The 57,087-nt window shown below is 68.3% G+C and carries 54 protein-coding genes (1 of these 54 only partly in view); 38 read left to right on the top strand and 16 right to left on the bottom strand.

Annotated features, from left to right (window positions below):
- The 5 genes in view from G6048_RS11755 to G6048_RS11735 are tightly spaced (at most 39 nt apart) and all read left to right on the top strand, a layout consistent with a single transcriptional unit that may run on beyond the window.
- Positions 1-489, top strand: partial view of a type II secretion system F family protein gene (locus G6048_RS11755; protein ID WP_165339432.1) — the 3' portion only. The gene continues 432 nt to the left of window position 1, outside the view; 489 of the gene's 921 nt are visible here — the last part of the coding sequence; its start codon lies beyond the left edge, outside the window; its stop codon occupies positions 487-489.
- A 34-nt stretch (positions 490-523) separates the two neighbouring features.
- Positions 524-775, top strand: coding sequence for a hypothetical protein (locus tag G6048_RS11750; RefSeq protein WP_165339431.1), 252 nt, complete (start codon positions 524-526; stop codon positions 773-775).
- A gap of 27 nt (positions 776-802) precedes the next feature.
- On the top strand, positions 803-1,249 hold the full coding sequence (locus G6048_RS11745) for a TadE family protein (protein ID WP_165339430.1): 447 nt from the start codon (positions 803-805) through the stop codon (positions 1,247-1,249).
- Between the two features lie 39 nt (positions 1,250-1,288).
- Complete coding sequence (locus G6048_RS11740; protein ID WP_328825748.1) at positions 1,289-1,702, top strand: TadE/TadG family type IV pilus assembly protein; 414 nt, start codon at positions 1,289-1,291, stop codon at positions 1,700-1,702.
- Between the two features lie 2 nt (positions 1,703-1,704).
- Positions 1,705-2,181 carry a pilus assembly protein TadG-related protein gene (locus tag G6048_RS11735; RefSeq protein WP_165339444.1) on the top strand — a complete coding sequence of 159 codons (477 nt, stop codon included), beginning with the start codon at positions 1,705-1,707 and terminating at the stop codon, positions 2,179-2,181.
- Positions 2,182-2,187: 6 nt separating this feature from the next.
- Here G6048_RS11735 and G6048_RS48635 read toward each other — a convergent pair whose 3' ends face one another.
- Complete coding sequence (locus tag G6048_RS48635) at positions 2,188-4,053, bottom strand: serine/threonine-protein kinase (protein WP_235989619.1); 1,866 nt, start codon at positions 4,051-4,053, stop codon at positions 2,188-2,190.
- 95 nt (positions 4,054-4,148) lie between these two features.
- Positions 4,149-4,487, bottom strand: a complete 339-nt coding sequence (locus G6048_RS11725; protein WP_165339429.1) for a hypothetical protein — start codon at positions 4,485-4,487, stop codon at positions 4,149-4,151.
- Positions 4,488-4,980: 493 nt separating this feature from the next.
- Here G6048_RS11725 and G6048_RS11720 point away from each other — a divergent pair, with 493 nt between their 5' ends.
- On the top strand, positions 4,981-5,184 hold the full coding sequence (locus G6048_RS11720; protein WP_165339428.1) for a hypothetical protein: 204 nt from the start codon (positions 4,981-4,983) through the stop codon (positions 5,182-5,184).
- Between the two features lie 94 nt (positions 5,185-5,278).
- On the opposite strand, the gene G6048_RS11715 is transcribed toward G6048_RS11720, so the two are convergent.
- Together G6048_RS11715 and G6048_RS11710 are read right to left on the bottom strand one after the other, a co-directional pair.
- Positions 5,279-5,482: a DUF397 domain-containing protein gene (locus tag G6048_RS11715; protein ID WP_165339427.1), complete on the bottom strand. Its 204-nt coding sequence runs from the start codon at positions 5,480-5,482 to the stop codon at positions 5,279-5,281.
- Positions 5,483-5,490: 8 nt separating this feature from the next.
- Positions 5,491-6,342, bottom strand: coding sequence for a helix-turn-helix domain-containing protein (locus G6048_RS11710; RefSeq protein WP_165339426.1), 852 nt, complete (start codon positions 6,340-6,342; stop codon positions 5,491-5,493).
- A 239-nt stretch (positions 6,343-6,581) separates the two neighbouring features.
- Between G6048_RS11710 and G6048_RS11705 the strand changes: the two genes are divergently transcribed.
- Positions 6,582-6,995 (top strand): ATP-binding protein, encoded by a 414-nt coding sequence (locus G6048_RS11705; protein ID WP_165339425.1) that lies wholly within the window; start codon positions 6,582-6,584, stop codon positions 6,993-6,995.
- Positions 6,996-6,997: 2 nt separating this feature from the next.
- Here G6048_RS11705 and G6048_RS11700 read toward each other — a convergent pair whose 3' ends face one another.
- Positions 6,998-8,047 (bottom strand): hypothetical protein, encoded by a 1,050-nt coding sequence (locus tag G6048_RS11700; RefSeq protein WP_165339443.1) that lies wholly within the window; start codon positions 8,045-8,047, stop codon positions 6,998-7,000.
- Positions 8,044-8,697, bottom strand: a complete 654-nt coding sequence (locus G6048_RS11695) for a hypothetical protein (protein WP_165339424.1) — start codon at positions 8,695-8,697, stop codon at positions 8,044-8,046. Before G6048_RS11695 ends, G6048_RS11700 begins: the two co-directional genes overlap by 4 nt.
- 328 nt (positions 8,698-9,025) lie before the next feature.
- On the opposite strand from G6048_RS11695, the gene G6048_RS11690 reads away from it, so the two are divergent.
- From G6048_RS11690 to G6048_RS11675, 4 genes are all read left to right on the top strand, one after another.
- The gene (locus G6048_RS11690) at positions 9,026-12,022 is read left to right on the top strand and encodes a BTAD domain-containing putative transcriptional regulator (protein ID WP_165339423.1); all 2,997 of its coding nucleotides are present in this window, start codon (positions 9,026-9,028) and stop codon (positions 12,020-12,022) included.
- Between the two features lie 189 nt (positions 12,023-12,211).
- The gene (locus G6048_RS11685) at positions 12,212-12,877 is read left to right on the top strand and encodes a prepilin peptidase (protein ID WP_165339442.1); all 666 of its coding nucleotides are present in this window, start codon (positions 12,212-12,214) and stop codon (positions 12,875-12,877) included.
- A gap of 119 nt (positions 12,878-12,996) precedes the next feature.
- On the top strand, positions 12,997-14,196 hold the full coding sequence (mqnC, locus tag G6048_RS11680; protein WP_165339422.1) for a cyclic dehypoxanthinyl futalosine synthase: 1,200 nt from the start codon (positions 12,997-12,999) through the stop codon (positions 14,194-14,196).
- Positions 14,197-14,223: 27 nt separating this feature from the next.
- Positions 14,224-14,673: an imidazolonepropionase-like domain-containing protein gene (locus G6048_RS11675; protein WP_165339421.1), complete on the top strand. Its 450-nt coding sequence runs from the start codon at positions 14,224-14,226 to the stop codon at positions 14,671-14,673.
- A 3-nt stretch (positions 14,674-14,676) separates the two neighbouring features.
- Here the strand turns inward: G6048_RS11675 and G6048_RS11670 are convergent, their stop codons facing one another.
- Entirely contained in the window at positions 14,677-15,759 is a 1,083-nt protein-coding gene (locus G6048_RS11670; RefSeq protein ID WP_165339420.1) for a chitinase, read from the bottom strand.
- 127 nt (positions 15,760-15,886) lie between these two features.
- Between G6048_RS11670 and G6048_RS11665 the strand changes: the two genes are divergently transcribed.
- Positions 15,887-16,582 carry a demethylmenaquinone methyltransferase gene (locus tag G6048_RS11665; RefSeq protein WP_165339419.1) on the top strand — a complete coding sequence of 232 codons (696 nt, stop codon included), beginning with the start codon at positions 15,887-15,889 and terminating at the stop codon, positions 16,580-16,582.
- Between the two features lie 21 nt (positions 16,583-16,603).
- On the opposite strand, the gene G6048_RS11660 is transcribed toward G6048_RS11665, so the two are convergent.
- A complete protein-coding gene (locus G6048_RS11660) occupies positions 16,604-16,915 on the bottom strand; it encodes a PASTA domain-containing protein (protein WP_165339418.1) in 312 nt (103 codons plus the stop codon).
- A gap of 216 nt (positions 16,916-17,131) precedes the next feature.
- Complete coding sequence (locus G6048_RS11655; protein ID WP_165339417.1) at positions 17,132-17,638, bottom strand: GNAT family N-acetyltransferase; 507 nt, start codon at positions 17,636-17,638, stop codon at positions 17,132-17,134.
- 98 nt (positions 17,639-17,736) lie between these two features.
- Between G6048_RS11655 and G6048_RS11650 the strand changes: the two genes are divergently transcribed.
- Positions 17,737-19,041, top strand: coding sequence for a geranylgeranyl reductase family protein (locus tag G6048_RS11650; protein ID WP_165339416.1), 1,305 nt, complete (start codon positions 17,737-17,739; stop codon positions 19,039-19,041).
- Positions 19,042-19,281: 240 nt separating this feature from the next.
- Here the strand turns inward: G6048_RS11650 and G6048_RS11645 are convergent, their stop codons facing one another.
- Complete coding sequence (locus tag G6048_RS11645; RefSeq protein WP_165339415.1) at positions 19,282-20,124, bottom strand: C40 family peptidase; 843 nt, start codon at positions 20,122-20,124, stop codon at positions 19,282-19,284.
- Between the two features lie 811 nt (positions 20,125-20,935).
- Between G6048_RS11645 and G6048_RS11640 the strand changes: the two genes are divergently transcribed.
- The 15 genes from G6048_RS11640 to recQ all read left to right on the top strand — a co-directional run bounded on the left by G6048_RS11640 (position 20,936) and on the right by recQ (position 39,213).
- Positions 20,936-21,295, top strand: a complete 360-nt coding sequence (locus G6048_RS11640; RefSeq protein ID WP_033319564.1) for an NADH-quinone oxidoreductase subunit A — start codon at positions 20,936-20,938, stop codon at positions 21,293-21,295.
- A 32-nt stretch (positions 21,296-21,327) separates the two neighbouring features.
- Entirely contained in the window at positions 21,328-21,882 is a 555-nt protein-coding gene (locus tag G6048_RS11635; RefSeq protein WP_010041554.1) for a NuoB/complex I 20 kDa subunit family protein, read from the top strand.
- On the top strand, positions 21,879-22,619 hold the full coding sequence (locus G6048_RS11630; protein WP_165339414.1) for an NADH-quinone oxidoreductase subunit C: 741 nt from the start codon (positions 21,879-21,881) through the stop codon (positions 22,617-22,619). The genes G6048_RS11635 and G6048_RS11630 overlap by 4 nt, the downstream gene beginning before the upstream one ends.
- Positions 22,616-23,938, top strand: coding sequence for an NADH-quinone oxidoreductase subunit D (locus G6048_RS11625; protein WP_165339413.1), 1,323 nt, complete (start codon positions 22,616-22,618; stop codon positions 23,936-23,938). The genes G6048_RS11630 and G6048_RS11625 overlap by 4 nt, the downstream gene beginning before the upstream one ends.
- A 50-nt stretch (positions 23,939-23,988) precedes the next feature.
- Entirely contained in the window at positions 23,989-24,801 is an 813-nt protein-coding gene (gene nuoE / locus G6048_RS11620) for an NADH-quinone oxidoreductase subunit NuoE (RefSeq protein ID WP_206341486.1), read from the top strand.
- Entirely contained in the window at positions 24,798-26,156 is a 1,359-nt protein-coding gene (nuoF, locus tag G6048_RS11615) for an NADH-quinone oxidoreductase subunit NuoF (protein ID WP_328825746.1), read from the top strand. The genes nuoE and nuoF overlap by 4 nt, the downstream gene beginning before the upstream one ends.
- Complete coding sequence (locus tag G6048_RS11610; protein ID WP_165339410.1) at positions 26,153-28,657, top strand: NADH-quinone oxidoreductase subunit G; 2,505 nt, start codon at positions 26,153-26,155, stop codon at positions 28,655-28,657. Before nuoF ends, G6048_RS11610 begins: the two co-directional genes overlap by 4 nt.
- Positions 28,654-30,051 (top strand): NADH-quinone oxidoreductase subunit NuoH, encoded by a 1,398-nt coding sequence (nuoH, locus tag G6048_RS11605; protein WP_165339409.1) that lies wholly within the window; start codon positions 28,654-28,656, stop codon positions 30,049-30,051. The genes G6048_RS11610 and nuoH overlap by 4 nt, the downstream gene beginning before the upstream one ends.
- Entirely contained in the window at positions 30,044-30,685 is a 642-nt protein-coding gene (nuoI, locus tag G6048_RS11600; RefSeq protein WP_165339408.1) for an NADH-quinone oxidoreductase subunit NuoI, read from the top strand. Before nuoH ends, nuoI begins: the two co-directional genes overlap by 8 nt.
- Positions 30,682-31,491 carry an NADH-quinone oxidoreductase subunit J gene (locus G6048_RS11595; RefSeq protein WP_165339407.1) on the top strand — a complete coding sequence of 270 codons (810 nt, stop codon included), beginning with the start codon at positions 30,682-30,684 and terminating at the stop codon, positions 31,489-31,491. The genes nuoI and G6048_RS11595 overlap by 4 nt, the downstream gene beginning before the upstream one ends.
- Entirely contained in the window at positions 31,488-31,787 is a 300-nt protein-coding gene (gene nuoK, locus G6048_RS11590) for an NADH-quinone oxidoreductase subunit NuoK (RefSeq protein ID WP_009310327.1), read from the top strand. Before G6048_RS11595 ends, nuoK begins: the two co-directional genes overlap by 4 nt.
- Positions 31,788-31,801: 14 nt before the next feature.
- On the top strand, positions 31,802-33,748 hold the full coding sequence (gene nuoL, locus G6048_RS11585; RefSeq protein WP_165339406.1) for an NADH-quinone oxidoreductase subunit L: 1,947 nt from the start codon (positions 31,802-31,804) through the stop codon (positions 33,746-33,748).
- A 5-nt stretch (positions 33,749-33,753) separates the two neighbouring features.
- Complete coding sequence (locus G6048_RS11580; RefSeq protein WP_165339405.1) at positions 33,754-35,325, top strand: NADH-quinone oxidoreductase subunit M; 1,572 nt, start codon at positions 33,754-33,756, stop codon at positions 35,323-35,325.
- Positions 35,322-36,971, top strand: coding sequence for an NADH-quinone oxidoreductase subunit NuoN (nuoN, locus tag G6048_RS11575; protein ID WP_165339404.1), 1,650 nt, complete (start codon positions 35,322-35,324; stop codon positions 36,969-36,971). Before G6048_RS11580 ends, nuoN begins: the two co-directional genes overlap by 4 nt.
- A gap of 214 nt (positions 36,972-37,185) precedes the next feature.
- On the top strand, positions 37,186-39,213 hold the full coding sequence (gene recQ / locus G6048_RS11570) for a DNA helicase RecQ (RefSeq protein ID WP_235989618.1): 2,028 nt from the start codon (positions 37,186-37,188) through the stop codon (positions 39,211-39,213).
- A gap of 95 nt (positions 39,214-39,308) precedes the next feature.
- Here the strand turns inward: recQ and fahA are convergent, their stop codons facing one another.
- Complete coding sequence (gene fahA, locus G6048_RS11565) at positions 39,309-40,523, bottom strand: fumarylacetoacetase (RefSeq protein ID WP_165339403.1); 1,215 nt, start codon at positions 40,521-40,523, stop codon at positions 39,309-39,311.
- Positions 40,524-40,668: 145 nt separating this feature from the next.
- On the opposite strand from fahA, the gene G6048_RS11560 reads away from it, so the two are divergent.
- The 7 genes from G6048_RS11560 to G6048_RS11530 all read left to right on the top strand — a co-directional run bounded on the left by G6048_RS11560 (position 40,669) and on the right by G6048_RS11530 (position 47,558).
- Positions 40,669-41,526: an HAD family hydrolase gene (locus G6048_RS11560; RefSeq protein ID WP_165339402.1), complete on the top strand. Its 858-nt coding sequence runs from the start codon at positions 40,669-40,671 to the stop codon at positions 41,524-41,526.
- A 314-nt stretch (positions 41,527-41,840) separates the two neighbouring features.
- Positions 41,841-42,851, top strand: a complete 1,011-nt coding sequence (locus G6048_RS11555; protein WP_165339401.1) for a polyprenyl synthetase family protein — start codon at positions 41,841-41,843, stop codon at positions 42,849-42,851.
- Between the two features lie 187 nt (positions 42,852-43,038).
- On the top strand, positions 43,039-43,443 hold the full coding sequence (locus G6048_RS11550; RefSeq protein WP_235989617.1) for a hypothetical protein: 405 nt from the start codon (positions 43,039-43,041) through the stop codon (positions 43,441-43,443).
- Positions 43,444-43,689: 246 nt separating this feature from the next.
- The gene (locus tag G6048_RS11545; RefSeq protein ID WP_328825745.1) at positions 43,690-43,989 is read left to right on the top strand and encodes a DUF3455 domain-containing protein; all 300 of its coding nucleotides are present in this window, start codon (positions 43,690-43,692) and stop codon (positions 43,987-43,989) included.
- Positions 43,990-44,325: 336 nt separating this feature from the next.
- Complete coding sequence (locus tag G6048_RS11540; protein ID WP_165339400.1) at positions 44,326-45,534, top strand: LolA family protein; 1,209 nt, start codon at positions 44,326-44,328, stop codon at positions 45,532-45,534.
- A 76-nt stretch (positions 45,535-45,610) separates the two neighbouring features.
- The gene (locus G6048_RS11535; RefSeq protein ID WP_165339399.1) at positions 45,611-46,624 is read left to right on the top strand and encodes an ABC transporter ATP-binding protein; all 1,014 of its coding nucleotides are present in this window, start codon (positions 45,611-45,613) and stop codon (positions 46,622-46,624) included.
- Entirely contained in the window at positions 46,611-47,558 is a 948-nt protein-coding gene (locus G6048_RS11530) for an ABC transporter permease (RefSeq protein WP_235989616.1), read from the top strand. The genes G6048_RS11535 and G6048_RS11530 overlap by 14 nt, the downstream gene beginning before the upstream one ends.
- A 69-nt stretch (positions 47,559-47,627) precedes the next feature.
- On the opposite strand, the gene G6048_RS11525 is transcribed toward G6048_RS11530, so the two are convergent.
- Positions 47,628-48,092: a VOC family protein gene (locus G6048_RS11525; RefSeq protein ID WP_165339398.1), complete on the bottom strand. Its 465-nt coding sequence runs from the start codon at positions 48,090-48,092 to the stop codon at positions 47,628-47,630.
- Positions 48,093-48,307: 215 nt separating this feature from the next.
- Between G6048_RS11525 and G6048_RS11520 the strand changes: the two genes are divergently transcribed.
- The gene (locus tag G6048_RS11520; protein WP_165339397.1) at positions 48,308-49,879 is read left to right on the top strand and encodes an MFS transporter; all 1,572 of its coding nucleotides are present in this window, start codon (positions 48,308-48,310) and stop codon (positions 49,877-49,879) included.
- 49 nt (positions 49,880-49,928) lie between these two features.
- Positions 49,929-51,152, top strand: a complete 1,224-nt coding sequence (locus G6048_RS11515) for a 4-hydroxybenzoate 3-monooxygenase (protein ID WP_165339396.1) — start codon at positions 49,929-49,931, stop codon at positions 51,150-51,152.
- Positions 51,153-51,222: 70 nt separating this feature from the next.
- Here G6048_RS11515 and rarD read toward each other — a convergent pair whose 3' ends face one another.
- Together rarD and G6048_RS11505 are read right to left on the bottom strand one after the other, a co-directional pair.
- Positions 51,223-52,128: an EamA family transporter RarD gene (gene rarD, locus G6048_RS11510; RefSeq protein ID WP_235989621.1), complete on the bottom strand. Its 906-nt coding sequence runs from the start codon at positions 52,126-52,128 to the stop codon at positions 51,223-51,225.
- Positions 52,129-52,321: 193 nt separating this feature from the next.
- On the bottom strand, positions 52,322-53,176 hold the full coding sequence (locus G6048_RS11505; protein WP_165339395.1) for an SDR family oxidoreductase: 855 nt from the start codon (positions 53,174-53,176) through the stop codon (positions 52,322-52,324).
- Between the two features lie 91 nt (positions 53,177-53,267).
- Between G6048_RS11505 and G6048_RS11500 the strand changes: the two genes are divergently transcribed.
- Positions 53,268-53,672 carry a winged helix-turn-helix transcriptional regulator gene (locus G6048_RS11500; protein WP_165339394.1) on the top strand — a complete coding sequence of 135 codons (405 nt, stop codon included), beginning with the start codon at positions 53,268-53,270 and terminating at the stop codon, positions 53,670-53,672.
- Positions 53,673-53,761: 89 nt separating this feature from the next.
- Here the strand turns inward: G6048_RS11500 and G6048_RS11495 are convergent, their stop codons facing one another.
- Both G6048_RS11495 and G6048_RS11490 read right to left on the bottom strand, forming a co-directional pair.
- On the bottom strand, positions 53,762-54,841 hold the full coding sequence (locus G6048_RS11495) for a 2-oxoacid:ferredoxin oxidoreductase subunit beta (protein WP_165339393.1): 1,080 nt from the start codon (positions 54,839-54,841) through the stop codon (positions 53,762-53,764).
- A complete protein-coding gene (locus tag G6048_RS11490) occupies positions 54,834-56,765 on the bottom strand; it encodes a 2-oxoacid:acceptor oxidoreductase subunit alpha (protein WP_165339392.1) in 1,932 nt (643 codons plus the stop codon). Before G6048_RS11490 ends, G6048_RS11495 begins: the two co-directional genes overlap by 8 nt.
- Positions 56,766-57,087: the final 322 nt, after the last annotated feature.

The raw sequence follows: 57,087 nt of genomic DNA, 5'->3' as shown, positions 1-57,087 counted from the left end.
TTCTTCCTGCCGGATCTGGAGGTGCGGCGGGACGCGGCCGACAAACGGCGTGACCTGCGGCGCGTGATCGGCGCGTACCTGGACCTGGTGTCGATGAGCCTGGCCGGCGGCCGGGGTCTCCCGGAGGCCCTGATGGCCGCCGCCGAGATTTCGGACGGCTGGGCGACCCAGCGGATCCGCAACGCGCTGTCCGACGCCCGGATCACCGGCATCAGCCAGTGGCAGGCGCTCGGCTCGCTCGGCGAGGAGCTGGGCGTCGAGGAACTCAAGGACCTGTCGGCCTCGTTGGCGCTCGTCGCGGACGACGGCGCGAAGGTCCGCGAGTCCCTCGCCTCACGTGCCGAGACGATGCGGCACCGCGAACTCGCCGATATCGAGGGCAGTGCGGGGGAGAAGTCGCAGTCGATGCTTGTGGCCCAACTTCTGCTGTGCGGGGGGTTCCTGGTGTTCCTGATTTTCCCCGCCGCGATGCGTGTGTTCCAGGTCTGAAGCCGACCACTACCTTCTGAGAGGACAACTCACCATGAACGGACGGAACTTCAACACCGGGATCCCGGGGGTGGACTTCCTGATCACCTTCCTCCAGGGGAGGGTGCAGCGCGCCCGCTCCGGCGAGCTCGACCGGGGGGCCTCCGCGGTGGAGTGGGTGATCATTTCGGCGGTCGTCGTGGCGATCGTCGGCGCGGTCGCCGCGATCATCAACGGGGCGCTGGACACTGGCGCCAACAAGGTGAAGGACTGCATCGAAGGTGCGGACGCGGGCAGCACCTGCTGATTTCTTCCATTTCACATCCATACGGGGTTGCTGGTGAGCGTACGACGCTGGGTACGCCGCCGGGTGGAGGCCGCCTCCGCCCGCGGCGACTCCGGCATGACCGCGATCGAGTTCGTGCTGCTCACGCCCGTACTCTTCTTCATGATCTTCGCGACGGTGCAGTTCGCGCTGTACTTCTTCGCCGATCATGTGGCCCAGGCGGCGGCACAGGCGGGCGCGCGGAAGGCGCGCGCGACGGCCGACGAACAGCCGGGCGCCTGGCGGGGCGAGGCGCAGGACGTGGTCGACAGCTATATCGAGCAGCTGGGACCGCAGTTGGTCCTCGCTCCCGACGTGACGATGCTCCAGCCGGAGGAGAACACGGTGGGTGTGGAGATCACGGCCAAGGTGCCGACGGTCTTTCCCGGCCTTGATTTCACGGTGCACGCGGAGTCGTCGGGGCCGGTGGAGCGGTTCGTGGAGGACGTGGACTAGGTGCGCTCTTTCGGCACGCTCGCATTTGTACGGGCTCGGGTGCGGGTCCTGGCTTCCCGGGACCGGGACCGTGGGCTGTCCACGATCGAGGTGGTGATCCTCGCTCCCGTGATGATCATGTTCATCCTCCTTCTGGTGGCCTTCGGGCAAGTGGTGGACGGGCGGGGGGCCTTGGACGGGGCCGCACGGGACGCGGCGCGCGCGGGTTCGATCCAGAAGGACCACGCCACGGCCATGGCGGAGGCGCGAAAAGCCGCGGAGGCCAACCTCGATGACGTCTGCGCGGGCCCGGTGACGGTGAACCAGACCAGTGAGGGCTTCGTACCCGACACGATCTTCACGGTCGAGGTGAGCTGCGAGATACGTGGCCTCGCGATGATCGGCGTGGACATCCCCACGACGCTGACGGCCAGCTTCAGCTCGCCGCTCGACCCGCTCCGGAGGACGGCGTGACGCTGCGCTCTGCTGTACGCGGATGGGATGCGCGTGTATGGATTGCGGCCCGCCGGGCCCGGATGGACGACCGGGGCTCGGGCGCCGGCGCGGTCATCATCTTCGCGCTCGTGTTCCTGTCCCTGTCGGCCTTCGTCATCGACGGCGGCCTGTCGATCTCCAAGCGGGAACGTGCCGCCGACATCGCGGAACAGGCCGCCCGCTACGCCGCCCAGGACATCGACCTCGAAGCCCTCTACGACAACCAAGCCGGCCCCGCCCCGATCCTCTTCGAGAACTGCAACGCCCGCGTGAAGGCCTTCGCCAACGAGATGGGCATGTCCGGCGCGGACATCGGCGCCACGCACTGCGTGGCCGCGAACGCGGACGAGGTGGAGGTCGAGGTCCAGCTCACGTACTCCCCGGTCTTCACGGGCATGTTGTACGGCGGAGACGTGATCGTCCATGGCCAGGCGGTGGCGGAGAACCAGGTCGGCTGACCGTCGTTACTCGGGCTTCCACTGGGTGGCCGTGAGCACGTAGGTGCTGAGGTTGTCGTTCTCTGGTTCCTTGTTGATCCGTGTGATCCAGAGGTGAGTGACGGCGCCTTCGCTGGATGCGATGCAGATGCCGGTGTTCGCCTTGAGCAGTGAGTCGTCCCTGATCTTGCTCACTGGAATGGGGTTGGGAAGGTCGGCCTTTTGCGCGGCGTCCCGGCATGCGCTGGGGGAGGGGCGGCGCTCGGCGATGGTGCTGTAGGAACCGCCGTCGTCGGCGAGGTTGATGCCGTTACCGTCGATGGGCTCCGCGCAGTCCGTGTAGGTGAGCCGACCACCGGTAGTCGGCCTGAAGCCCTGGTTGATTTCGACACCGAGATCGTCGATGTCGAGAATGGTGATGTCCGACGGCCTGCACTGCGCGCGGAGTCCGACGTCCTCGCCGTTTGGATCGAACTTCGGAGCCCGGAAAACCAGATTCTTGTTCTGCGCGCTGACCTGCCACCCCGCCTCCGTCTTCGGCGCCGCCTTGCCCGCCGGCGCGCCCGCTTCAGCGCTGGCCCCGCTGTCACCGCTGCCGGATCCGTCCGCCACCTCGGAACCGGACTTGGAGTTGCCGGACGCCGAGCTGCCGCCCTCGGAGTTGTCGTCCGCCATCAGCTGGTACGCGGCGATGGAACCCCCGCTGACGGCCAGTACACCTACGACAGCGAGCGCCGCGATCAGTGGTGTACGACGCCGTTTGGCGGCCGGAGCCGACGCGGTGGACGGGTGCGCGGAGGGCGGCGCATAGGCAGGTGCGGTGGGCACGGAGGCCATGAAGCCCTCGGCCGGAGAGTGCGCGGGGCGCGTCGGGGCCGCTGCCGCGAAGGCGGCATCCGGGGCGAGGCCGGGCTGCGTGGGTACCGGGTACGCCTGCGGCGCGACGGGGGCGGGGGCGCCCGGAGCCGGAGCCGGGGCGGCGGGAGCGGCGGGAGCCGAGTGCAGGCGCATCGTCTGCTCCTGCTGGGCGATCTGCTGCGCGACGGCCGGCGGCAGCCACCAGCCCTCGTGACGCACCAAACCCCCTGTACCGGCAAGGGTGTTGCAGGCTTCGATGAGCTGCGCCGGTGTCGGCCTGGCAGCGGGGTCCTTGGCGAGGCAGGCGGCCACGATGCCGCGCAGTTCCTCGGGGCAGGCGCTCAGATCGGGCTCGGTGGAGACGATCCGGTAGAGCAGTGCCTGCGAGGCGCCGTCGCCGAACGGATGGCGGCCGGTTGCCGCGAAGTATGCGATCAGGCCGAGCGCGAAGAGGTCCAGGGCAGGGGTGACCTCGCCGCCCATGGCCTGCTCGGGCGCCATGTAGGCGGGTGTGCCGAGTCGTACGTCCGTGCCGGTCAGGGCGGTGGTGTCGGCGGCGCGGGCGATACCGAAGTCGATGACGCGCGGTCCGTCGGAGGCCAGCAGCACGTTGGAGGGCTTGAGGTCGCGGTGGATGACGCCGGCCGCGTGGATGGTCTGGAGGGCCTCGGCGATGCCCGCGGTCAGCTGCAACACCGTACGCAGCGGCAGCACTCCGTGCTCGTACACGGCGGAGGCGAGGGAGGGCCCGGGTACGTAGCTGACGGCGAGCCAGGGCTCGGGGCCGTCGGTGTAACTGTCCAGCACCGGCGCGGTGTAGGGGCCCTGCACGCGGCGGGCGGAGGTGACCTCCTGGGTGAAGCGCCGCCGGAACTCCGGGTCCTGCGCGTACTCCCGCCTGACGACCTTCAGCGCCACCGGCTGCCCGCCCCGCGTGTGCGACAGGTACACGACCCCCATGCCGCCTTCGCCCAAGCGCCCCTGAAGTCGGTAACCGGCTATCTCACGGGCGTCGTCCGGCGCCAGGTCCTGCATGGGTGCGTCCCTCCCCGTTGGCATGGACTGGCCATGTTACGGAAGTGACGGTTGCCCACTCCAGGGAGGTCGCGGCCGGGGTCCTGCGGGGCGGCCTACTTGTCGCCGCCGCCCTTTCCGCCCCCGCCCTTCTCCTTCGTCTTCACGCCATCGCGGGCCTTCTTCGCCAGGTCGTCGTCGACCTTCTTGAACTCGCGGACAATGGCGTCGGACATGCTGGCCAGGGCATCGAGCTGTTGGTTGATGTCCTCGCGGCCGTCCTCCCAGTTCGACTCGAACTCTTCGAGCTTGTCGTACACCCCACCGTCGCCCACGTCGTCCCGGTAGGACTCGAAGAGCTTCTTGGTGTGGTTCATACGCTGCTTGATGTCACGCAGCCGGCTCCCGTAGTCCTCCATCTCAGTGAGCGGAAGCGCGAGGTCGGGCTTGGCCATGTCTTCGATCCCCCTGTGATGTGCGTGGCGGCTACGGACTCTTCAGAACGTACGTGTGAAAGTACCGCATCGGTCTGACAGGCGGGGCTTGTGGCGTTGACGCAGGTGATCCGTCGGGCAGCGGCGGAAGATCTGGGAAACCTGCACAGCATTCACCGGGAGGTCATGCGGAACCTGAATATCTGTCACACCTGTTTTGCGGCATGAGGCTTTGGCGGGTGGATGTCCGGCTTGGAAACCTGGTGGCAACTGTTGTGCGTGCAGCGGCGTGAACGGGTGTGTGAAGGAGTTGGTGTATTCGGTGAGTTGGTCGTCACGGGTGTGGAGTTGGGCATCGGAATGAGCCCCGCAGGGGCAGGGAGCGGCTGGTCGTGCATTCGTAGGCGTGCTTTGATCCTGCGCACGGCGTGAGTTGCCGGGAATGGTTCCCGGTTTTTGGGAATCGGGCGAACTCCGCCATCGAGAAATTCACCTCCGAAGGGAAACGCGCGCCATGAACTTCACCCCCCAGGTTGAAACCGCAGAGCTCTCCGACGCCGGCCTGGACAACGTGTCCGGCGGCCTCGCGGGCGGTGTGTCCGGCGGTGGCCTTCTCCAGGCCGGACCTGTCAACGTCGACCTCTGCGCCGACGCCTTTGCCGTGGCCTCGGCCGACGGTGTCGTGGCGGGCGTGAGCGTTCACGCTGCCGCTCACTGATTGCTGACGAAGGTCCGCGAAAAGCCTGAACACTTCCCTGGGAAGTGTTCAGGCTTTTCGCGGACCGGTGCCCCGGCGGAGGGGCCCGTTGCGGTTACGTCGAAGGTGTGGCCAGGGCTCCGGAGCGTATGGAGCGGAGGAGGTTGGCCAGCGGGGTGGGGGTGGTGGTGAGTTGGGTGGTGGGGGTGTCGCTTTCGCGGAGGTGGATGGTGGTGGGGGTGGCAGCGAGTTCGACGCAGGCGTTGCCTTCACCGCCGCCTGAGAAGGAGGACTTCTGCCAGGTGTCTGGAGTGGTCATGCCTCGCCTCACAGTTCCTTGGCCAAGCGGTGGATGAAGTCACGCGACCGCTCGGGCTCGAATGACACGCTCTCTACCTTACGGAAGAGCGTTCGAAGGCGGTCGAGTTGGGCTTCGGCGTCGATGAACGCCGTGCCATACGGTGCGTCACGCACGACTGTGTCCAAACGGGGCACTGTGCCGCCCATGTACACCATGGCGCTTCCGGCGCCGGCGAACCCATCCAGGTCGTAGGGGATGACGCGTACTGTCACGTGGTCCGCTTCGGATAGTTCCAGGATTCTGGTGAGCTGGACCCGCATCGCAGTGCGGTCGCCGACTCTGATCCGTAGTGCCGATTCGTGGATCACCGTTTCGTAGGGGGTCGGCTGGGGCCCTTCGAGGACTGCGCGACGCCGCATCCTGTGGCTTACCCACGAATCCAGTTCGCTTTCTGAGAGTTCGGGGGTCGTGAACGAGAAGAGGGCACGTGCGTAGTCCTCTGTCTGGAGCAGCCCGGGTACGTGGAGGAAGTCCACATCGCGCCGGGACGTGGAATGGTGCTCCAACTCCGACAGGTCCAGGAAAGGGGAGGGCAGGATCCCGCGGAACTCCTCCCACCAGCCACGTGTCCTGTCGATGGCCATCTTTACCAGCCCGTCGATCAGGGCTTCGTCGAGGCAGGCGTACAGGGTCGCCAGGCGGCGCAGGCGTACTTCACTCACGCCGGTGAGGGCGGACTCGATGTGGGTCATCTGTGTGGAGTTCACTCCGAGAAGTGCCGCCGTCTCCCGTGCCGTCATGCCTGCCGCCTCGCGCATTCTGCGCAGCTCGGCACCCAGACGCAGCTGCCGAGCGGTCGGGCGGCTCCGCAATGCCATCCAGGGCTCCTCTGTTCAACTCGCCTGCCTGAGTGACTCGTTCGGGCGTCAGGTTACGGCAACGACTTGCGATACCTAAATTTAGAGGTCTACCGTCGGTGATGCGTCGCACACGCAACGGAACCTCGGGGCTCCGAAAGTGCACCGCTCCGTCATGCCGTGACGGCTGCGGCCGAGCCATCGCCCGTCTTCCGTTGCACCCTCTCGACAACTCGCCTTCCATCAAATGGAGTTCACACATGCCCAAACCCATGGACGAGCCCTGGGAGTACACGCTCCACATCCCGCATGACGTCCGAGCCGTAACCGTCTGCCGGCGCACCTTGCGCCTGATCCTCACCATCCACGGGCTCATCCGGCTCACCGAAGTCGCCGAGCTGCTGGTAACCGAGCTCGTCTCCAACTCCGTACGGCACACGAAAGGGCCCGCGTCCCTGCGCCTGCACTGGCGGGACGGAGTCCTACGCATCGAGGCCTGGGACGCCGACCCCGAACCGCCGCCGCCCCCACGGGAGTTGGCTCACGCCGTGGACGCGGAGGCGGGCCGCGGGCTCGAACTCGTCCGGGCCTGCGCCGATGACTGGGGCTGGCATCCGCTCAGGCGCGGCGGCGACAGGGGCAAGTACGTGTGGTGCGACTTGCGGGCCGCGTAGCGTCAGCGGTTGACCGACTGGATTTCCTGGACGTTCATGTCCTGGGTGGTCTCGAAGGTGCCGTTCGGGAGGTCGCCGCCATCGCCACCCGCGCCTTCCCAGGTGATCTCCCAGGTCACCGAGGCGGACAGCTCGTACGGTTCGCCATTGGTGGCTCGTAGGTACCTGATGCCGCACGGAGGGGTCTTCCCGGCGTCGCCCGTCTTGTACGGGGTGCCGATCGAGCCGTCGTCGTTGATCTCGCAGTCGCCGGAGGAGGGGAAGGTCTCCGCGTCGTCCGTGCCCGGCTCCAGGTGGAGGGCGATCGGTTTGGCGGTCGTCTCCGCCCACAGGCCTGTGTTCGGGAGCTCGGCGCGGACCTTGACCTCCTTGAACGTGCCCTTGTCCAGCCACACCCAAGTGGGCGCGTTGACCGTCGACTTGGCCTCCGGCTTCAGCTCGACCTGGGTCTCGGGGACCTCGACCTTGTCGTAGGCGTACTCGGCGAGGGTCCGTGCTGTGGGGGCGTCAGGGTCGTCGGGGATCTCGCCCGCGTCCTGCCAGAAGATGAGTCGGCTGCACTTGGACGTGTCGTCGATGGCGGTGACGTTCGGAGCGACTCCGTGCCAGAAGTAGCCTTCTTTGTCGAGGTTGTAGTTCTTGTAGCCCTGCACGGTCGCCGGGGTGCCGAAATGCCTGCCGGCATCCTTCTCGTCCCTGAAGTGGTCGGTCCACAGTCCAGTTCCGGTCCACGACTGGCGGATGGCGACGTGGCCGTTGCCGTCGGTCTCGGCGAAGTTCTTCATCTGCTCGGGGGTGAAGAGGGGCTCATACCAGCAGGGCGGCGGCTCCCAGTTCACATCCGTCGACGAGAGGGTGCCCTGCTTTCCGCCGGTAGAGCCGCTCACTTGGGTGACCTGGATCCGCGAGTGCGTGGCGGAGGCGGTCAGTTCCTTGCCTTCGGCTTCGCCTTTCGTGTCGGATTCTCCGAACGCGTTGGCAGGAGTGGAACCCAGGAGCGCCGCGGCAATTGACGTGGCGATGACAGGGATTCCCTTGTGCCACGGCTTCACTGCGAGCACCCGCCCCTCTGCGCGGTGACGGAATCGTTCTGCCACACGCCCTGAGCGCTCTTCACTAGCGTGGCCGTGTAAGCGACCTCAGGGTCTGTGCCCGCGGGATTCCCCACCTCTTTGCCGGTCTTGCGGTTCTTCGTGAACGCCTTGCTCTCGTCTGTGCAGTAGCTGAGGGATGCTGCTTTTCCACTGTCGGCCATGCTGACCTTCGGGTCGAAGGCGGGCAGCTCGCCGATGACGGTGACGTTTTTGTCCGTGTAGGACTTGATCCACTTCGTGGACTGCGCGAGGCCGTTCTCGGTGTCGTAGAAGGCAAGTGCGTCACCGCCGTCCGGCTCGTTGGCGATGATCGCCGCGTACCCCGCTCGCACCTCCTCCTTCGCGTCGTTGAGGATGGCCTGCTCCACGGGCTCGCTACTCGTCCAGTCCTCGAAGGTGAGCTGGAAGGTGCTCGGGAGCGTGATCTCCGGACGCTTGGCCTCGGACGGCGTTGACGCTGACGCCGAAGCCGACGGACTCTTCGAGCCCGTATCCGCCCCCTTGATGTCATCCGGCGAAGACGAATCGTCACCCCCACCGCAAGCGGTGATCAATAGCGCCGCCGTGGCGGCGAACGTGGCGGCTATGGGCGCGATGCGGCGGGCCACGGGTGAACTCCCCCTGTGTCAGGCGTCTCTGGCGTGTGCAACAGAGAACGAAGCTATCAGGGGCAAGTAGCGCGCATCGAAGCAGCGATAGGGGATTGTGTGGGGATCGTGAGATGTGTGACGTGACAGTTGCGAAGTGGCTCACATCCCGGGTGTGGTGCGGCCCACCGGCCGCCGGACAACTCGGGTCTAGGGGGCGGGGCGTGAGGAATCGGGTGGCTGGAGAAGGGGCGTCCACTGCCCGGCCTTCGACACCCTCCTTAAGATCTCAGTAGGCTCAGCACACCCCCGCAAGCCTCCCTCCACACACGACACCAGGACACCCGCCATGGCGCGACGCACCACTTCCAGCTCGACGGGCAGTTCGCCGGGTCCGAGGAATCGGACGCCGCAGCCTTTGCCTCGGCGGCGGCGTACGTTCGGGGACTTCATCAAGGCCTTCTTTGCCTTTATTGCCCTGATTGTTCTGCTGGTGGGGGTGCCGGGGGCGCTGGCCACGCAGATGGGGTGGCCACTGCCCAGCGGGACGCCGAGTCTGGACTGGCTGCAGCAGGAGATCACGGCCGGGACGTTTCTGAACGTGCTGACCGTTCTCGTCTGGTTCGCCTGGGCCCAGTTCACGGCGTGCGTACTCGTGGAGATGAAGGCCGCCCTGTCCGGCGTCGGGATGCCGAACCGCGTTCCCGGTGCCGGTCCGAGCCAGTTGCTCGCGCGGCAGCTCGTCGCCGCGTTGCTGCTGGTCGGCGCGACCGCGGCCAGCTTCGCGCCCGGACTCTCGCAGCTCGGGCAACAGATGCAGGAGAACCAGCGGCCTACCGTCGCCGCCGCGCAGCAGACGCCCGCCGGCCTGCTGGGGCAGCAGGAACAGGCCGCCTCCAGTGCCGCCGCCGCGCTGGCCGAGCAGGCCGCGAACGCCGCGCACGCCGCCGAAAGCGGAAGCACCGCCGACAGCGGCGACACGAAGTACTACCGGATCCAGCCGCCGGAGGGTCGCCATCACGACTCCCTCTGGGAGGTCGCCGAGCGGCATCTTGGTGACGGGCGGCGGTACAAGGAGATCTACCAGCTCAACAAGGACCGTGCGCAGCCCGACGGTTCGAGGCTCTCCGAGGCCAGTCTGATCCGGCCCGGCTGGATCCTGGAGATGCCCGGCGACGCCCGCGGCGGCGACCTCGTCGAGATGCCCGACGAGGCCCCGGAGGTGTCGAAGGAGGTCCAGCAGCAGATCTCCGACTACTCCCAGACGGGGAGCGCGGAGCAGCGGGGGAGTGGACAGCAGGACGGCAGCGGTAGCGGCAGTGGCAGTGGCAGCGGGGCTGTTGATCATGACACTGCTCAGATTTCCGTTCCCGAGCAGCGGCCCGCTCCGGACCGCGGACAGCAGGGCCAAGGCCAGCAGGGGCAGGAACACGCCACCTCCGCCGCCGACGACAGTGGCTTCGGGCTGCCGCAGGCCCTCCTCGGTGCGCCCCTCCTCGCCGCCGGGCTCCTTGGCGCGCTCGGGCGCCGGCGCCGTCAGGCCCTGTGGCAGTCGGCCCTCGCTGCCGTCGGCGGGCGGCGCGGCATGATGGAGCCGCCGACGCCCACCGGTACGGCCGCCGATGCGCAGGACGCGCTGCTCGTGGGGGCCGACCCCGAGGGCGTACGACTTCTTGACCGGTCGTTGCGCGGGCTGGCCGCTGCGCTCGCGGAGGAGTCGCGGCCGTTGCCGACCGTGTACGCGGCCTGGATGAGCAACGGGGATTTGCATCTGCAACTGGCGCAGCCCGCCGGGAGGCCGCCGGTGCCGTGGCAGCTCGGGCAGGACCAGACGTTCTGGATGCTGGCACGGGCGGACGCCGAGCGGTACGAGGACACCGACACGGCAGCCCCGTACCCCGGACTCGTCAGCCTCGGCACGATGGACGACTCGCGGCTGCTGCTCAACCTGGAGTCCGTGCCCGGCATCGTCTCGCTGAGCGGCAGCGAGGAGGACAGGGCGGGCGTGTTCGCCTCCGTGGCCGCCGAGTTGGCGACCAACGGCTGGTCCGACCGCATGACGATCACGCTCGTCGGGTTCGGGGAGGATCTGACGCCCCTCGCGCCCAACCGGCTCCGGCACCTCGACGACATCGAGGCCCTCATCGAGACCATGGAGGCGGAGACCCGGCAGCGGCGCGGGGCGCTCGGTGCCGCGGGTCACGACTCCGTCCTTACGGGGCGTACGGGCCCTGCCCAGCACACTCGTTGGGCCCCGCATCTCGTACTCCTCGCCGCCGAACCGTCCGCCGAGGACGCGGTCAAGCTTGCCGAACTCGCCTCCGACGCCAGCCGGTTGGGCATCGGCTATCTCGTCGGTACGGAGTCGGGCGATCTGCCCGGCGCCGCCTGGGAGATGGAGATCACCGGCGAGGGCAAGCTGCTCGCGCCGCTCCTCGGGCTCGAACTCGACGCGCAACTGCTGCCGGTGGCCCAACAGCGCGCCGTCGTAGAGCTGTTCGTCGAGGCGGATCCCGAGCGCGAGCCGAACGGTCCCGCCACCGATCCGCCGTTCCTCGTCGACATCAGCGAGCAGGGGCGGCCGGCCGTGTACGCGCGACTCGTCGGGCCGTACGAGATCATCGGCCTCGATACGCCGGACGGTGAGCGCAGTCCACTGCTGCACGAGGCGCTGGCGCTGCTGCTTCTGCACCGGGAAGGCGTGCACCCTCGCGTGCTGTCGTCCGCGCTGTGGCCCCGAGGGGTCACGGAGGATGTGCGGGACGCGCTCGTCGAGCGGCTGCGGGTGTGGCTGGGCAACGATCCGGACGGTACGCCGCGGCTCGGTACCGACTCGACGGGCCGGCTCAAGCTGGCGAAGTCCGTGGTGTCCGACCTTGATGTGCTGCGGTCGCTGTACCACGAGGCGACTCAGGGGCGTGGGGTCGACAGCCGGGCTGTGCGGGGGCGGTTGCTGACCGATGCGCTTGTGTTGGTGCGGGGGCCGTTGTTGGCCGAGCGGCCGGCGGGGCGGTATGGGTGGCTCACCCACGAGATCATTGATGCGCAACTGCCCTTGCTCGTCGCGGATATCGGGCTGGCGTTGTCGGCCTTCCATCTTGAGAAGGGGCGCGCGGGGAAGGCCATTGAGGCGCTGAACGCGGCGCTTGGCTCCGCGCCTGGTGATGAGCGGTTGTGGCATGAGTTGCTTCGGGCTACTCATGCCACGGGAGATGCTGCGCAGCTTCAGCGGCTTGCTGCGGACTTGGTGTCTCGGAGCGGTGCTCGTGGGCTGCCGCCGCGGACTGAGGCTCTGTTGGATGAGTTGCTGCCCTCTTGGCGGAGTGGTGTTGCGGCCGTTGGGTGACAAGTTGCCCGGAGCTTGTGGCTGTGCCCACCCTCCCCCACTCTCGGCTTCGCTCGAGCGGGGGGACCCCCATCGCCCTGCGGAACGATTGCCCACAGCGGTAGCGGAACGATTGCCCACAGCGATGGGGAGCCGCTCGTGGAATTGGCGTTGATTCTCGGTGCTGCCCTCTGGGGTGCGCTTGCCGGGATGCTTGTGCCCCGTGCTGCCTATCGGCTCTCCGTTGAGCCCGAGGAGGAGTGGCGGGCTCAGTGTCCGGATGGGCACGTCATCAGCGGGTGGATCGGGTGGGCTCGGTGTGCGGGGCGGGCGTATGGGCCCAGTACGCCGCTCGTCGTTGCCGCTACCTCGCTCGTCTGCGCTGCGCTCGCCGCTGCTACCGGTGCTCGGCCCGAGCTGGGCGTATGGCTGTTGGTTGCGCCCTTCGGGGTGTTGCTCACCCTCGTCGACTTCTCTGTGCATCGGCTGCCCGACGTCGTGAATCTGCCCGTGGCCGTCGCCGTGCCGGGGCTGCTGGGGATCGTGGCGCTGGTGCCGGAGAACAGCGGTGACTGGACCGGTGCGCTGCTCGGCGGGCTCGCGTACGCCGGGTGGTTCTTCGTCTGCTTTCTCATCAACCCGAACTGGGTGGCCTTCGGGGACGTGAAGGTCGGGCTCTGGCTGGGAGCCGTCCTCGGCTGGTACGGGTGGGCGGTACTGATCCTGGGTGCCTTCGCCGGGTTCTTTCTGGCGGGGTTCTACGCGGTCGGGCTCGTCGTTACGCGCAGAGGCGGGCGCAAGACCGCGGTGCCGTACGGCCCCTTCCTCATCGCCGGTGCCTTCGTCGGCACCCTCATCGGGGCGTACGCGGCCTGACGCGAGCTGCCGCAAGGGGCTGGCGTACGCTGGATCAGTCCGCCCACCCGTCTCCCACCACCACCCTTATTTCGAAGCGCTTCGCGCCTTTTCCGTCTCCTGTCGAAAGGGACCGCCCGGTGACCGAGAACGCCGACCTTCAGTCCGTCCTCGACCGTGCCGCCGAGGGTGGGCGGATCACCCCCGAGGAGGCGCTCGACCTCTACCGGGACGCCCCGCTGCACGCGCTGGGCGCCGCCGCCGACGCCGTACGCCGCCGCCGATACGCCGGTACCGAGCACATCGCGACGTACATCATCGAGCGCAACATCAACTACACGAACGTATGCGTCACGGCCTGCAAGTTCTGCGCCTTCTACGCGCCGCCGAAGGCCGTCGACAAGGGCTGGACGCGCGATCTCGACGACATCCTGCGCCGCTGCGCGGAGACCGTCGAGCTCGGCGGTACGCAGATCATGTTCCAGGGCGGGCATCACCCGGACTACGGCGTGGAGTACTACGAGAAGCACTTCGCCGCCATCAAGGCCGCGTACCCGCAGCTCGTCATCCACTCCCTGGGGGCGTCGGAGGTCGAGCACATGGCCCGGATCTCCAAGGTGAGTGTGGAAGAGGCCATCTCGCGGATTCACGCCGCGGGGCTCGACTCCTTCGCCGGCGCCGGTGCCGAGCTGCTGCCCGCGCGGCCCCGCAAGGCGATCGCCCCGCTGAAGGAGAGCGGTGAGCGCTGGCTGGAGATCATGGAGGCCGCCCACCGGCTGGGCGTGGAGTCCACCTCCACCATGCTCATGGGTACGGGCGAGACCAACGCCGAGCGCATCGAGCACCTGCGGATGATCCGTGACGTACAGGACCGGACGGGCGGCTTCCGGGCCTTCATCCCGTACACGTACCAGCCCGAGAACAACCACCTCAAGGGTCGTACGCAGGCGACGCTCTTCGAGTATCTGCGCATGATCGCCATCGCGCGGCTGTTCATGGACAACATCGCCCATATCCAGGGGTCGTGGCTCACCACCGGCAAGGAGGTCGGCCAGCTGTCGCTGCACTACGGCGCGGACGACCTCGGTTCGATCATGCTGGAGGAGAACGTCGTCTCGTCGGCCGGTGCCAAGCATCGCTCCAACCGCATGGAGATCATCGACCTGATCCGCAAGGCGGGACGCGTCCCGGCCCAGCGCGCGACGACGTACGAGCACCTCGTCGTGCACGACGACCCGGCGAACGATCCCGTCGACGAGCGGGTCCAGTCGCACATCTCGTCGACGGCGATCGCGGGCGGGACGGCCCACCCGGAGCTGAAGCTCCTCGCCTCCAACTAGCCCCAACCAGCTCCAACTAGCCTCCCTGTGCTGACGATTCACGCCGCCCACGGGTTGCGGACCGCCTGGGACGCGGAGCCGCCCATCAAGGGCAGCGCCGTCGCCGTCCAAGGCGATCGGGTCGCGGCGGTTGGGCCGCTGGACGAGCTGCGCGAGAGGTTTCCGGGCGCCCGGGTACGGCGATGGCCCGGCGTGCTGGGGCCTGCGCTCGTCCACGAGAGTGCGCTGCCCGAGGCGACTTCGGCTCGTGAGCAGGTGCACGCCGTACTGAAGTCGGGGGCGACCGCGATCCTGGAGCGGTACGCCGACACGGCGGAGCTGCGTGCCGCCGCCGCGCGGGGCGGCGTGGCCGTGCTGCCGCATACGCGGCCGACCGCGATCGTCGCCACCGGCCGCGCCGACCTCGCCGTCTTCGACGAGGCCGGCGCGTGTGTCGCGACCGTCTGCGCGGGGCGGCTGGTGCACCGGCGGAGATAGCGGTCAGCCGGAGAAGGCCTTCGCGAACTCGCCCGCCTCCTGCTTCACTCCACTGCAGTCGGTCTGTGCGACGTTCGGCTTCGCCTTGCCGCGTGCGCACTGCCGGTCGCGGGCCGCCGCCCACATCGACACCCACGCGATGTCCTTCTTCTCGGCGAACGACCGGACTTGGGCCGCGTCGGACACCGTGAACGTCTCGTTGTCGACGTCGTTGACGCCGATCATCGGGGTGAGGGCGAGGCCCTTCCAGGCGGCCTCGGGCGAGAGGCCGAAGATTTTCTTCAGCTGGCCGTGGGTCGCCTTGGCCGCCTTGATCGCGTAGGTGCCCATGTCATCGTCGTACGAACTGCCGTAGTTCATCGTCATGATGTTGACCGTGGAGACCTTCACGCCGCCGGCTTTCGCGGACTTCAACACGGCCCGGCTGTCCTTGTTGAGGCCGTGCGGCATTACGGGCAGCGTGAAGGACACCCGGACGTCGGGGCGTTGCTGCTGGAGCAGGGCGATGGCCTTGGAGCGCAGCGCCACCGACTTGGAGTCGGACAACGGCGGGCCCTCGATGTCGAAGTCGGCCTCCGTCGCACCGGCGGCGTCGAGCGCGGTCGCGTAGGCACCGGCCAGCTTGGAGACGCTCTTGCAGGTCGTCGCGAGCTCCTTGCCGGAGGCGCCGCCGAAGGAGACCCGCACGCTGCGCCCGGACGACTTCAGCGCCGAGACCCTGGACTTCACCGACGCCTTGCCGATGCCGTACTCGCCCCATGTCGGCGTGCAGCCGCCGCGGCCCGCGATCACGAAGGCCAGGTTGTACGCCGACGCGGAGCCCATCGATTCGTTGCCGGAGGCCGCGGTGGCGCTGACGTACGGGGCGAACGCGGGCCGCGGTAAGGGGGTCTCCGGCGGCGGCTGTGACGGCGTATCCGGTGCGTCCGGCGTATCCGGCGTATCCGGCGACGTCTCCGTGGAGGGGGCGGGCGTTCTGGGAAGTGTGGGGGCCGCCCGCGAGGGTGACGGGTCGGAGGAGCACCCCGTACAGGTCAGCGCCGTCGCGAAGACGAGCCCGGCAGCCGGTTTCAGAAGACTCTTCATTGCACATCCACCTCTCCTGTGAGGTACGTCGGGGGACGGGCAACGTCTCACCGGCGGCGGCGTCGATCCGGGCCCGGCCGGGCAGGCCGGGCGTCCCGGCTCTGCGCTCGGCTGCCACAATGGGCCCGTGACCCGCGCTTCCCTGAACAAGCAGCCGCACGAAGTCGCCTCGATGTTCGACGACGTGGCGGAACGGTACGACCTGACGAACGACGTGCTGTCACTCGGCCAGGACCGGCGCTGGCGCAAGGAGGTCGCGAGGGCGGTGGACGCGCGGCCCGCGCAGAAGGTGCTGGACCTGGCGGCGGGTACGGCCACCTCGTCCCTGCCCTTCGTACGGACGGGGGCGTACGTCGTGCCGTGCGACTTCTCGCTCGGGATGCTCCGGGTCGGCAAGCGGAACCATCCCTGGCTGCCGCTGACGGCCGGCGATGCGACCAGGCTGCCCTTCAAGAACGACACCTTCGACGCGGTGACGATCTCCTTCGGCCTGCGGAACGTCCAGGACACGGACGCGGCGCTGCGCGAGCTGTACCGGGTGACGAGGCCGGGCGGACGTGTGGTGATCTGCGAGTTCTCGCACCCCACTTGGGCGCCCTTCCGCACCGTATACACGGAGTACCTGATGCGCGCGCTGCCGCCGGTCGCGAGGACGGTCTCCTCCAACCCCGACGCGTACGTCTACCTCGCCGAGTCCATCCGCGCCTGGCCCGACCAGCCCGCACTGGCCGACCGCCTGCGCAAGGCCGGCTGGTCGAAGGTGGCGTGGCGAAACCTCACGGGCGGGGTTGTGGCATTGCACCGGGGCTTCAAGCAGGCCTGACCCCTACGGCCCCGGCTCGGCTTACCTCAGGACCTCGAACGGGTCGCCCGGTTCGTCGAGTTCGCGATACAGCCCACCCGTAGGCGGGTGAGGGAACCGCGGCTCCCGAACCCCCGCGCCTCCGCCGCCCTCCCCGTCACCGAAGTCGAACCACACGGTGACGACGGCACCGGGTGGCACCTCGGTGCCGGGCGGCGGGTACTGGCGTACGACGTAGTCGACGACGGTCAGGTGGAAGTCGGGCCGGTCCGGCGCGGCGAGCAGCACGCCACGTGCCTCGGCCGTCTCGCGCGCGTCCACGGCCATCAGGCCGACGAGCCGCGGTACACGCACATCGGGTGGTTTACGCACAGACGTCACCCCCAGCGGTACCGGAAGAGTAAGCCCTGCCGCGCGCCGCCGGAAGCCGGGCGCTGCCGTAAGGCGTCACCCGGCCCGGAGGCCGACCCGGAAGGCGTCACACCCAGCCCGGAGGGCCTCACCCGTCTCGCATGTCGGCCACGCAGCCGTCACCGGTCTCGCAGGCTGACCCGGCAGCCGTCACTGGTCTTAGAGGTCCAGCCGGTAGCAGTGGCCCGTCTGCTGCGAGGCCGGCGAGGTGAACCTTTCGACGAGGGTCATTCCGAGGCGTCTGGTCACCGCGATGGAGCGCTCGTTGCGGGAGTTGACCATCGCCACCACGCTGGTGAGGCCCGTCGCCCGCAGTCGGTCGAGGGTGCTCCACGCCGCCGTGGTCACGTACCCCTTGCCCCAGTACGCCCGTCCGAGCCGCCAGCCGATCTCGATCTCGCCCTTCGGACCCCAGGCGTGCGGCCACGGCTGGGCGCCCGTGAAGCCGATGACGTCGTCCCTCTCGTCGAGCATGGTCCAGAAGCAGAAGCCGTACTCGGCGTCGTGCCTGCGCTGGCGCGCGGTCAACTCCTCGTAGACGGACAGCTCGGCCGGCTTTCCGCCGTGGAACTCCATCACGTCCGGGTCGTCGAAGATCCGGTGCCAGGCGAAGGCGTCCTCGTCGGTGGGGACGCGCAGTCGTACCACGGGGGAAGGTCGGTTCATGGAGCGGCCCTTCAGCAGGGTGATCAGTACCGCTGAATAGACTGCCCATGTCCAGTGCCGGTCGGCACGTTGATTTCGAGTCTTGGGGAGATCCCACCGTGACCGAGCCCCAGCCCCTCTCCGAACACACCGCCGATGTGATCGTCGTCGGGGCCGGGCCAGCCGGTTCCACCACCGCGTACTACCTCGCGAAGGCCGGACTCGACGTCCTGCTCCTCGAAAAGACCGCGTTTCCGCGCGAAAAGGTCTGCGGCGACGGGCTGACGCCCCGCGCGACCAAGCAACTCGTCTCCATGGGCATCGACATCTCCGAGGAGGCGGGCTGGCTCCGGAACAAGGGGCTGCGCATCATCGGCGGCGGCGTTCGCCTCCAACTGGACTGGCCGGATCTCGCCGCCTACCCCGACTACGGACTCGTACGAAAGCGGGACGACTTCGACGAGCAGCTGGCGCGGCAGGCGCAGAAGGCGGGCGCGCGACTGTACGAGCGCTGCAATGTGGGCGCCCCGGTCATCGACGACCGCACGGGCCGCATCACGGGCGTGCGCGCGAAGCTCGGCGACGTCGACTCGAAGGAGAAGCGCGAAGTCACCTTCCACGCCCCGCTGGTCGTGGCGGCCGACGGCAACTCGACCCGGCTGTCCCTCGCCATGGGCCTGCACCGGCGCGAGGACCGGCCGATGGGCGTCGCGGTGCGTACGTACTTCACGTCCCCGCGCCACGAGGACGACTACCTGGAGTCCTGGCTGGAGCTGTGGGACCGGCGCGGACCGGGCGAGGACCGGCTGCTGCCCGGCTACGGCTGGATCTTCGGCATGGGCGACGGTACGAGCAATGTGGGCCTCGGGGTGCTGAACACCTCCAGCTCCTTCAAGGAGCTGGACTGGCGTGAGGTCCTGAAGGCCTGGTGCGCGTCGATGCCGGAGGACTGGGGCTACACCCCGGACAACATGACGATCCCGATCCGCGGCGCCGCCCTGCCCATGGCCTTCAACCGCCAGCCGCACTACACGAAGGGCCTGTTGCTCGTCGGCGACGCGGGCGGCATGGTGAACCCCTTCAACGGCGAGGGCATCGCGTACGCCATGGAGTCCGGCCAGATCGCCGCCGACGTCATCGTCCAGGCGCACGCCCGGTCGACCCCCGCCCAGCGCGAACTCGCCCTCCAGCGCTACCCGAAGGTCCTCAAGGAGACCTACGGCGGCTACTACAACCTCGGGCGCGCCTTCGTGAAGCTCATCGGCAACCCGAAGGTCATGAAGATCGCGACGCAGCGCGGACTCACGCACCCGGTGCTGATGAAGTTCACGCTGAAGATGCTCGCCAACCTGACCGACCCGACGGGCGGCGACGCGATGGACCGCATCATCAACGGGCTGAGCAAGGCGGCGCCCAAGGCGTAACGCCCGTGGCCCGGCTTCTGGGGCCGCTCCTGGAGCCTCCTGAGGTCGCCCGCTCCTGGGTCCTGGGGTCGCCGCTCCTGGGGCTCCTGGGCTCTGCCAGGGGCTCCCGGGCGCTGAGTCCGGCTACGCCACGAGCTCGTGCCTGAGCGCGCAACGAGGGCCGCTTCCCCCGATGGGGAAGCGGCCCTTCAAGTTGCGGGACCGGAGCGACCGAAGGCGGACGCCGGGTTCCGGTCGGAGTCAGAGCACGCGCACCGCGCCGCTCGCCGGGTAGCCCGACAGATCCTGGATGACGACGCCCTTACCGGGGTTCGCGGCGTCCAGGTACTGGCCGCCACCGATGTAGACACCGGTGTGGTACGCCGAGCCCTTGCCGCCCCAGTACAGGATGTCGCCGACCTGGATGTCGGACAGCGGGACGTCGGTCCCGACCGTCGACTGGTCCTGCGAGACGCGCGGGAGGTCCACGCCGACCTGCTTGAACGCGGCCTGGACCAGGCTGGAGCAGTCCCAGGAGTCGGGGCCGGAAGCGCCCATGACGTAGGCGTCGCCGACCTGGGCCTTGAGGAAGCTGATGACCGTACCGACGTTGCCGCTGGCCGGGGCCGGGACATCGGTCTCGGAGCTCGAGGAGGCGGAGGTGTTGAGGGTGGTCCGCTCGGCGGCCCGCGAGGCGGCGGCCTCCGCGGCGGCCCTGCGCTCGGCCTCGGCCTTCTTCTTGGCCTCCGCCTTCTTCTTCGCATCGGCGAGGTCGGCCTTGGCCTGCTTGGCCGCCTTGGCGGCGGCCGCGTCACGCTCGGCCAGCAGCTCGTAGTCGGCCGCGGCCTGCTGGGTGGCGGCCGCGGACTCGGCCACGGTCGCGGACAGGTCGGCCGTGAGCGTGGGCAGTTCGATCGTCTGGGTCACGGGCTCGGCCGCGTTCGCCGATCCGGCCGCAGCCCCCACTGCCAGGGTGCTGAGGACGCCACCGGCAACTCCGGCGCGCATCGCGAGCGTCGAACTGCTGCGAGGCCGGGGTTTCCGGTGGCTGGGTATGTGAGCGGTGTGGGACATGAGTCCAACCGGTATCAGGGGCTCCTCCATATCTTCAAGAAACGTGTGGTGCGCCACAGTTGTTCAATGGGCCGCCAGAATCCCGGGTGTGGCGTTCTTTATTGACGCCGTAGCGGGCAAAGTGGACACCGCCCAATGAGCCCGTGAGCAAGGCCTTTTCGCATTACGTCCGAATTGCCCGCCGCCTACCACTCGTTGGGACCGATGGCCAAGCCCCGCTTATCTGCCCCGGTTTCGAGTGTGACGCAGGTCACGGAACGGCCACTGGGGCGGATGCGTCGCGTGCGTCATCCGGATCGTGACGCGCCCCCGTGTCTCGTTCGGGTCTCAAGTTCGTGTTCTGCTCGTGAACGGATGCACGTGCTCGTGCGCGTCCACACCGGCGAGTCAACTTCCCCCGAAGTGTGAACGAGTTCCTCTACCAAGCGTTGATGTCCAGAGCCAATTTGCTTGCGGCGACTGTCCCTTGGTAAAGAGCCACACCGCCGGACCTGCGTTAATGAGCGAAATTGTCACTTCTGGTGATCACTCGGACGCCTCCTGGGTGAAGATCCGCTCGCCTCTTACTTCATGATCGAGTGCCAGGTGGTGGAGATCACAAAGGCGTTGTCGTACCCCGTGTCGCAGATCACAGACCGGCAGGCATAAGATGCGTGGCAGTTGGGCTTGTGACCTGCTTCACATGTACGCGATCTTCGTGAAGCCGCACGGGGCTTGTGAGTCTCGGGAAGCTGACGGAGCCTGTGAGCTTCGTGGGGCGGGTGAAGTCCGACGAACCTCCCAGCCTCCGGCCGGGGGGACCCCGCAAGCAGTCAATGCCGACTGAGAGGAGCGAGGAGCGGTGAACGCGTATGCGCCCATCCTCGTACTGGGAGCCCTCGGGGCAGGCTTTGCGATCTTCTCCGTGGTCATGGCCACGCTTATCGGTCCAAAGCGGTACAACCGGGCCAAGCTCGAGGCCTACGAGTGCGGTATCGAGCCGACCCCCACGCCGGCCGGCGGCGGGCGGTTCCCCATCAAGTACTACCTGACGGCGATGCTCTTCATCATTTTCGATATCGAGATCGTCTTCCTCTATCCCTGGGCCGTCACCTTCGACGCCCTTGGGGTATTCGGGCTCGTGGAGATGCTGCTCTTCGTGCTCACCGTCTTCGTCGCGTACGCGTACGTATGGCGGCGCGGCGGCCTGGAATGGGACTGAACCCCGGATAGGGCACAGAGGAGCCACTGAGCATGGGACTCGAAGAAAAGCTGCCGAGCGGCTTCCTGCTGACCACCGTCGAGCAGGCCGCCGGCTGGGTGCGCAAGTCGTCCGTCTTTCCCGCCACCTTCGGCCTCGCCTGCTGCGCCATCGAAATGATGACGACCGGCGCGGGCCGCTACGACCTGGCGCGCTTCGGCATGGAGGTCTTCCGCGGCTCACCGCGCCAGGCCGACTTGATGATCGTCGCCGGACGCGTCAGCCAGAAGATGGCGCCGGTGCTGCGGCAGGTCTATGACCAGATGCCGAACCCCAAGTGGGTGATCTCCATGGGGGTCTGTGCGTCGTCCGGCGGGATGTTCAACAACTACGCGATCGTGCAGGGCGTCGATCACATCGTCCCTGTCGACATCTATCTGCCCGGCTGTCCGCCACGGCCCGAGATGCTGATGGACGCGATTCTCAAGCTGCACCAGAAGATCCAGACCTCGAAGCTCGGCGTGAACGCCGAGGAGGCGGCCCGCGAGGCGGAGGAAGCGGCGCTCAAGGCGCTCCCCACCATCGAGATGAAGGGCCTGCTGCGGTGAGCGACGCGAACGGCAACGGGGTCAACCCCGAGAAGGACCTCGGCACTGACAACCTCCCGGGTCAGCGCGGCGAGGGCGGCGAGGAGATCCGCGTCCAGCGCGGCATGTTCGGCGCCAGCAACGGCGGCGACACCTCCGGCTACGGCGGCCTGGTCCGCTCCGTCCGGCTGCCCGGGCCCGCCACCCGGCCGTACGGCGGTTGGTTCGACGAGGTCGCCGACGAGCTGGAGGGCGCCCTGGAGGAACAGGGTCTCGTCCCCGAGAACGTGATCGAGAAGACGGTCGTCGACCGCGACGAGATCACCTTCCACATCGAACGCGAGCACCTGGTCCGTGTCGCGCAGACCCTGCGCGACGACCCGGCGCTCCGTTTCGAGCTGTGCACGGGGGTGAGCGGCGTCCACTACCCCGGAGACAAGGGGCGCGAGCTGCACGCCGTCTACCACCTGCGCTCGATCACCCACAACCGGCTGATCCGCCTCGAAGTCAGCGCCCCGGACGGTGATCCGCACATCCCGTCCCTGGTCTCCGTCTATCCGACGAACGACTGGCACGAGCGCGAGACGTACGACTTCTTCGGCATCGTCTTCGACGGTCACCCGGCCCTGACGCGGATCATGATGCCGGACGACTGGCAGGGCTTCCCGCAGCGCAAGGACTACCCCCTCGGCGGCATCCCCGTCGAGTACAAGGGCGCCCAGATCCCGGCCCCGGACCAGCGGAGGTCCTACTCATGAGCACGCAGTCAGCATCCGCCCGCGAGACGACGGAAGGCACCGTCTACACGGTCACCGGCGGCGACTGGGACGAGGTCGTCCAGACCGCGGCCCGGGCCGACGACGAGCGCATCGTCGTCAACATGGGCCCGCAGCACCCGTCCACTCACGGCGTGCTCCGGCTGATCCTGGAGATCGACGGCGAGACGGTCACCGAGGCCCGCTGCGGAATCGGTTATCTGCACACCGGCATCGAGAAGAACCTCGAGTTCCGTACGTGGACACAGGGCACGACCTTCGTGACGCGCATGGACTACCTGACCTCGTTCTTCAACGAAACCGGGTACTGCCTCGCCGTCGAGAAGCTCCTCGGCATCGAGGACCAGATCCCCGACCGCGCCTCCATCATCCGAGTGCTCCTGATGGAGCTGAACCGGCTCTCCTCGCACCTGGTGTGCATCGCCACCGGCGGCATGGAACTCGGCGCCACCACGATCATGATCTACGGCTTCCGTGATCGTGAACTCGTTCTCGACATCTACGAGTTGATCACCGGCCTGCGCATGAACCACGCGTACATCCGCCCCGGCGGTCTCGCCCAGGACCTGCCACCGGGCGCGGTGGACCAGATCCGCGAGTTCGTGAAGAAGATGAGGAAGAACCTTCCCGAGTACGACAAGCTCGCCACCGGGAACCCCGTCTTCAAGGCCCGTATGCAGGGCATCGGCTACCTCGACCTGGCCGGCTGCATGGCCCTCGGTGCCACCGGCCCGATCCTCCGCTCGGCCGGCCTCCCGCACGACCTGCGCAAGGCGCAGCCGTACTGCGGCTACGAGACGTACGACTTCGACGTCCCGACCGCCGACACCTGTGACTCCTACGGGCGCTTCCTGATCCGCCTGGAGGAGATGCGCCAGTCGCTGCGGATCATCGAGCAGTGCCTGGACCGGCTGGAGCCCGGTCCGGTCATGGTCGCCGACAAGAAGATCGCCTGGCCCGCACAGTTGGCCCTCGGCCCGGACGGCCTGGGCAACTCCCTCGACCACATCAAGCAGATCATGGGCACCTCCATGGAGTCCTTGATCCACCACTTCAAGCTGGTGACCGAGGGCTTCAGGGTCCCGCCCGGCCAGGCGTACGCCGCCGTCGAGTCGCCCAAGGGCGAACTCGGGGTGCACGTCGTGTCCGATGGCGGCACCCGCCCCTACCGGGTCCACTATCGCGACCCGTCCTTCACCAATCTGCAGGCCATGGCGGCGATGTGCGAGGGCGGCCAGGTCGCCGACGTCATCGTCGCCGTCGCGTCCATCGACCCCGTGATGGGAGGCGTCGACCGGTGACCACCACTCCTTCCGAGCAGGGCGTACAGGCGCAGGGCGTCAGCCTGGGCATGCCCCAACTGCCCGCGCCCGACTACCCGGACGACGTTCGAGCCCGGCTCGAAGCCGACGCGCGCGAGGTCATCGCCCGCTACCCGGACTCCCGGTCCGCCCTCCTGCCGTTGCTGCATCTCGTGCAGTCGGAGGAGGGCCATGTGACGCGCACCGGCATGCAGTTCTGCGCCGACATGCTGGACCTGACCACGGCCGAGGTCACCGCGGTCGCCACCTTCTACACCATGTACCGGCGCAAGCCCTCCGGTGACTACCAGGTGGGCGTCTGCACCAACACCCTGTGCGCGGTGATGGGCGGCGACGCGATCTTCGAGGCCCTCCAGGACCACCTCGGTGTCGGCAACGGCGAGACCACCGACGACGGCAAGGTCACCCTGGAGCACATCGAGTGCAACGCGGCCTGCGACTTCGCCCCGGTCGTGATGGTCAACTGGGAGTTCTTCGACAACCAGACCGTGGACACCGCGAAGCGCCTCGTGGACGACCTGCGGGCGGGTGCACAGGTCGAACCGACGCGCGGTGCCCCCTTGTGCACGTTCAAGGAGACCGCCCGGGTCCTGGCCGGCTTCCCCGACGAGCGCCCCGGAGCCGTCGAGGCGGGCGGCAGCGCGGGACCGGCCTCACTGATCGGCCTCCGGCTGGCGAAGGGCGAGATGACTCCCGCGCGCGTGGTGCACCCGCGGGGATCCGGCGGTCCGCAGGACCAGCCGCCCGCGGAGCACCTCAGCTCGCATGACGCGCCGCAGCAGACCTCGGCCTCCGACCCCGCGCACCCCGCGGGCCCGGTCTCCGAGGAGGAGGGGGAGTGATGACCTTGGCAGCCGAGATCAAAGACACCGGCCCGGAGAAGCTGCTCGCACCCGTGCTGTCGGCCTTCTGGGACGAGGACAAGTCCTGGACGCTGGACGTGTACCGAAGGCACGACGGGTACGAGGGGCTGCGCAAGGCCCTCGCCATGTCGCCGGACGACCTCATCGCGTACGTGAAGGACTCCGGTCTGCGTGGACGCGGCGGCGCGGGATTCCCCACGGGCATGAAGTGGCAGTTCATCCCGCAGGGTGATGGCAAGCCTCACTATCTAGTTGTCAACGCCGACGAATCGGAACCGGGCACCTGCAAGGACATCCCGCTTCTCTTCGCGAACCCGCATAGCCTCATCGAGGGCATCGTGATCGCCTGTTACGCGATCCGTTCTTCGCATGCCTTCATCTATCTGCGCGGTGAAGTTGTCCCCGTGCTGAGGCGGCTGCACGAGGCAGTACGGGAGGCGTATGCGGCGGGATACCTCGGCGAGAACATCCTGGGCAGCGGACTTGACCTCCAGGTCACCGTGCACGCGGGCGCGGGCGCGTACATCTGTGGTGAGGAGACCGCACTGCTCGACTCGCTCGAGGGCCGCCGTGGCCAGCCGCGACTTCGTCCCCCCTTTCCTGCTGTCGCGGGGCTCTACGCGTGCCCGACTGTGGTGAATAACGTCGAGTCGATCGCGTCAGTTCCCGCGATTCTCCACAAAGGCAAAGAGTGGTTCCGATCGATGGGGAGCGAGAAGTCCCCGGGCTTCACGCTCTACTCGCTCAGCGGCCATGTCGCCCGTCCCGGTCAGTACGAGGGGCCGCTCGGCATCACGCTGCGCCAGCTGCTCGACATGAGCGGCGGGATGCGGCCCGGGCACCGGCTCAAGTTCTGGACGCCCGGCGGCTCTTCGACCCCGATGTTCACCGACGAGCACCTCGACGTCCCTCTTGATTACGAAGGAGTGGCTGCCGCGGGTTCCATGCTCGGCACAAAAGCACTCCAGTGTTTCGACGAGACGACGTGCGTCGTGCGGGCGGTGACGCGGTGGACGGAGTTCTACGCCCATGAGTCCTGCGGCAAGTGCACGCCCTGCCGCGAAGGGACGTACTGGCTCGTGCAGTTGCTGCGCGACATCGAGGCCGGCAAGGGCGTCATGTCCGACCTCGACAAGCTGAACGACATCGCCGACAACATCAACGGCAAGTCCTTCTGCGCCCTCGGCGACGGCGCCGCCTCGCCGATCTTCTCCTCTCTCAAGTACTTCCGCGAGGAGTACGAGGAGCACATCACGGGCCGGGGCTGCCCCTTCGACCCGGCCAAGTCCACGGTCTGGGCCGACAAGGACAAGCACGCGGAGGTGAACGCATGACTGTGACCACCAGCGCTCCCTCCGGGGGCGGGGAGGCGGCGGTTCCGCCGGAAGAACTCGTTTCGCTGACCATCGACGGCATCGAGATCAGCGTGCCCAAGGGCACCCTGGTCATCCGCGCCGCCGAACAGCTCGGCATCGAGATCCCCCGCTTCTGCGACCACCCGCTCCTCGACCCGGCAGGTGCCTGCCGCCAGTGCATCGTCGAGGTCGAGGGCCAGCGCAAGCCCATGGCGTCCTGCACGATCACCTGCACGGACGGGATGGTCGTCAAGTCCCATCTCACCTCTCCTGTCGCCGAGAAGGCCCAGAAGGGTGTGATGGAGCTGCTGCTCATCAACCATCCGCTGGACTGCCCGGTCTGCGACAAGGGCGGCGAGTGCCCCCTGCAGAACCAGGCCATGTCGCACGGCAATGCCGAGTCCCGCTTCGAGGGCAAGAAGCGGACGTTCGAGAAGCCCGTCCCGATCTCCCCCCAGGTGCTGCTCGACCGGGAGCGGTGCGTGCTGTGCGCCCGGTGCACCCGGTTCAGCAACCAGGTCGCGGGCGACCCGATGATCGAGCTGCTCGAGCGGGGTGCACTCCAGCAGGTCGGCACCGGAGAGGGCGATCCTTTCGAGTCGTACTTCTCCGGGAACACCATCCAGATCTGCCCGGTGGGCGCGCTGACGTCGGCGGCGTACCGCTTCCGCTCGCGACCCTTCGACCTCGTCTCGTCGCCTTCGGTGTGCGAACACTGCTCCGGAGGCTGCGCGACCCGTACCGACCACCGGCGCGGCAAGGTCATGCGGCGGCTCGCGGCTGCCGACCCCGAGGTCAACGAGGAGTGGATGTGCGACAAGGGGCGGTTCGGCTTCCGGTACGCGCAGCAGCGGGACCGTCTGACGACGCCTCTGGTGCGCGGCGAATCCGGTGAGCTGGAGCCCGCCTCGTGGCCCGAGGCCCTTTCGGCGGCGGCTGAGGGGCTCTTGGCGGCCCGCACCAGGACCGGTGTCCTGACCGGCGGCCGACTCACCGTCGAAGACGCCTACGCGTACAGCAAGTTCGCGCGCGTGGCGCTCGACACGAACGACATCGACTTCCGCGCGCGCGTGCACAGCGGCGAGGAGGCCGCCTTCCTGGCTGCCCGGGTCGCCGGACACGGCCGGGACCTCGACGGTACGGGCGTTACGTACACCTCCCTGGAGAAGGCGCCCGCCGTCCTCCTCGTCGGCATCGAGGCCGAGGAGGAGGTGCCCGGCGTCTTCCTGCGGCTGCGCAAGGCCTGGCGCAAGCACGGCCAGAAGACGTTCGCGCTCGCCACGCACGCGACCCGCGGACTGGAGAAGGCAGGCGGCACGCTGCTGCCCGCCGCGCCCGGCACCGAGACCGAGTGGCTGGACGCGCTCGCCTCCGGTGTCGGCCTGGAAGGCGACGGGGCGACGGCCTCCGAAGCCCTGCGCGCCGAGGGCGCCGTGATCGTCGTAGGGGAGCGGCTGGCCGCCGTGGCGGGCGGGCTCACCGCCGCCGTACGGGCCGCCTCCGCGACCGGTGCCGAACTGGTGTGGATCCCGCGCCGGGCCGGGGAGCGCGGCGCCATCGAGGCGGGTGCGCTGCCCTCGCTGCTGCCGGGCGGGCGCCCGGCCACCGACTCGCGCGCGCGGGTCGAGGTCGCCGCCGCTTGGGGAGTCTCCGAACTGCCGCTCCGGGATGGACGTGACACCGGCCAGATCGTCGAGGCCGCCGCCACCGGTGAGCTGGCCGCGCTCGTCGTGGCCGGCGTCGAGGTCGCGGACCTGCCCGATCCGGCACGCGCGCGTGCGGCACTGTCCGAAGTGGGCTTCCTGGTGTCGCTCGAACTGCGCCCCAGTGAGGTCACCGAGCACGCGGATGTCGTACTCCCCGTCGCCGCCGTCGCGGAGAAGGCGGGCACCTTCCTCAACTGGGAGGGCCGGGCCCGGTCCTTCGAGGCGGCGCTCAAGCCCGACCAGATGACCCGCCGGCTGGCGCCCACCGACGCCCGCGTCCTGCAGATGCTCGCGGACGCTATGGACGTACACCTGGGGCTCCCCGATCTGCGCACCGCGCGCGTGGAGCTCGACCGGCTCGGCGCCTGGGACGGGGCGCGGGCCACCGCGCCCCTGGAGACAGGAGCCCAACTGCCGCGCCCCGCCGCCGGGGAGGCAGTCCTTGCCGGACACCGGCTGCTGCTTGACCAGGGCCGCCTCCAGGAGGGCGACGAGGCGCTCGCCGGCACCCGGCATGCCGCACGCGCGCGCGTGTCGGCCGCCACGGCAGCCGAGGCCGGCGTCAAGGATGGCGACGCGCTGGCCGTGACCGGCCCCTCCGGAGTGGTCGAATTCCCGCTGCAGATCACGGAGATGCCCGACCGCGTGGTGTGGCTCCCGCTGAACTCCGCCGGAGGGGGCGTCGTCTCCGACACGGGCGCGCTCCCCGGTGACCTCGTCCGCATCGGCCCGGCGACGCTCGCCCCCGAGGCCCCCAAGGAGGTGAAGGCATGACTCCGGACCTCATCGCGACGTCGTACCTCGCGGCTGAAGACCTCTCCATGTTCGGCCGTGACCCCTGGTGGCTGGTCGTCATCAAGGCGGTCTTCTGCTTCGCCTTCCTGATGTTGACCGTGCTCTTCTCGATCGTGTGGGAGCGCAAGGTCGTCGCCTGGATGCAGCTGCGCATCGGTCCCAACCGGCACGGTCCCTGGGGCATGCTCCAGTCGCTCGCCGACGGCATGAAGTTGATGCTCAAGGAAGACGTCATCGTCAAGCGCGCGGACAAGGTGGTCTACGTCCTCGCGCCGATCGTCGCGGCCATCCCGGCCTTCATGGCGATCGCGGTCATCCCCTTCGGGCCGGCCGGCAACGAGATCTCGATCTTCGGCCACCGCACCACGATGCAGCTCACCGACCTGCCGATCGCGATGCTCTACATCCTCGCGGTCGCCTCGGTGGGCATCTACGGGATCGTGCTGGCGGGTTGGAGTTCTGGATCCACCTATCCGCTGCTGGGCGGTCTGCGCTCCTGCGCGCAGATGATCTCGTACGAGATCGCCATGGGCGCCGCCTTCGCTTCGGTGTTCCTGTACTCCGGCTCCATGTCGACGTCGGAGATCGTCGCCCAGCAGCAGGACCGCTGGTACATCATCCTGCTGCCGGTGTCGTTCCTGATCTACATCGTGACGATGGTCGGGGAGACCAACCGCGCGCCGTTCGACATGCCGGAGTCCGAGGGCGACCTGGTCGGCGGCTTCAACACCGAGTACTCGTCCATCAAGTTCGCGATGTTCATGCTCGCCGAGTACGTGAACATGGTGACGGTCTCTGCGGTCTCGGTGACGCTCTTCCTGGGTGGCTGGCGGGCTCCGTGGCCGGTCAGCACCTTCTGGGAGGGCGCCAACCACGGCTGGTGGCCGATGCTCTGGTTCGTGGCGAAGGTGCAGCTGCTGCTGTTCTTCTTCATCTGGCTGCGCGGCACGCTGCCCCGCGTCCGTTACGACCAGCTGATGAAGCTCGGCTGGAAGGTCCTCATCCCGGTCTCCGTGGTGTGGCTGATGCTCGTGGCGACCGTACGGACGCTGCGCAACGAGAACTACGGCTTCGCCGACATCGCCCTCTACGTCGGCGGAGCGGTCCTCTTCCTGTTGCTGCTCTCGTTCGTCGTGGACATGTTCCGCGACCGGAAGTCCGCCAAGGAGGCGGAGGAGGCGCCTGCCGAGGCCGCCGCCTTCGACCCGATGGCGGGCGGATTCCCCGTACCACCGCTGCCGGGACAGACGCTGCCACCGGTGCCGAGGCGAAGCCCGCGCCGGGAGCGGGAGTTGATTGTCAGTGGTGGGGTCGATACTGCCAGTGACGGAACCGATGGACCTCGTGACGGAAAGGAGGCGTCCGATGGCTGATGAGCAGAAGGAGACCAAACCCGGTTTCCAGAACCCCGTCGCAGGCTTCGGCGTGACCTTCAAGGCCATGTTCAAGAAGCGGCTGACCGAGCAGTATCCGGAGCAACAGAAGACCACCGCCCCGCGATTCCACGGCCGGCACCAGCTCAACCGCCATCCGGACGGCCTGGAGAAGTGCATCGGCTGCGAGCTGTGCGCCTGGGCCTGCCCGGCGGATGCCATCTATGTGGAGGGCGCGGACAACACCGAGGAGGAGCGCTACTCCCCGGGCGAGCGGTACGGCCGCGTCTACCAGATCAACTACGCCCGCTGCATCCTGTGCGGACTGTGCATCGAAGCGTGCCCCACGCGCGCGTTGACGATGACGAACGAGTTCGAGCTGGCCGACAGCAGCCGCGCCAACCTCATCTACACCAAGGAACAGCTGCTCGCCGGCCTCGAAGAGGGCATGGTCGACAGCCCGCACTCGATCTTCCCCGGGACGGACGAGCAGGACTACTACCGGGGTCTGGTCACGGAGGCGGCGCCGGGTACGGAGCGTCAGGTGGCCCTCTCCAAGGGAGAGGTGCCGCAGGAGGCCGCCTCGACCTTCGGCGAGGACGAGCCGGCTTCGGGGAAGGTGATCGGTCGATGACGGATCTCGCCGCCTACACCACCTCCGCCGGAGAGGCCTTCCAGTTCTGGGTCCTCGGCACCATCGCCGTGATCGGCGCCCTGTGCACCGTCTTCATGAAGAAGGCCGTGCACAGCGCGCTCTGCCTCGCCGGAACCATGATCATCCTGGCAGTGTTCTATCTCGCCAACGGCGCGTACTTCCTGGGCATCGTGCAGGTCGTCGTCTACACCGGCGCGATCATGATGCTGTTCCTCTTCGTGGTCATGCTCGTCGGCGTCACCGCCGCCGACTCCCTGAAGGAAACCATCAAGGGGCAGCGCTGGCTGGCCCTCCTGTGCGGCCTCGGCTTCGGCATCCTGCTCTGCGCGGGAATCGGCAACGCCTCGCTGAACGAGTTCAACGGCCTGGGCCAGGCCAACGCCGGTGGCAACGTGGAGGGTCTCGCCGCCCTCATCTTCACGAAGTACGTCTTCGCCTTCGAGCTCACCGGCGCCCTGCTCATCACGGCCGCCGTCGGCGCCATGGTGCTCACGCACCGCGAGCGCACCGAGCGGGCCAAGACCCAGCGCGAGCTGGCCGAGGAGCGCGTACGGGAAGGCAAGCAGCTCCCGCCGCTGCCTGCCCCCGGCGTTTACGCCCGGCACAACGCGGTGGACATCGCGGGCCTCCTCCCGGACGGCACCGCGTCCGAACTCACCGTCATCAAGACGCTGCGGGAGCGCGGCCAGATCCGCGATGTGTCGGACGAGGCGATCAATGACCTCAAGGCTCTGGAGCAGCGCGCGGAGGAACGGCTCGGCCGGGAAGAGGAGGCCACGAAGTGAATCCCGTCAACTACCTCTACCTCGCCGCCCTGTTGTTCACGATCGGTGCCACCGGCGTCCTGATCAGGCGGAACGCGATCGTGGTGTTCATGTGCGTCGAGCTCATGCTCAACGCCTGCAACCTCGCGCTCGTGGCCTTCTCGCGGATGCACGGCAATCTCGACGGCCAGATCATCGCCTTCTTCACGATGGTCGTCGCCGCCGCGGAGGTCGTGGTCGGGCTCGCGATCATCGTGTCCCTGTTCCGTTCCCGCCACTCGGCCTCGGTCGACGACGCCAGCCTGATGAAGCTCTAAGGGGTCGCTGAATCGTGGAGAACCTGATTGCGCTGCTGGTAGCGGCGCCTCTGCTCGGAGCGGCCGTACTGCTGTGCGGTGGCCGTCGGCTCGATGCCGTCGGCCACTGGATCGGCACCGTCCTCGCGGCCGCCTCTTTCGTGATCGGCGCGATCCTCTTCGCCGACATGCTCGGGAAGGGCGCGGAAGAACGGGAGATGACCCAGCACCTGTTCAGCTGGGTCCCCGTAGAGGGCTTCCAGGCGGACGTCGCCTTCCAGCTCGACCAGCTGTCGATGACGTTCGTCCTGCTGATCAGCGGCGTCGGCTCGCTGATCCACGTGTACTCGATCGGGTACATGGAGCACGACGAGCGGCGCCGCCGCTTCTTCGGCTATCTGAACCTGTTCCTCGCGGCGATGCTGCTGCTCGTCCTCGCCGACAACTACCTGCTGCTGTATGTCGGCTGGGAGGGCGTCGGCCTCGCCTCGTACCTGCTGATCGGCTTCTGGCAGCACAAGCCCAGCGCTGCCACGGCCGCGAAGAAGGCCTTCCTGGTCAACCGCGTCGGCGACATGGGCCTTTCCATCGCGATCATGCTGATGTTCGCCTGGTTCGGCACCTTCGCCTTCGGGCCCGTACTGGAGGCGACGGGCGAGACGAGCGAGGGTAAGCTCACCGCCATCGGCCTGATGCTGTTGCTCGCCGCCTGCGGCAAGTCCGCCCAGGTGCCGTTGCAGTCCTGGCTCGGGGACGCGATGGAGGGCCCGACCCCGGTCTCGGCCCTCATCCACGCCGCGACGATGGTGACCGCGGGCGTGTACCTGATCGTCCGCTCCGGCGCGATCTTCAACGGAGCGCCGGACGCCCAGCTGGCCGTCACCGTCGTCGGCGCCGTCACGCTCCTGTTCGGTGCGATCGTCGGTTGTGCGAAGGACGACATCAAGAAGGCGCTGGCCGGCTCGACCATGTCGCAGATCGGCTACATGATCCTCGCCGCGGGCCTCGGCCCCATCGGCTACGTCTTCGCGATCATGCACCTGGTGACGCACGGCTTCTTCAAGGCCGGGCTCTTCCTCGGCGCCGGTTCGGTCATGCACGGCATGAACGACGAGGTCGACATGAGGAAGTACGGCGGCCTCAGGAAGTACATGCCGGTCACCTTCGTCACCTTCGGTCTCGGCTACCTCGCCATCATCGGTTTCCCCGGTCTGTCCGGCTTCTTCTCCAAGGACAAGATCATCGAGGCTGCCTTCGCCAAGGGCGGCACCGAGGGCTGGATCCTCGGCGGCGTGGCCCTCCTCGGCGCGGCCATCACCGCCTACTACATGACGCGCGTGATGCTGATGACGTTCTTCGGAGAGGAGCGCTGGCGGCACGCTCCGACGCCGTCCCCGGCCGAGCCGAGCGTGGAGCCGGCTGCCGAGACACATGGCGAGCACGCTGAACCGCATCCGCACGAGTCGCCCAGTTCCATGACGATCCCCATGATCGTGCTGGCCTTCGGGTCGGTGTTCGCGGGAGCGTTCTTCGGTATCGGCGACCGGTTCATCCACTGGCTGGAGCCCGTCACCGACCATGCGCACGGGCACCCGCCGGTCAGCGCCCTCACAGTCACCCTCTCCACGGTGGCCGTGATGGTCATCGGCGTCGGCGTCGCCTACGCCCAGTACGGGCGCCGTCCTGTGCCCGTCGCCGCCCCGCGCGGCTCCCTGCTCACCAGGGCCGCCCGGCGTGACCTCCTCCAGGACGACTTCAACCACGTCGTCCTCGTACGCGGCGGAGAGCACCTCACACGCTCTCTGGTGTACGTCGACCACACCCTGGTCGACGGGGTCGTCAACGGCACGGCGGCCTCGATGGGCGGCCTCTCCGGACGGCTGCGCAGGCTGCAGAACGGCTTCGCACGCTCGTACGCGGTCTCGATGTTCGGCGGTGCGGCGGTCCTCATCGCCGCGACCCTGCTGATGAGGGCGGTCTGATACCGATGTCCTTTCCACTGCTGACAGCGACGGCGGCGCTCCCGGCCCTCGGGGCGATCGCCACGGCCGCCGTGCCGGCCGCGCGCCGCACCGCCGCCAAATGGCTGGCGCTGCTGGTCTCGCTCGCCACCCTGGTACTCGCCGTGGTGGTCCTGGTCCGCTTCGAGCCCGGCGGCGACCGCTACCAACTCACCGAATCCCACGCCTGGATCGCGGACTTCGGGGTGCGCTACGAGCTGGGTGTGGACGGCATCGGGGTGGCGCTGATCGCGCTGACCGCGCTGCTGATCCCCTTCGTGATCCTCGCGGGCTGGCATGACGCCGACCCGCTGGAGACCCGCAGCAGCCGCTGGCGTCCGACACAGGGCTTCTTCGCCCTGATCCTCGCCGTCGAGGCGATGGTGATCCTCTCCTTCGAGGCCACCGACGTCTTCCTCTTCTACATCTTCTTCGAAGCCATGCTCATCCCGATGTACTTCCTCATCGGCGGCTTCGGAGACCGCGCCCACGCGGGCACGGACGAGAAGGCGGCGGCCCAACGCTCGTACGCCGCCGTGAAGTTCCTCCTCTACAACCTGGTCGGCGGCCTGATCATGCTGGCCGCCGTGATCGGTCTCTACGTAGTGGCCGGAAACTTCTCGCTCCAGGAGATCGCCGAAGCCCGGGCCAACGGCACGCTGGACATGGCGACCAACACCGAACGCTGGCTCTTCCTGGGCTTCTTCTTCGCGTTCGCCGTGAAGGCACCCCTGTGGCCGCTGCACACCTGGCTGCCGAACGCCATGGGGGAGGCCACCGCCCCGGTCGCCGTACTGATCACGGCGGTCGTCGACAAGGTCGGCACCTTCGCGATGCTGCGCTTCTGCCTCCAGCTCTTCCCGGAGGCATCGAAGTGGGCGACGCCGGTCATCCTCGTACTCGCCCTGATCAGCATCGTCTACGGGGCGTTGCTCGCGGTCGGTCAGCGTGACATCAAGCGGCTGGTGGCGTACGCGTCGATCTCGCACTTCGGGTTCATCATCATGGGCATCTTCGCGATGACCAGCCAGGGCCAGTCGGGCGCGACGCTCTACATGGTCAACCACGGGATCTCGACCGCCGCCCTGATGCTGGTGGCCGGCTTCCTGATCTCGCGGCGCGGCTCGCGGCTGATCGCCGACTACGGAGGAGTGCAGAAAGTCGCCCCGGTACTCGCCGGCACCTTCCTGATCGGCAGCCTCGCGACCCTCTCGCTGCCCGGCCTCGCGCCCTTCGTGAGTGAATTCCTGGTCCTGGTCGGCACGTTCACGCGCTACCCGGTGATCGGGATCATCGCCACCTTCGGCATCGTCCTTGCCGCGCTCTACACCCTGGTCCTCTACCAGAGGACGATGACGGGCCCGGTGAAGCCCGAGGTATCGGCCATGCCCGATCTGAGGGTGCGGGAACTGGTGGTCGTCACCCCGCTGATCGCCCTGTTGATCTTCCTGGGCGTCTTCCCGAAGCCGCTCACCGACATCGTCAACCCGGCGGTCGAGCACACCATGTCCGACGTTCAGAAGCAGGACCCCAAGCCTGAGGTGGAGGCGGCCAAGTGAGCGCAACAGCCGTCCACAGCCTGTGGACAATGGCGGCCGATCCGATCGAGAAGATCGACGCGCCCAAGATCGAATACGGGCAGTTGTCGCCCACCCTGATCGTCATCGGCGCGGCGATCATCGGCGTGCTCCTCGAGGCGTTCGTGCCGCGCAAGTCCCGTTACTACGCCCAGGTGTTCCTGTCCGTCGTCTCGCTCGCCGCCGCCTTCGCCGCGGTCATCGCGCTCGCGACCAGGGGATACGGCACCACGAAGGCCGGCATCGTGGCGATGGGCGCCATCGCCGTCGACGGGCCGGCGCTCTTTCTGCAGGGAACGATCCTGCTGGCCGGTCTGCTCGGCGTGTTCACCTTCGCGGAACGGCGGCTCGACCCCGTGGCGCACGGCAACCAGGTCGACTCGTTCGCCGCGCAGGCCGCGTCCGTGCCCGGCAGCGACAGCGAAAAGGCCGCGGTGAAGGCCGGGTTCACCACGACCGAGGTGTTCCCGCTGCTCCTCTTCGCCATCGGCGGAATGCTCCTGTTCCCGGCCGCCAATGACCTGTTGACGCTGTTCATCGCCCTGGAAGTCTTCTCACTGCCGCTCTACCTGCTGTGCGCCGTGGCCCGCCGTAAGCGGATCATGTCGCAGGAGGCCGCGGTCAAGTACTTCCTGCTCGGCGCCTTCGCCTCCGCGTTCACGCTCTTCGGTATCGCCCTGCTGTACGGCTACGCGGGCTCGGTGTCGTACGCGACGATCGCGCAGGTCGTCGACGGCTCGATCGAGAACGTGACCCCGGCGCTCGCCGGGACCATGGGCAACGACGCGCTGCTGCTCATCGGCGCCGCGATGCTCGTCATGGGCCTGCTGTTCAAGGTGGGCGCGGTGCCGTTCCACATGTGGACCCCGGACGTGTACCAGGGCGCGCCGACACCGGTGACCGGCTTCATGGCCGCCGCTACCAAGGTGGCCGCCTTCGGGGCGCTGCTGCGTCTGCTGTACGTGGTACTGCCGGGCCTGAGCTGGGACTGGCGGCCGGTGATGTGGGCCGTCGCGATCGTCACCATGCTGGGCGGCGCGATCGTCGCGATCACCCAGACCGACATCAAGCGGCTCCTGGCGTACTCGTCGATCGCCCACGCCGGCTTCATCCTCGCCGGTGTCATCGCCACCTCGGCGGACGGCATCTCGTCCGTGCTCTTCTACCTGGGGGCGTACTCCTTCGTCACGATCGGCGCGTTCGCGGTCGTGACCCTGGTGCGGGACGCCGGCGGCGAGGCCACACATCTGTCCAAGTGGGCGGGGCTCGGACGGCGTTCGCCACTGGTGGCGGCGGTGTTCGCGGTCTTCCTGCTGGCCTTCGCGGGCATTCCGCTCACCTCCGGCTTCGCCGGGAAGTTCGCCGTGTTCAAGGCGGCGGCGGAGGGCGGCGCGGGTGCGATCGTCGTGGTCGGTGTGATCTCGTCGGCCATCGCGGCGTTCTTCTACATCCGAGTGATCGTGCTCATGTTCTTCAGCGAGCCGAAGCCGGAGGGACCGACGGTGGCCGTGCCGTCACCGCTGACGATGACGGCGATCGCGTTCGGCGTGGTGGTCACGCTGGTACTCGGTGTGGCGCCGCAGTACTTCCTGGACCTGGCCGGGCAGGCAGGGGTCTTCGTGCGCTGACGTGTGCACCAGTGCGTTGGGCCCCGGCTCCCTTCACGGGCGCCGGGGCCTTGTACGTATATGGCGAGAGTCGTCGAGATCCATCGAAGGCAGCCTGTGGATAACTCCGAGGCTGTCAGTGGTGGCCCCTATCGTGGACGCAGTAGTCGAGGCACGACGTGCGACGGGGGACAGAGCAATGAGCGGGCTGGGCGGGACTGGCGGGACGGGTGTGATGACCGAAGAGGACAGGGCCGCAAGGTTTGCCGGGCTGGCCGTGGGGCTTGGCGAGAGCAGTGCCGCGGGGCTCGCGGAGAGCGAGGTGCTGGGCACGCTCCGCCGTGTCTTCGGGTACGAGGCGTTCCGCGGCGAGCAGGAAGCGGTCATCGAGCATGTGGTGGACGGCGGCGACGCCGTGGTCCTCATGCCGACGGGCGGCGGCAAGTCGCTCTGCTACCAGATCCCGTCCCTGGTCAGACCCGGTACGGGTGTGGTGGTCTCCCCCCTGATCGCGCTGATGCAGGACCAGGTGGACGCGCTGCGGGCGCTCGGCGTGCGCGCCGGGTTCATGAACTCCACGCAGGACTTCGACGAGCGGCGCGTGGTCGAGGCGGAGTTCCTGGCCGGCGAGCTCGATCTGCTCTACCTCGCACCGGAGCGGCTGCGTCTGGAGTCTTCGCTCGAGCTGCTCGCCCGCGGCAAGATCTCGGTCTTCGCGATCGACGAGGCGCACTGCGTGTCCCAGTGGGGCCATGACTTCCGCCCCGACTATCTGGCGCTTTCCCTGCTGGGCGAGCGCTGGCCCGACGTACCGCGCATCGCACTGACCGCGACGGCCACGGACGCGACGCACCAGGAGATCACACAGCGCCTGGGCATGCCGGACGCCCGCCATTTCGTGGCGAGCTTCGACCGGCCCAACATCCAGTACCGGATCGTGCCGAAGGCCGACCCCAAGAAGCAGCTGCTGTCCTTCCTGAAGGAGGAGCATGCGGGCGACGCGGGCATCGTGTACTGCCTGTCGCGCAACTCCGTGGAAAAGACAGCGGAGTTCCTCTGCCGCAACGGCATCGAGGCGGTGCCGTACCACGCGGGCCTGGACGCGGGCACGCGCGCGGCGCACCAGTCGCGGTTCCTGCGCGAGGAAGGCCTGATCGTCTGCGCCACCATCGCCTTCGGCATGGGCATCGACAAGCCGGACGTACGGTTCGTCGCCCATCTCGACCTGCCGAAGTCGGTCGAGGGCTACTACCAGGAGACGGGCCGCGCGGGCCGCGACGGACTCCCGTCCACGGCCTGGATGGCGTACGGCCTGAACGACGTCATACAGCAGCGCAAGCTGATCCAGTCCGGTGAGGGCGACGAGGCGTTCCAGCGGCGGGCCGCGGCGCACCTCGACGCGATGCTCGCGCTGTGCGAGACCGTCCAGTGCCGCCGAGCCCAACTGCTCGCCTACTTCGGCCAGGACGCTGAGACCACGGCGTGCGGGAACTGCGACACATGCCTGGTCTCTCCGGAGACGTGGGACGGCACGGTCGCGGCCCAGAAGGTGCTGTCCACGGTGGTGCGACTGCAGCGCGAGCGGGGCCAGAAGTTCGGGGCGGTCCAGATCGTCGACATTCTGCTCGGGAACAGAACCGCCAAGGTCATACAGTTCGACCACGACCAGCTGTCCGTGTTCGGCATCGGCGAGGAGCTGTCCGAGGGCGAATGGCGCGGTGTCGTACGGCAGTTGCTGGCACAGGGGCTGCTTGCGGTCGAGGGCGAGTACGGGACGCTGGTGCTGACCGAGGCGAGCGGCACGGTGCTGCGGCGTGAGCGGGAGGTTCCGCTGCGCAAGGAGCCGAAGAAGCCGGTGACCACGAAGTCGGCGTCGCCCAGGGGCGAGCGCAAGCCCAAGGCCGCGGCGGTCGAACTGCCCGAAGAGCTGGTCCCCGTCTTCGAGGCCCTGCGCACGTGGCGTGCCGCGCAGGCCAAGGAGCAGGGTGTTCCGGCGTACGTCATCTTCCACGACGCGACACTTCGGGAGATCGCCACCGTGGGGCCCACATCCATCGTGGAGTTGGGCGCGATCAGCGGAGTGGGCGAGAAGAAGCTCGCGACGTACGGGGACGGGGTGCTCGGGGTGCTTGCCTCCCTGGCTCCGGACTCGCCCGTGTCACCGGCTTCCGCGGCCGAGGGCGGGGACTCGGGGGAGCGGGAGCCGGATCCGGAGGACTGGGGCGAGCCCGATGAGCAGGATGGGCCGGACGACTGGATATAGCGGCCGGGTGGGACGGACGGCCAGGTGAGGCAGAGCGCATTTGGGAGGTACTCACACGCTCTGCCCAGGTGAGGCAGAGCGGATGAGAGTGGTACTCACACGCTCGGTACGACCTGGCCCGTCACCTCGCCCAGTCCCACCCGGGTTCCGTTCGGCCCCGGTGCCCAGGCCGTCAGCGTGACGACGTCGCCGTCCTCGAGGAACGTCCGCTTGCCGTCCGGGAGTTCGAGAGTGTCGCGTCCGTTCCAGGTCAGCTCCAGCAGTGACCCGCGTTCGCGCTCGTCGGCTCCGCTCACCGTTCCCGAACCGTAGAGGTCGCCGGTGCGCAGGGAGGCGCCGTTCACCGTCATATGGGCCAACTGCTGGGCGGCGGTCCAGTACATGGTGGAGAAGGGCGGCTCGGAGATGACATGGCCGTTGAGGGCGACGGAGATGCGCAGGTCGTAGCCGCCGGGTTCCTCGGAGGCGTCGTCCAGGTAGGGAAGCAGGGGGTGAGTACGGGGCGGGGGTGCGACACGGGCGTCGTCCAGGGCGTCGAGCGGCGTGATCCAGGCCGACACCGACGTGGCGAAGGACTTGCCGAGGAAGGGGCCGAGGGGGACGTACTCCCAGGCCTGGAGGTCGCGCGCGGACCAGTCGTTGAGGAGGCAGAGGCCGAAGACATGGTCGCGGAAGTCGCTCAGCGGCACCCGTGAGCCCGTGGCGGAGGGCGTACCCACCACGAAGCCGACCTCTGCCTCGATGTCCAGGCGGACGGACGGCCCGAAGACCGGCTCGGGGTCCGTGGGGGCCTTGCGCTGGCCACAGGGGCGCACCACGTCCGTGCCGGACACCACCACGGTGCCGGACCGGCCGTGATAACCGATCGGCAGGTGCTTCCAGTTGGGGGTGAGGGAGTCGGCGGCGTCGGGGCGGAAGATCTTGCCGACGTTGCGGGCGTGGTTTTCCGATGCGTAGAAGTCGACGTAGTCCGCGACCGCGAAGGGGAGGTGCAGGGTGACTTCGGAGAGCGGGTGCATCAGGGGTTCGACGGTCTCCCGGTGGGCGGGCACGGTCAACCACGCCGTGATCGCTCGTCGCACGTCCGACCAGGCCGTACGGCCCGCCGCGAGCAGCGGGTCGAGCGAGCGGCGGGCCAGCAGCCTGACGTACGGGGAGCCGAGCGCCCGGGCCGCGCCGCCCGCGTCGAGGACGTGGTCGCCCAGCCGGACGCCGACACCGCGCTCCGCGGAGCCGACCGGGGAGAACACGCCGTACGGAAGATTGTGCGGACCGAAGGGATCACCCTCGGGGACCTCGAAGAGGGGCATCGGATGCTGCCTCGCTTTCCGTGTGGGTGGGGATCACGTTACTGGGGCGTCGTAGGACCTGCGGTGACTCGGGGGATGGTCGAGGTTTCGGACGACGTCCGGTTCGGGCCGGGTCGTTGGGCCGTTCGATCCGTATTCTCTGATCATGGCCGCACCGATCGCATATTCACTCATCGCCACTGACCTGGACGGAACGCTGCTCCGCGGCGACGACACTCTCTCCGACCGGTCACGGACCGCGCTGGCGATGGCGGCCACGGCGGGGGCCCGGCACATAGTCGTGACCGGGCGCCCAGCCCCGCGCGTACAGCCGTTGCTCGACGACCTGGGAGGTCAGGGGCTGGCGGTCTGTGGGCAGGGGGCGCAGTTGTACGACGCCGGGGCCCACCGCATGGTGTGGTCGGTGACCCTCGACCGGGAGCTGGCCGAGACGGCGCTCGGCAAGATAGAGGCGGAGGTCGGGGACGTGTATGCGGCCGTGGACCAGGACGGTGTCGACGGGCTCACGTTGATCGAACCGGGTTACGAGATGCCCCATCCGACGTTGCCGGCGGTTCGGGTTCCCCGCCGCGACGACCTCTGGACGCAGCCCATCAGCAAGGTGTTGCTGCGCCATCCGTGCCTGACGGACGACGAGTTGGCGTCGGCGGCTCGCGGAGCGGTCGGTTCCCTCGCCTCCGTCACGATGTCCGGCCCCGGCACCGTCGAACTTCAGCCATGCGGAGTGACCAAGGCGACGGGCCTCGCCCTCGCCGCCGCCCACCTCGGTCTCACCCGCACCACAACGATCGCCTTCGGTGACATGCCCAACGACATCCCCATGTTCGACTGGGCAACCCACGGCGTAGCGATGGCCAATGCCCACCCCGGCCTCAAGGCGGTGGCGGACGAGGTGACCCTCTCGAACGAGGAGGACGGGATCGCGGTGGTGCTGGAGCGGCTGTTCCACTCTGCGGCGACCGTCACAGAAACAGCTCCTCGAATGCTCGGGCGTACGCCCTGAGGCCGCCCTGCGGGCGGGTGATCTCCGAGGCGGTGGGAGCGGAACCTTCCGTGCCGTGTGCTTCGTTGTCGTTGCAGGTCGCTGGGAAGATACCGCCAGTGATCCGATAGTGCCTGGTCTGGACGGGCGGGCGCTCACTGTGATCGAAAGGCGACCGGATACGCTGACTTGAGTGCGAGCAGTGACACATCGACAAACACCCACAGCACGCATGACACACAGAACACAAACAGCATCCAAAGACACACCAGCAGCAACAGCACCAAGAGCACGCAGAGACCGCCCTTGAGAGCGTCAGCAGACAGGAGACCCTCGTGACCGTCGTCGGGCCGTTCGGGCTGAGCGTGCGGGACCAGGCTCTCGAAGCCGATGTCCAGGCCGGATTGGCGGCTGTCGAGGGAGGCCTGATCGAGGCCACCAAGAGCGAGGTCCCGTTCATCACGGAAGCCGCACAGCACCTGGTGCGCGCGGGCGGCAAGCGGTTCCGGCCACTTCTCGTGATGCTCGCCGCGCAGTTCGGGGACCCGTACGCGCCGGGTGTCGTGCCCTCGGCCGTGGTCGTGGAGCTGACCCACCTCGCCACGCTGTACCACGACGACGTGATGGACGAGGCGGACGTACGCCGCGGAGTGCCCAGCGCGAACACTCGCTGGGGCAACTCGGTAGCGGTGCTCACCGGCGACTTCCTGTTCGCGCGCGCCTCGCACATCCTGGCCGACCTCGGGCCGGAGGCGGTACGGATCCAGGCCGAGGCGTTCGAGCGCCTGGTCACCGGCCAGATCCTGGAGACGGCCGGACCGCGCGACGGACGCGATCCGATCGACCACTACCTGGACGTGATCGGCGGCAAGACCGGCTCACTGATCGCCGTGTCGGGACGCTTCGGCGCGATGATGTCGGGCGCCGACGAGACCGTGGTGGACGTGCTCACGCAATACGGGGAGAGGCTGGGTGTCGCCTTCCAGCTCGCCGACGACGTACTGGACATCGCCAGCGATTCGCACGAGTCCGGCAAGACGCCGGGCACCGACCTGCGCGAAGGCATCCCCACCCTCCCCGTGCTGCGGCTGCGTGAGCGGGTGGAGCGGCTCGGTCTGGCCGAGGACATCGCACTGTCCGAGCTGCTCGACTCGGACCTGACGGACGACGCCCGGCATGCCGAGGCGCTCTCCCTTCTGCGTGCCCATCCGGCCCTGGAGCAGGCCCGCCGCGACACCGTGCGGTACGCCGAGGAGGCCCGCTCCACGCTCGCGCCGCTCCCCGAGTGCGGTGCGAAGGCGGCGCTGGTGGAGCTGTGCGACGCGGTGGTGCACCGGGCGGGCTGATCCCCCCCCGCAGCCCCTGAACGAGGGGCCCGTACCAGGCTCCCGGCCCAGGGTTCCTTCCAGGCTCCTGATTCAGAGTGACGCACGTCACATAGTTGGATCGAGTCCAGACTCAGATCCACTCCGTAACAAAGCCCAGAAGCTGACGCAGGGGGTGTCAGCTGAGTTACGGGGAGAAAACAGAATCATGGGGACATTCATTACGTCCGCGAAGCGTCGCAAGAGCCTGGTCATCTCCGGTGTCGCGGTGGTCGCCGCGGCCGGTGTCGCCGCCGCCGTCATCCCGGCGGTGGCCGACAGCGGGAACCGGTCCAACGGCAACGCCAAGGGCAAGGGCGCCAACCACGCGCAGCACGGGGGCCAGTCCATCGAGGTGCAGAACGGCCTCGCGGGCGGCGGTGGCAGTGGCGGCACCATCCTCGCCGCAAGCCTCAACGGTGCGAACGAGGTGCCGGTCCAGGGCGGCCCCGCCGTCGGCGACAAGGACGGCGCGGCGCTTCAGTTCGTGAAGGTCAAGGGCGACAAGGTGTCCGTCGCGGTCAAGTGGCGCGGTACCGGCCAGCCGCGTGGTCACCCGTTCGGGTGGCGGTAGTCGGTCAAGTCTCCCCGGCTGGGCCTGGGTTGGTACGTTTGGCTGGCGCCGCTTCGGTTCGGCGTGTGGGCGGCTCTCCTCGGTGAGTTGCCCCGGTCGCCGGGAGGGTGGTCGTCAGACGGGCAAGTACCCGTCAAACTCCCCGGAGTGATCCAAGGGAGAGTCTTCAACTGCTGGGGCAACCCGTAGCGGAAGAGAACTCCAAGAGTGCAAGAAGGTGGAACCGAAGCCTTCGCCCAAGGTGATGTGCGGCCGCCATGCGCGGCCGCACCACCCAACTCCCCGTTCTCACTGCGGCCGTGGATCGCACCGGACCGCAGCGCGGTCACCGGTGCGCTGATCTCCAAGGCTCCGAACGGCGACAAGAACATCCCGGAGCTGGACCTCAAGGCCATTCAGTCCGGCAAGCACCGCGGGCTGTTGGCCGGTACGGCCGAGATCCTTCGGCTGAACACCGTGGGCGGGGTGGCTCCTGCCGGGCCCTGTGAAGAAGGGGCCATCGTGGGTGTGCCGTACGGGGCGGACTACGTGTTCATCAACCGGTGATCCACGGGCTGTTGAGCCGGCAGTCCATGGCTGGCGAGCCGGTGATTCACGGCCTGTTCAGGAAGTGATCCGCGGCCTGTTGAGGCGATGACCGACCGGCTCTGAACTGCCTTTCGGGCGGCGTCTTCCCGCACGACCCCTACGGGGTGGGGGAGGCGCCGCCCACTCGTGTCATACCCCAGCAGTACACAGAGTTGGCTCCGAGGTCTGACGCTTCTCATCGGCCGATTTGGTCTGATTGGAAACACCACTTCACAGGAGTTCGGGTGACAATGGCGGCCGGGGTGGACGAGTGCGTGACGGTAAGCCGCCGCCGACGACGGAGGTAGGGCACACATGGCACCGTACGAATCCGACGACAACACGAACGAGGAGCTGCGAACCGGCCGGCGCAAAGCGGCGCGGTACGTCGTTCCCGTCGCGGTGGTGGGGCTGGCGGCGGCGACCATCGGGCTGGTCCCGGCGTTCGCGGGCTCCGGCGACCCTGACCTGCCGGACATCACCGCTGAGCAACTCATAGAGAAGATCGCCGCGTCCGACGTACAGCAGCTGTCCGGCACGGTGAAGGTCAGCACGAATCTGGGTCTGCCGGACCTCGGCGGCCTGGAAAGCAGCCTCGCTCCGGGTGGCGGCGGCGCCGGCGGTTCCGAGGACGAGGGTTCCTCCGCCGATCCTTCGACCAAGCTCATGGAACTCGCGTCCGGCACGCACACGTTGCGGGTCGCGGCCGATGGCCCGGACAAGCACAAGGTGTCGCTGCTGGACAAGGCCGCCGAGTACAGCCTGATCCACAACGGCGACGAGGTGTGGGCGTACGACAGCGCGTCCAACGAGGCGTTCCACATGAAGGACGCTTCCGGTGCCACCGAGGACAAGGGCAAGAAGGAAGAGGCGCCGAAGGACGTCCCGACCACGCCCAAGGAGATGGCCGACGAGGCGTTGAAGGCGGTCGACGACACGACGTCCGTGAAGGTCGACGGCACCGCCCAGGTCGCGGGCCGCGATGCGTACAGGCTGGTCATCAAGCCGAAGCAGTCCGGTTCGACGGTTGGTCAGATCACCATAGCCGTGGACTCCAAGACCGGTATGCCGCTGAAGTTCACGCTGACACCGGCGAGCGGTGGCGCGGCCGTCGTGGACGCGGGCTTCACCAAGGTCGACTTCAGCAAGCCGGATGCGTCCACCTTCGACTTCAGCCCGCCGAAGGGTGCGAAGGTCACCGAGGGCGACGAGGCGAAGGTCGAGGAGCAGGCGCGTCCGAAGGCCGAAGAGGACCTGGGCCAAGGGCTCGAAGGGCTCAAGACCATAGGCGAGGGCTGGACCACCATCGCCCGGTTCGACACCGGCGGCGAGGGCATACCGTCGGAGGCCGGCGCCGCGGGCGGCTTCCTCGACTCGCTGGGCACGAAGGTGAGCGGCAAGTTCGGCTCGGGCACGGTCTTCTCGACCCGTCTGGTCAACGCGCTCATCACGGACGACGGCCAGGTGTACGCGGGCGCCGTCACGAAGGACGCACTGGTGAAGGCGGCCAACGCCGCGAAGTAACAGGCAGAGGACGACAGGTGGTTGGCGCCCGGCCGGAGGATTCTGGTCGGGCGCCAACGGGGAGTTGAGGAAGTCGATGGCGGAACGGGCCACCGTGGAACCGGACACCGGATCGGACTCCGGGCCGGACAGCCGGCCGGAAACCGGACCGGACACGGTGATCGCCACCCGTGCGCTCACCAAGCGCTACCGCGGCGGGCAACTCGCCGTCGACGGCCTCGATCTGGCCGTACCGGCGGGCAGCGTCTTCGGCTTCCTGGGGCCGAACGGCTCCGGCAAGACGACCACCATCAGAATGCTGATGGGCCTGATCGAGCCGACCTCGGGCACGGCACGCGTCCTGGGACAGCCCATGCCGCGCGCCACCCGGACGGTGCTCCCGCAGGTGGGCGCGCTGATCGAGGGACCGGCGCTGTACGGGTTCCTGTCCGGCCGCGACAATCTCCTGCGGTACGACTCCGCCGACCCGACCGCCGATCCCCGCACCCGGCGTACGCGCGTCGCGGCCGCCCTCGACCGGGTCGGACTGACGGCCGCCGGGAGCAAGAAGGCGAAGGCCTACTCGCTGGGCATGAAGCAACGGCTCGGGCTGGCGGCGGCACTGCTCCAGCCGCGCCGGTTGCTGGTCCTGGACGAGCCGACCAACGGGCTCGATCCGCAGGGCATGCGCGAAATCCGTTCGCTGGTACGGGAGTTGGCGTCCGACGGTACGACCGTGTTCCTGTCCTCGCATCTGCTGGACGAGATCGAGCAGGTGTGCTCGCACGCCGCGGTGATGGCGCAGGGACGGCTGATCACCCAGGGCCCGGTGGCCGAGCTGGCGGCCGGCGCCCGTGGCCGCCTGGTCGTCACGACGCCGGATGCGGGCGACGCGGCCCGCGTACTGAAGGAGCAGGGCGTCGCCGACGTCGTCGTCGAGGAGGACCGGGTGACCGGCGAGCCTCCGGACGACCGCGACCGCGACCTCGCTGAGGTGAACGCGGCGTTGGTGTCGGCAGGCGTCCGGGTACGAGGCTTCGGGCTCGAACGGGCTTCGCTGGAGGACGCGTTCGTGGCGCTTACGGGGGAGGGCTTCGATGTCGCGGGCTGAAGCATCCGAGGTCAGTGGGGTTTCGGGGATCTCGGAGGTTTCCGAGATCACTGACGTCGCCGCGGGCTCCGGCACCGCCGAGGTCGTCGGCGTACGGAAGCCGAGCGTGCTGTGGACCCTCGGCCTGCTGCGCAACGAGTTGGTGACCACCCTGCGCCGGTGGCGGACGATCGCGCTGCTGGGAGTGCTGGCCGCGGTGCCGGTGCTGGTCGGGATCGCCGTGAAGATCGAGACGAGTGACGGTGGAGGCGGAGGCGGCGGGGGACCGGCGTTCGTCTCCCAGATCACCAACAATGGACTGTTCCTGGTGTTCACGGCGCTCGCCGCGACGCTGCCCTTCTTCCTGCCGATGGCGATCGGCGTCATCGCGGGCGACGCGATAGCGGGCGAGGCGAACGCCGGCACGCTGCGCTACCTGCTGGTCGCGCCTGCGGGGCGTACGCGGCTGCTGCTCACCAAGTACGCGACCACACTGGCCTTCTGCGTCGTGGCGACGCTTGTCGTGGCGGTGTCGGCGCTGATCGTGGGTGCCCTGCTGTTCCCGCTCGGCGAGCTGACGACGATCTCCGGCACGCGGATCAGCTTCGGTGAAGGGCTGGGGCGGGCGTTTCTGATCGCGCTGATCGTCGCCGCGTCGCTGATCGGGATAGCGGCGCTCGGCCTGTTCATCTCGACGCTCACCGGCAGCGGCATAGCGGCGATGGCGACGACCGTGGGCCTGCTGATCACCATCCAGATCCTCGACCAGATACCCCAACTCCACGCGATACAGCCGTACTTCTTCTCGCACTACTGGCTGTCCTTCGCGGACCTGATGCGCGATCCGGTGTACTGGGACGATCTGCTCCGCAACCTCGGCCTCCAGGGCCTGTACGCAGCGGTGTTCGGCACGGCGGCGTGGGCACGGTTCACGACGAAGGACATCACTGCCTGACCGACCACCGTCGACCGATCACCGTCTGGCCGCTCAGCGCCTGTCCAGCGGGTTGCATGGGCGGGGCGCTCAGTGGACGCAGAATTCGTTGCCCTCCGGGTCCGTCATGATGACCCACTCGCCGCCGGGTTCCTTCACCTCGCGCTGCACGGCCGCCCCCAGGTCGGTCAGCCGCGCGACCTCGGCCTCGCGTTGCCCGGGCTCGGCGTGTACGTCGATGTGCAGCCGGTTTTTGATGGTCTTCGGCTCCGGTACGCGCTGGAAAAGCAGGCGTCGGCCGAGGCCCGTGCCGCTCTCCTTGTCGTACGGGTCCTCCGGGTGCCGTACGGCGATGAGGTCGCGCCAGGCCTTGCGGCCGTGGGACTCGACGGTGAGATCGGGCGGTACGGCGCCGAAGCCCAGCAGGCGTTCGATGAGGGCGCTGTTGTCCTCGACTTCGTAGCGGAGGGCGGCGGCCCAGAAGTCGGCCTGGGCGTGCGGGTCGGCGGCGTCGATGACGAGCTTCCAGTGCAGGGGCGTGGGCGACTGAGTCATGGAGGGACGGTACGTCGGATGGGGGTTCCGCACGGGGTTTTCGCCCCGCTACCCCTGCCCTCTCCCACTCTCGGCGGCGTCATACGCCGCGGCTAATTCGATTGATGAGCCTTGGAAGCTGCCGCAGGCTGGCCATGGTTACAAGAGGACGACACCGACCCTCCATCGAGTAACCGCATGTGCCTCGCCGCCCTCTGTCTCGAAGGAGTCCCGCCATGGGCACCCGTGCCTGGGCCCTGCTGCTCGTTCTCTGCGGAACGATCTTCCTAGAGGGCATCGACGTCGCCATGCTGGCCGTCGCGATCCCCTCCATCCGAGCCGATCTCGACCTGTCCACGAACGCGGCGGCGTGGGTGATCAGCGCGTACGTGCTCGGCTACGCCGGCTTCACCCTGCTCGGCGGTCGGGCGGCCGACCTCCTGGGCAGACGCCGGATGTTCCTCACCTGGCTGACCGTCTTCCTCGCCTTCTCGGGTCTCGGCGGGTTCGCCACGGAAGGCTGGATGCTGATCGTCGCCCGTTTCGTCACGGGTGTCTCGGCGGCCTTCATGACTCCGGCCGCGCTGTCCCTGATCACGACCTCGTACGAGGAGGGCCCGCAGCGCAACAAGGCCCTGCTCGTCTTCGCGGGCACGGGGGCCGGCGGCTTCTCCCTCGGCCTGGTCATCGGCGGCCTGTTGACCCAACTCGGCTGGCGCTGGGTCTTCTTCGCACCGGTGCTGCTGGCGGCGGTGATCCTGGCCGCGGCGGTACGCCTGATTCCGGCCGAGACCGGCGGAGGCCGGCAGGGGACAGCGGACGGGCGCCCCCAGCCCCGTACGACAGAAACAGCCGCAGCCGTCGGCGAGATCGCAGCCGACCGCGAGATCGCAGCCGTCCGCCCGGCCGCGACCGGCCACCATGCCGCAGTCAGCCACCAAGGCTTCGACTTCCTCGGCGCCGTTACCGCCGCCGGAGCCATGCTGCTCGCCGCGTACGCCGTCATACGACTCGAACACGGCCTGGACGGTTGGCAGTTGACGATCGGGGCCGCCGTTGTCGCTGCGCTCCTCGCCACCGCGTTCGTCGTCGTCGAACGCCGCAGCCCCGCGCCCCTCGTGCGCCTGGGCATTCTGCGCAAGGCGTCAGTCGTTCGGGCCGACCTCGGGGCGCTGCTCTTCGTCGGCGCCTTCTTCGGCTTCCAGTTCGTCGTCACGCTCTATCTGCAGGAACTGCGCGGCTGTTCCTCCCTCCAGACGGCGATCGCCCTGGTGGTGATGGGCTGCGACGCGATTCTCGCGCCGACGCTCACGCCCCGCCTGGTCAACCGGTTCGGCAACGGCCGGGTGATCCTCGGCGGCTTCGTCCTGGGGATCGTCGCGTACGGGCTCTTCCTGCCGGTCGGCATGGACTGGACGTACGTCGCGATGTTCCCCACCCTGCTCATCGCGGGCATCGCCTTCGCGCTGGCCTACGGTCCGCTCACGATCGCGGCGACGGACGGAGTAACGGAGTCCGAACAGGGCCTGGCGGGCGGCCTGTTGAACACCGCGACCCAGTTCGGCGCGGCGCTCGGCATCTCGGCGGTGACGGCCGTGTACGGCCTGGCCTCCTCCTCGGGTTCGGACCCCGAGTCCACCCTGTCCGCGTTCCGTACGGCACTGATCGTGCCCGTGGCGATGGTGACGCTGGGCGCTCTGCTCTCGTCCTTCGGCTTGCGTGGCGGTCGGGGGAGGCGGGTGGCCGGAGTGACTGCCGGGGCGAGCGACGGAGCTGGCGCCAACCCCGCCCAGAAATCGGTGAGTTGAGGATGCACGGCACGTCACACAGCGCGGTGACCGCCGACATAATGTCCCCATGACGGACACCGCCGCCCCCACCTCCACAGAGCGCACAGAGCGCACCTTGGTCGTCGTCGTGGGGGCCGGTCCCGCCGGTCTCACTGTCGCCAACATCCTGCGTGCCGCCTCCGTCGACTGTGTGGTGCTGGAGACGGAGAGCAGGGAGTTCATCGAACAGCGGCCCCGCGCGGGCTTTCTGGAGGAGTGGGCGGTGCGCGCCCTGGAGCGACGTGGCCTTGCCGACCGGCTGCTGGAGAACGCCCAGGTGCACAGCGAGTGCGAGTTCCGGTTCGCGAGGGAGCGGCACAGGTTCCGGTACGGCGACCTGTCCGGGCACCACCACTTCGCCTATCCTCAGCCGCTGTTGGTGACGGACCTGGTGCGCGTGTACGCGGACGAGCGGGGCGGTGACATCCGTTTCGGCGTACGCGACGTGGAGGTGTACGCCATCGACTCGGATCAGCCTTCGGTGTCGTACACGGATCCGGACACGGGTGAGCGCGTACGACTCGACTGTGCGGCCGTCGCGGGCTGCGACGGTGCGCGCGGTGTCACCCGGGCCTGCCTGCCGCCGGAGCATGTCGGCATCGCCCGGCACGAGTACGGCATCGGCTGGCTGGCGCTGCTCGCCGAGGCGCCGCCGTCCAACGACTGCGTCGTCTTCGGTGTCCACCCACGGGGCTTCGCCGGACATATGGCCCGCAGCCCGCAGGTCACCCGCTACTACCTGGAGTGCCCGCCCGGCGACGACCCCGAGAACTGGTCCCACGAACGCGTCTGGGCCGAGCTCCACGAGCGGCTCGCGGCGGACGGGGCCCAGCCGCTCACCGAGGGGCGGCTGATCGAGAAACGGGTCCTGGACATGCACAACTACGTGGTGGAGCCGATGGGGTACGGGCGGCTGTATCTGGCCGGAGACGCGGCGCACCTCCTGGCGCCGATCGGCGCGAAGGGCATGAACCTCGCGATCCACGACGCCCTGCTGCTCGGCGACGCACTCATCGCGTACTGCGGCAAGGGCGATGAGAGCGGGCTCAGCGGTTACTCGGCTGCCTGTCTGGGGAGGGTGTGGCAGTATCAGGAGTTCTCGATGTGGCTGTCGGACATCTACCACGGAGCCTCGTCCGGCGACCCGTTCCAGGCGGGCATAACCGCGGCCCGGCTGCGGCGGACTCTTGCCTCAGCCGCCGCGGCTGCCGCGTTCGCGGGGTTGTACATCGGCAAGGACGCTGATTACTGACGTACGGGATTGCGGATTACTGACGTACTGACGACGGCAAGGACGCCGATCACCGACTTCGGGCGTCGCTTCAAAGCCTGGGGCTCGAGGCCGGCTTCTGGATCTCCGGGACGTCCACGTCGACGCCCGCCGCCTGCAGAGTCAGCCGCGCCCGGCGTGACGTCCGCAGCGCGTCCCATGTCAGCAGCGACAGCGCGGCCCACACCAGCGCGAACCCGGCCCACCGCTCGGCGGGCATGGCCTCGCGGAAGTACAGGACGCCGAGCAGGAACTGCAGCACCGGTGCCAGGTACTGGAGCAGCCCGAGTGTCGACAGCGGTACGCGGATCGCCGCCGCCCCGAAGCAGACGAGCGGCGCCGCCGTCACCACACCGGTCGCGGCCAGCAGCGCCGCGTGCCCGGCGCCCTCGGCTCCGAACGCCATGTCGCCCTGCCCCGCCAGCCACAGCAGATAGCCGAGCGCGGGCAGGAACTGGATCGCCGTCTCCGCGGCCAGCGACTCCAGACCGCCGAGGTTCACCTTCTTCTTCACCAGCCCGTACGTCGCGAAGGAGAAGGCGAGGCAGAGGGAGATCCAGGGCGGCTGCCCGTACCCGATGGTCAGCACGAGAACGGCGGCGAAGCCGATGCCGACCGCCGCCCATTGGGCGGGCCGCAGCCTCTCCTTCAGGAGCAGAACACCCATCGCGATGGTGACGAGCGGGTTGATGAAGTAGCCGAGGGACGCCTCCACCACATGGCCGGTGTTCACGGCCCAGATGTAGACGCCCCAGTTGATGGTGATCACGGTGGCCGCGATCGCGATCAGGCCCAGTCTGCGCGGCTGCCGCAGCAGTTCGCCGGCCCAGGCCCAGCGCCGTATCACCAGGAGCGCGATCGCGACGAAGCCGAGTGACCACACCATGCGGTGGGCGAGGATCTCGACAGCGCCGGCGGGCTCGAGGAGCGGCCAGAAGAGGGGGACGAGCCCCCACATGCCGTACGCCGCGAAGCCGTTCAGCAGACCTATCCGCCGCTCACCCCTGGTCTCCACCGACACGGCCTCTCCCCTCTCGCGCGGCTGCGAGCGCGCAGCCGTTCACGACGGTAGCGCCGAACGCCCCCGCCTGTCATGGCCGTATCCACGATACGGTCATTACAAGCGAGGGTGGGGAGGATCACCAAGCAGGTCAGCCCTTGAGTGCCGCCGCGATCGAGTCCGCGATCGGGGTGGTCGGGCGGCCGGTCAGCCGGGACAGGTCGCCGCTGGTGACGACCAGCTCGCCCTTCTCGACGGACACGTCCACTCCGGCGATGGTCGCCGCGACCGGTTCGGGCAGGCCGACGCCGGTCAGGATGCCCGTGAAGACCTCGACGGATACGGGGCTGTACGCGATCTCCTTGCCGGACTGCTTGGCCACCTCGGCCGCGTACTCGGCGAAGCTCCAGGCGGTGTCGCCGCCCAGTTCGTACGTCTTGTTCTCGTGGCCCTCACCCGTCAGCACGGCCACGGCGGCGGCCGCGTAGTCCGCGCGGGAGGCCGAGGAGACCCTGCCCTCGCCGGCGGCCTGGACGACGGCGCCGTGCTCCAGGACCTGGCCCAGGCTCTCGGTGTAGTTCTCGTGGTACCAGCCGTTGCGCAGCAGGGTGTACGTCACGCCGGACTCGAGGATCGCGGCCTCGGTGCCCCGATGGTCGTCGGCCAGTGCGGCGGTCAGGCTGCCGGGAGCGCTGGTGTACGCGAGGAGCGCGACTCCGGCGGCCTTGGCGGCTTCGAGGACGGCCTTGTGCTGGCCCACGCGGTCGTTGCCGATTTCGCTGCCGGAGATGAGCAACACCTTGTCGCCGGCGGAGAAGACGTTGTCGAAGGTCTCGGGAGCGCTGTAGTCGGCGATCGCTATCTTCACGCCGCGGGCTGCGTAGTCCGCGGCCTTCTCCTCGCTGCGGGCGACAGCCGTGATCTGGTCGGCCGGGACCTTCTCCAGCAGCCCTTCGATGACGTGACGGCCGAGGTTTCCGGTGGCTCCGGTGACGACGATGCTCATGATGTTGCAGCTCCTTGTGGTGTGGGTACGTACTAACCCTAGGGGCTGCACTAACTATCCGAAAGTACCCACTTTGAAGTAAGGTACTGGCATGGCCGTAAGCGATGTAGTTGTCACCACTCCCGCAGCAGTCAGCAAATGGAACGTCGAGGGCGAGGCGATGTGCCCGCACCGCCTCGTGCTGGAACACGTCACCAGCCGCTGGGGTGTCCTGGTGCTGATCCAGCTCCTGGACCGCCCGCACCGCTTCAGCGAGCTGCGCCGTGCCATCGGGCGCGTCAGCGAGAAGATGCTCACGCAGACGTTGCAGACACTGGAGCGGGACGGACTGGTCCACCGGGACGCCAAGCCGGTGATCCCGCCGAGGGTGGACTACTCGCTGACGGACCTGGGCCGCGAGGCCGCCGAGCAGGTGCAGGCGCTGGCCGACTGGACGTCGCGCCGCATGGACGCGGTGCTGAAGGCGCGCGAAGAGTACGACGCCGCCAGGGGATAGCCCGGCGGCGCCCAAGTCCTCAAGCTCAACTGCCGGTCAGTGGCCCTCAAGCACAACCACCAGTCGGCCCTCTGAAGGCCAACTATCGGTCAGCCCACGACAGTCCAGGTGTCCCCGCCCGCCAGCAGCGCGGCCAGGTCGCCCTTCCCGTTCTGCTCGATCGCCGTGTCCAGCTGGTCCGACATCAGGGTGTCGTACACCGGCCGGTCCACCGAGCGGAAGACGCCGATCGGAGTGTGGTGCAGCGTGTCCGGGTCGGCCAGGCGTGACAGGGCGAACGCCGTCGTGGGGGACGGCGAGTGCGCGTCGTGAACCAGGATCTGCTCCTCGTTCTCCGGGGTGACGGTGACGACCTTCAGGTCGCCCGTCAGCTGATCCCGTACAACCCCCTTCGCGCCGTCCGTTCCGAAGCGGATGGGCTGGCCGTGCTGGAGGCGGATGACCGCCTCCTCGGCCTGCTGCTTGTCCTTCAGGGCCTCGAAGGCGCCGTCGTTGAAGATGTTGCAGTTCTGGTAGATCTCGACCAGGGCCGTGCCAGGGTGGGCGGCGGCCTGGCGCAGGACCTCCGTGAGGTGCTTGCGGTCGGAGTCCACGGTGCGCGCCACGAACGACGCCTCAGCGCCGATGGCCAGCGAGACCGGGTTGAAGGGCGCGTCCAGCGAACCCATCGGCGTCGACTTCGTGATCTTGCCGACCTCGGAGGTCGGGGAGTACTGACCCTTCGTCAAGCCGTAGATCCGGTTGTTGAAGAGCAGGATCTTCAGGTTGACGTTCCGGCGCAGGGCGTGGATCAGGTGGTTCCCGCCGATGGACAGCGCGTCGCCGTCACCGGTGACGACCCATACGGACAGGTCCTGCCGGGACGAGGCCAGGCCCGTCGCGATGGCGGGCGCACGGCCGTGGATGGAGTGCATCCCGTACGTGTTCATGTAGTACGGGAAGCGGGAGGAGCAGCCGATGCCGGAGACGAAGACGATGTTCTCCTTCGCCAGGCCGAGCTGGGGCATGAACCCCTGCACGGCGGCGAGCACCGCGTAGTCACCGCAGCCGGGGCACCAGCGCACTTCCTGATCGGACTTGAAGTCCTTCATGGACTGCTTGGCCTCGGTCTTGGGCACCAGAGAAAGCGCCTCGATCGTGCCCGAGCCTTCCGTGGTCGTCTCAGCCATCGATGGCCTCCTTGAGAGCCGTGGCGAGCTGCTCAGCCTTGAACGGCATACCGTTGACCTGGTTGTAGGAGTGGGCGTCCACCAGGTACTTCGCCCGGACGAGCGTGGCGAGCTGACCGAGATTCATCTCGGGGATCACCACCTTGTCGTAACGCCCCAGCACCTCGCCGAGATTCCGCGGGAACGGGTTGAGATGGCGCAGATGAGCCTGCGCGATGCTCTCCCCGGCCGCGCGCAGCCGTCGTACGGCCGCGGTGATGGGCCCGTACGTCGACCCCCAGCCCAGTACGAGCATCCGCGCGCCGTGCGGGTCATCGACCTCGATGTCGGGGACGTCGATGCCGTCGATCTTCGCCTGGCGCGTACGCACCATGAAGTCGTGGTTGGCCGGGTCGTACGAGATGTTGCCCGTGCCGTCCTGCTTCTCGATGCCGCCGATACGGTGCTCCAGGCCGGGCGTGCCCGGGATCGCCCACGGGCGAGCGAGGGTCTGCGGGTCGCGTCTGTAGGGCCAGAAGACCTCGGTGCCGTCGTCCAGGGTGTGGTTGGGGCCCTGCGCGAACTGCGTGCGCAGGTCCGGGAGTTCGTCGATGTCCGGGATGCGCCAGGGCTCGGAACCGTTGGCCAGGTAGCCGTCGGACAGCAGGAAGACCGGGGTGCGGTAGGTGACCGCGATCCGGGCGGCCTCCAGAGCCGCGTCGAAGCAGTCGGCGGGTGTGCGCGGGGCGACGACGGGGACGGGGGCCTCGCCGTTGCGCCCGTACATCGCCTGCAGCAGGTCCGCCTGCTCGGTCTTCGTCGGCAGGCCGGTGGACGGGCCGCCGCGCTGGATGTCGATCACGAGGAGCGGCAGCTCGAGGCTCACGGCCAGACCGATGGTCTCGCTCTTGAGGGCCACGCCCGGACCGGATGTCGTGGTCACGGCGAGTGAGCCGCCGAAGGCCGCGCCCAGGGCCGCGCCGATGCCGGCGATCTCGTCCTCGGCCTGGAAGGTCCGTACGCCGAAGTTCTTGTGCTTGGACAGCTCGTGCAGGATGTCCGAGGCCGGCGTGATCGGGTACGAGCCCAGGTAGAGCGGCAGGTCCGCCTGGCGGGAGGCGGCGATCAGGCCGTAGGACAGGGCCAGGTTCCCGGAGATGTTCCGGTACGTACCGGTCGGGAACGCCGTCGTGGCCGGGGCGACCTCGTACGAGACCGCGAAGTCCTCGGTGGTCTCGCCGAAGTTCCAGCCCGCGCGGAAGGCGGCGATGTTGGCCGCCGCGATGTCCGGCTTCTTGGCGAACTTCGACTTCAGGAACTTCTCGGTGCCCTCGGTCGGCCGGTGGTACATCCAGCTCAGCAGGCCCAGCGCGAACATGTTCTTGCTGCGCTCGGCCTCCTTGCGGGACAGGTCGAACTCCTTGAGCGCCTCGACCGTCAGCGTGGTGAGGGGCACCGGGTGGACGTGATAGCCGTCCAGGGAGCCGTCGTCCAGCGGGCTAGCCGCGTAGCCGACCTTGGCCATCGCGCGTTTGGTGAACTCGTCCGTGTTGACGATCACCTCGGCGCCGCGCGGCACATCGCCGATGTTGGCCTTCAGCGCGGCCGGGTTCATCGCCACGAGGACGTTCGGCGCGTCGCCCGGCGTGAGGATGTCGTGGTCGGCGAAGTGCAGCTGGAACGACGAGACGCCCGGCAGGGTCCCGGCAGGCGCGCGGATCTCGGCGGGGAAGTTCGGCAACGTCGACAGGTCGTTGCCGAACGACGCCGTCTCCGAGGTGAAGCGGTCGCCGGTGAGCTGCATACCGTCACCCGAGTCCCCCGCGAACCGGATGATCACCCGGTCGAGGCGGCGTACGTCTTTCGCGCCCGCGCCCGCCGGTTTGCGCTGTTCTCCTACGACGGCTCCGTCGGCCTGTTCGGTTGGACTGACCTGGCTGGTCACTGAACTGGACCTCCCTCGAGGCGGCTGTCTGGGAGCGGCCTGCCCGCAAGCGCTCCCACCTTCAACCCTACGTCTGTAAGGGTCGCCTTCCCTCGGCCATTCGCATGATGGACACCACTTTGAGACCGCGTGAGGCCCCGATTTGCCACGACTTATTCACCCTCTGGCCTCTTTTTCTGAGGACGCTCATGGCTCGTCCTACCTTTCAAGGGTGGTTGCTCTGGTCATTCGTAAGATCAGAGGGCCCAGGGGTTCTGGGTATGGCTGTCATGGCGGCGCCGTTGGCAAGGCTCAAAGGACTTGGCCACCCGGAACCCCGCGA

This window comes from Streptomyces ureilyticus (assembly GCF_011045025.1).
Lineage (GTDB): Bacteria > Actinomycetota > Actinomycetes > Streptomycetales > Streptomycetaceae > Streptomyces > Streptomyces ureilyticus.
This window is presented reverse-complemented; position numbering and strand designations above follow the sequence as displayed.

What these genes read in the sequence shown, in the direction of transcription:
- G6048_RS11530 (WP_235989616.1), top strand. Translation starts at nt 46,611, where the DNA reads ATGTCGCGGGCTGAAGCATCCGAGGTCAGTGGGGTTTCGGGGATCTCG.
- G6048_RS11610 (WP_165339410.1), top strand. Translation starts at nt 26,153, where the DNA reads ATGACTGTGACCACCAGCGCTCCCTCCGGGGGCGGGGAGGCGGCGGTT.
- G6048_RS11705 (WP_165339425.1), top strand. Translation starts at nt 6,582, where the DNA reads ATGCCCAAACCCATGGACGAGCCCTGGGAGTACACGCTCCACATCCCG.
- G6048_RS11645 (WP_165339415.1), bottom strand. Translation starts at nt 20,124, where the DNA reads ATGGAGGAGCCCCTGATACCGGTTGGACTCATGTCCCACACCGCTCAC.
- G6048_RS11685 (WP_165339442.1), top strand. Translation starts at nt 12,212, where the DNA reads ATGCTTGTGCCCCGTGCTGCCTATCGGCTCTCCGTTGAGCCCGAGGAG.
- G6048_RS11720 (WP_165339428.1), top strand. Translation starts at nt 4,981, where the DNA reads ATGAACTTCACCCCCCAGGTTGAAACCGCAGAGCTCTCCGACGCCGGC.
- G6048_RS11710 (WP_165339426.1), bottom strand. Translation starts at nt 6,342, where the DNA reads ATGGCATTGCGGAGCCGCCCGACCGCTCGGCAGCTGCGTCTGGGTGCC.
- G6048_RS11670 (WP_165339420.1), bottom strand. Translation starts at nt 15,759, where the DNA reads ATGAAGAGTCTTCTGAAACCGGCTGCCGGGCTCGTCTTCGCGACGGCG.
- G6048_RS11715 (WP_165339427.1), bottom strand. Translation starts at nt 5,482, where the DNA reads ATGACCACTCCAGACACCTGGCAGAAGTCCTCCTTCTCAGGCGGCGGT.
- G6048_RS11655 (WP_165339417.1), bottom strand. Translation starts at nt 17,638, where the DNA reads ATGAACCGACCTTCCCCCGTGGTACGACTGCGCGTCCCCACCGACGAG.
- G6048_RS11525 (WP_165339398.1), bottom strand. Translation starts at nt 48,092, where the DNA reads ATGACTCAGTCGCCCACGCCCCTGCACTGGAAGCTCGTCATCGACGCC.
- G6048_RS11520 (WP_165339397.1), top strand. Translation starts at nt 48,308, where the DNA reads ATGGGCACCCGTGCCTGGGCCCTGCTGCTCGTTCTCTGCGGAACGATC.
- nuoH (WP_165339409.1), top strand. Translation starts at nt 28,654, where the DNA reads ATGACTCCGGACCTCATCGCGACGTCGTACCTCGCGGCTGAAGACCTC.
- G6048_RS48635 (WP_235989619.1), bottom strand. Translation starts at nt 4,053, where the DNA reads ATGCAGGACCTGGCGCCGGACGACGCCCGTGAGATAGCCGGTTACCGA.
- G6048_RS11550 (WP_235989617.1), top strand. Translation starts at nt 43,039, where the DNA reads ATGGGGACATTCATTACGTCCGCGAAGCGTCGCAAGAGCCTGGTCATC.
- nuoE (WP_206341486.1), top strand. Translation starts at nt 23,989, where the DNA reads ATGCCCCAACTGCCCGCGCCCGACTACCCGGACGACGTTCGAGCCCGG.
- G6048_RS11560 (WP_165339402.1), top strand. Translation starts at nt 40,669, where the DNA reads ATGGCCGCACCGATCGCATATTCACTCATCGCCACTGACCTGGACGGA.
- G6048_RS11515 (WP_165339396.1), top strand. Translation starts at nt 49,929, where the DNA reads ATGACGGACACCGCCGCCCCCACCTCCACAGAGCGCACAGAGCGCACC.
- G6048_RS11580 (WP_165339405.1), top strand. Translation starts at nt 33,754, where the DNA reads ATGTCCTTTCCACTGCTGACAGCGACGGCGGCGCTCCCGGCCCTCGGG.
- G6048_RS11505 (WP_165339395.1), bottom strand. Translation starts at nt 53,176, where the DNA reads ATGAGCATCGTCGTCACCGGAGCCACCGGAAACCTCGGCCGTCACGTC.
- recQ (WP_235989618.1), top strand. Translation starts at nt 37,186, where the DNA reads ATGACCGAAGAGGACAGGGCCGCAAGGTTTGCCGGGCTGGCCGTGGGG.
- G6048_RS11495 (WP_165339393.1), bottom strand. Translation starts at nt 54,841, where the DNA reads ATGGCTGAGACGACCACGGAAGGCTCGGGCACGATCGAGGCGCTTTCT.
- G6048_RS11690 (WP_165339423.1), top strand. Translation starts at nt 9,026, where the DNA reads ATGGCGCGACGCACCACTTCCAGCTCGACGGGCAGTTCGCCGGGTCCG.
- G6048_RS11535 (WP_165339399.1), top strand. Translation starts at nt 45,611, where the DNA reads ATGGCGGAACGGGCCACCGTGGAACCGGACACCGGATCGGACTCCGGG.
- rarD (WP_235989621.1), bottom strand. Translation starts at nt 52,128, where the DNA reads ATGTGGGGGCTCGTCCCCCTCTTCTGGCCGCTCCTCGAGCCCGCCGGC.
- G6048_RS11725 (WP_165339429.1), bottom strand. Translation starts at nt 4,487, where the DNA reads ATGGCCAAGCCCGACCTCGCGCTTCCGCTCACTGAGATGGAGGACTAC.
- fahA (WP_165339403.1), bottom strand. Translation starts at nt 40,523, where the DNA reads ATGCCCCTCTTCGAGGTCCCCGAGGGTGATCCCTTCGGTCCGCACAAT.
- G6048_RS11750 (WP_165339431.1), top strand. Translation starts at nt 524, where the DNA reads ATGAACGGACGGAACTTCAACACCGGGATCCCGGGGGTGGACTTCCTG.
- G6048_RS11540 (WP_165339400.1), top strand. Translation starts at nt 44,326, where the DNA reads ATGGCACCGTACGAATCCGACGACAACACGAACGAGGAGCTGCGAACC.
- G6048_RS11635 (WP_010041554.1), top strand. Translation starts at nt 21,328, where the DNA reads ATGGGACTCGAAGAAAAGCTGCCGAGCGGCTTCCTGCTGACCACCGTC.
- G6048_RS11500 (WP_165339394.1), top strand. Translation starts at nt 53,268, where the DNA reads ATGGCCGTAAGCGATGTAGTTGTCACCACTCCCGCAGCAGTCAGCAAA.
- G6048_RS11625 (WP_165339413.1), top strand. Translation starts at nt 22,616, where the DNA reads ATGAGCACGCAGTCAGCATCCGCCCGCGAGACGACGGAAGGCACCGTC.
- nuoI (WP_165339408.1), top strand. Translation starts at nt 30,044, where the DNA reads ATGGCTGATGAGCAGAAGGAGACCAAACCCGGTTTCCAGAACCCCGTC.
- G6048_RS11595 (WP_165339407.1), top strand. Translation starts at nt 30,682, where the DNA reads ATGACGGATCTCGCCGCCTACACCACCTCCGCCGGAGAGGCCTTCCAG.